Genomic DNA, 55974 nt, shown 5'->3' on the forward strand with positions numbered 1-55974 from the left:
GTACATCAGGCAACACTATTTTGAATGTGATGACCCTTTCGCGAGCAGGCTCGCTCCCACAAAAGCAGGGCTGTATCCATCCGCTGAATGTCGATCATCACGGTAATAAACTTCAAAAAACGTCGATGGCTGACTAAGGTGAGACCAGTCTTTGGATCGCCAACAAGAGAACAACATGAGCCAGACAACCTTCGATATTCAGCAAGCCGCGGTGATCGGCGCGGGCACCATGGGCCGGGGCATTGTCATGTGTCTGGCCAATGCCGGCGTGACGGTGCAATGGGTGGATAACAATCCACAGATGCTTGAACAGGCACTCGCCACTGTGGCCGAGACTTATGCACACAACGTGCGCCAGGGACGGATTGATCAGGCCGAAGCGGATGCGCGTTTGGCGCGGGTCAGTGCGGCAGCGGATTATGCGGCGATTCGCAATGTCGATCTGGTGATCGAGGCGGTGTACGAAAATCTTGAGCTGAAGCAGAAGATCTTTCGTGAGCTGGATGGTTTGCTCAAGCCTGAGGCACTGTTGGCAAGCAATACGTCGGCGCTGGACATCGATGCGATAGCCGCAGCGACAAAGCGTCCGAATCAGGTGCTGGGCCTGCATTTCTTCAGCCCGGCGCACATCATGAAACTGCTGGAAATCGTTCGCGGCGCACAGACCTCTGCGACGGTGCTGGAGGCGGCACTGGCACTGGGCAAACGCATGGGCAAGGTCAGTGTGGTGTCGGGTAACTGCCATGGTTTTATCGGCAATCGCATGCTGCATCCGTATGTCCTCGAGGCGCGCAAGATGTTGCTTGAGGGCGCTTATCCACAGCAGGTCGACGCAGCCTTGCAAGGTTTCGGTTTTGCCATGGGGCCGTTCCGCATGTACGACGTGGTCGGCATCGATCTGGAATGGCGTGCACGCGAGTTGGCCGGCAAGGGCCAGGATGCGCCAGAGGTGCAGGTGGATAACCGTTTGTGCGAGATGGGCCGGTTCGGGCAGAAGTCTGGCAACGGTTATTACCATTACGAACCGGGCAGTCGTCAGGCTGAGCACGATCCTGAGGTCGATGCGCTGGTATTGCAGGTCAGCGAAGAGTTGGGCTTCCAGCGCCGCGAGATCGGTCCTGAGGAGATCCTGGAGCGCAGTCTTCTGGCATTGGTCAACGAGGGTGCGAAGATTTTGCAGGAGGGCATTGCCGAGTCTGCACACGACATCGATCTGGTGTACCTGAACGGCTACGGCTTCCCGGCGGACAAGGGCGGGCCGATGGCCTGGGCGGATCAGCAAGGGCTGGCGAATATTCATTCGCGGCTGTTGGCGCTGGAGACGCGGCAGGGCGATCAGTGGAAACCGGCGCGGTTGATTGGTGAGTTGGTGGCGCAGGATAAGGGGTTTGCTCAAGTGTAATGTCGCGGCCAAAATCGTTCCCCCTCACCCCAGCCCTCTCCCCCAGGGGGGAGAGGGGGAAGGGAGCCGATCTGCGTGGGTTTCAGCATCTGAGTTCGACTCGAAGGATCAGGTCGGTGTATTTCGAGAGAACACCTCGGTCAGTCCCCTCTACCTCTGGGAGAGGGCTAGGGTGAGGGCAAGCAGCCTCACTGAAAAAACAAGAGAACCAGCACAACCATGTCCACCCCTCAGCGCACCGACTATCCCCACTTCCAGCCCATCACCACACGCTGGCACGACAACGACGCCTACGGTCACGTCAACAACGTCACCTACTACAGCTTCTTCGACACGGCGGTGAACACCTACCTGATACAGGTCGGTGGTCTGGATATTCATGGCGGTGAGGTGGTGGGATTTGTAGTCAGTTCGGCGTGCGATTACTTCGCCTCGATCGCCTTCCCGGACCTGATCGAGATCGGTCTGCGAGTCGGCAAGTTGGGCAACAGTTCAGTGCAATACGAATTGGCGGTGTTCAAGGTGGGTGAAAGCGAGGCGTGTGCGGCCGGGCGCTTCGTTCACGTATTCGTCGATCGGGCGAGTAATCAGCCGGTGCCGATCCCTGCTGAACTGCGGCAGGCACTGGAATACCTGGTGGTGTAAACGGCAAAAAAAAATCGCAGCCCTTAGGCTGCGATTTTGCTTTACCGGCCAGCGAGGTGTTTGAGGCCTCAGTCGCGATAGTACTTGTGATGCTTGCGGTGGCCGTAGGCATGGCCGCGACCACGGTGGTCGTCACGATAGTAGCGACGATCATCATGGCGGCGATCGTAACGACGATCGTCGTCATCGCTCTTGTTGCCCATGTAGTTGCCCAGCGCGCCACCGGCGCCGCCACCTGCTGCGGAGCCGATCAGGCTGCCGGTGGTGCCGCCCATGCTGCGGCCGACCACGTTACCGCCGGCTGCGCCCAGCGCACCACCGATGGCGGCTTCGCCACGGCTGCGTTTGTCGGCGCCAACCGCGCTACCACCCGCGCCGCCCAAGGCTGCGCCGATGGTGGAACCTGTATTGCCGCCTAAGGACTGACCGACGACCGAGCCAAGAACCCCGCCCAATGCGCCGCCCACACCTGCTTCGGTGGTGCCGCCTGCGGAAGCAAAACCACTGACCAGGCCAAGGGACAACAAGAGAATCGAGGAGAACTTCATAGATGAGCCTCAAAGGGATGACGGCGCCGATCCTGAGGCTGTGTAACGAGCGTGACAATCGAAATCCGACGAATAACACGACTTGTATACAATTTTGCAAGTTGCTGTTTTATCAGCGGAACTTAACCGATTTTCGCCGGTCTTTAGCTACTTCGGACAGGCCGCTTTTGTGAAAAAGCGGCCTTTTTTGTGGGCGTTGGAAAAGTGCTAGGGCTTGGAAGCGTATTGCTTGAACCTACGCCTTCGCGAGCAAGCTCGCTCCCACATTTGAAATGCATTCCAATGTGGGAGCGAGCTTGCTCGCGAAGAGGCCGGTTCTGACATCGCGTTACGCGGACTTGGCCATGATCAACCCAGTCTCACTCGCCGCTTCCAGTCGAATCGCAATGAACTTCGACGTCGGTGTATGGCTGCCATCCCCGGTGCTTTCCAGCGGCACCAGCGGATTCACTTCCGGGTAATAAGCTGCGGCTTGCCCCGCCGGAATATCAAATGCCAGCAGTGTGAAGCCCTTTACCCGACGCTCGCGACCATCGTCCCATATCGAAACAATGTCAGCCTTCTGCCCCGGACGGAAGCCGAGGCGAATGATGTCCGCCTCATTGGCGAACAGCACATCACGCTGGCCTTTCACTCCGCGATAACGGTCGTCGAGACCATAAATCGTGGTGTTGTACTGATCGTGGGAGCGCATCGATTGCAAGATCAGATCCGGCAGTTGTCCGGTCGCGCGGGTGCGTTCGTGCACGAGATCTTTCGGCAGCATATTGGCGCGGAAATTGGCCCGGCCCGACGGCGTGTTCCACTTGCGTGCGCCAGCGCTGTTACCGAGGTAGAAACCGCCCGGGTTCTTGATCTTCTCGTTGAACGCTTTGAAGTTGGGAATGGTGTCGGCGATCAGTTCGCGGATGCGCCCGTAATCAGCCACCAGCCAGTTCCAGTCCACCGGTTTACTGCCCAATGTGGCGGCAGCGATACCGGCAATGATCGACGGCTCTGAACGCATCTGGTTCGACAGCGGCTGCAACTGACCGTTGGAAGCGTGAACCATGCTGAACGAGTCTTCCACGGTGACCGCTTGCGGGCCTTCGGTCTGGATATCGATGTCGGTACGACCGAGGCACGGCAGGATCAGCGCGTCTTTACCGTGAGCCAGGTGGCTGCGGTTGAGCTTGGTGCTGATCTGCACGGTCAGGTCGCAATTGCTCAGTGCGGCGAAGGTACGCGGGCTATCCGGCGTGGCTTGGGCGAAGTTACCGCCCAGACCGATGAAGACCTTGGCGCGACCCTCAGCCATTGCGTGGATCGCTTCAACCACGTTGTGGCCGTTGTGGCGCGGCACCTTGAACTGGAAGCGTCGCTCCAGCGAATCGAGGAACGCCACCGGCGGACGCTCGTTGATGCCCATTGTGCGGTCGCCTTGCACGTTACTGTGGCCGCGCACCGGGCACAGGCCGGCGCCCGGTTTGCCGATGTTGCCGCGCAGTAGCATCAGGTTGGCGATTTCCTGAATCGTCGGCACCGAGTGGCGATGCTGAGTGATGCCCATCGCCCAGCACATGATTACGTTCTTGCCCTTGGCGTACATACGCGCGGCTTGCTCGATTTCTACGAGGGTCAGGCCGGATTGCTCGACGATCTGTTCCCACGGCGTATCGTCAACGACACCGAGGTACTCCAGCACATTGGCGCTGTGGGCATTGAGGAAGTCATGATCGAACACGGCAGGTTCGCCAGCCTTCTGCGCATCGCGCTCCCACTGCAGGAGGAACTTGGCCATGCCGCGCAGCAGCGCCATGTCACCGCCGAGTGCCGGGCGGAAATAAGCGGTGTTGGTTGGCTTGTCGCCGTTGGTGAGCATTTCGATCGGGTGTTGCGGATGCTGGAAGCGTTCCAGACCACGCTCTTTCAATGGGTTGATGCACACCACTTGCGCGCCGCGTTTCACTGCCTCACGCAAGGGTTCGAGCATGCGCGGGTGGTTGGTGCCCGGGTTCTGGCCCCAAACGAAAATCGCATCGGCGTGTTCGAAGTCATCGAAGGTCACGGTGCCTTTGCCGACGCCGACGCTCTGCGCCAGGGCAACACCGCTGGCCTCGTGGCACATGTTCGAGCAGTCCGGGAAGTTGTTGGTACCGTAGGCGCGCACAAACAGTTGATACAGATACGCCGCTTCGTTGCTGGCGCGACCCGAGGTGTAGAACTCGGCCAGATCGGGGCTCGGCAGACTTTGCAGGTGCTTGGCGATCAGCGTGTAGGCGTCGTCCCAACTGATCGGCTTGTAGCGATCGGTTTCGGCGTCGTAAACCATCGGTTCGGTGAGACGACCCTGATATTCCAGCCAGTAGTCGCTCTGCTCCAGCAGTGAAGTCACGCTGTGCTTGGCGAAGAACTTGGCGTCTACACGACGCTTGGTCGCTTCCCAGTTCACCGCTTTCGCGCCGTTCTCGCAAAACTTGACCATGCCGCTTTCCGGCGAATCGCCCCACGCGCAACCCGGGCAGTCGAAACCGCCGTTCTGGTTGGTCTTGAGCATCATGCGCAGGTTTTTCAGGGCGTTGTCGCTGGTCAACCAGGCCTGAGCCACACTGATCAGGGCACCCCAGCCGCCGGCGGCACCTTTGTAAGGCTTGTAGCGCGGGACAGGTTTCTGGTCGGCTTGATGATGTTGGCTCACGCTTGATTCTCCATCGCGGGGCTATACACCCGCGGCGCACTTTTCTGCGGCAGGTGGATGAGATTGAGGTTATGTCGACGCGCCCATTGCACGGCAAGACCGGTGGGTGCGGAAAGGCTGACCAGGGTCTGGATGCCGGCGCGCAAAACTTTCTGGATCAATTCGAGACTGCAACGGCTGGTGACAATCGCCAGTCCGCCATCTGTGGATATCTTCTGGCGGATCAGTCCGCCGATCAGCTTGTCGAGGGCGTTGTGCCGGCCGATGTCTTCGCGCCCGAGCAACAATTCGCCGCTGGCGTTCATGAACACCGCCGCATGCACCGCGCCGCAATGCTGACCGAGCGGTTGGAACGCACCGATGCGCTGGCGCAGACCGTCGAGCCATTCGCTCGGTGGCAGCGGCGCGCCGGGCAAGACCTTGAGATCAGGCAGTGCCTGCTCCACCGCTTCAACCCCGCACAATCCGCAACCGCTGGTGCCTGCCATTTGCCGGCGCTGTTGCTTGAGATTCCAGAACGCACGGTTGGCGATGGTCACTTGCGCATACTGCGCTGAGCCTGCGCCGGTCAGTTGCAGGTCATAGATGTCGGTGGCATCGATGATGATGCCGCTGCCGAGGCTGAAGCCGACGATGAAGTCTTCCAGGTCGGTCGGCGTCACCAGCATGACGGCCTGGCTGATACCGTTGTAGGCAATTGCCAACGCGACTTCCTCGGCGAGCGCAGTGCTGGCCGATTCCTCACGGGGTAAATCGCTGTAACTGTAGGTCTGGCTGGCGGCAGGCGCGGGCGTTTCAAGTGCAGGCGCCGCGCAGGCAGGGCGCTTGGCGTTCATGGCATCACCGACGGTTTGATCAACGTTAAGACTAGGCGCGGCAAGTTGTCGCGTCTAATCGCTAGTGTCGATCTATCGATAGAGGCCGTCGATCAAGGCGCCGTTGGCGATTTCTGATAGAGCGCGAAACAGGCCTCGGCGAGCGCCGAGCGTGGCGCCCCGCGACGCATGATCAAGCCCAGTGGCGCTAGGGTCTGGGCGTTTTCGATGGGCTGCAGACGCAGGTGGTCGGTGAGTTTTTCCAGCCCGCCGTCCAACGGCATGATCGCGCAGCAGAAACCGCCGTGTACGGCTTGTAACAATTGATGCACGGCGTCGGTTTGCAGCAACGGTTGCGGAGTCAGCCCACGGCTGTGGAAGTTGTGGTCGATGGACTGACGGAAATGCATGCCGCTGGTAAGCATGCCCAGCGGCAGTTCGATCAGCGATTCCCAGCTCAGCGGAGCTTCGCCGAAGGTAAAAGTGCGCTGGTCGTACAGCAGGCCCATGCGGGTTTCGTCGAATGCCAGTGATTCGAAACGTTCGTGATCCAGGCGGTCGAGATAAGAAACACCGATGTCGATTCGGTTGTTCGCCAGATGCTCGAGGATCTGCTCAGAACTCAGTGCCGACATTTCAAAGCGCAGATTCGGGTGGGCGCTGTGCAGGCGTTGCATCAACGGCAGTGGATCGAAACTCGACAGCGGCACCACGCCCAGCCGCAACGTGCCGATCAGGTTGCCGCGACACGCCGCTGCTTCCGCGTGCAAACCGTCATACGCCGCCATCACCGAGCGCGCCCACGCCAGTACGCGCTCGCCCGGCGCGGTGAAACCTTCGAAACGCTGGCCACGGTTGACCAGTGGCAGGTCGAGTTCTTCTTCAAGACTGCGCAGGCGCATCGACAGGGTTGGCTGGGTGATATGGCAACGCGCGGCGGCCTGGCCGAAATGGCGGGTTTCGTCGAGGGCGATGAGGAATTTCAGCTGCTTGATGTCCATCTTCGCTCCGGGCGCTGGCAGGGTTGGGCGATTCTACCGCTTGCGCGGTGGCAGGGTCATTGGTCGGCTTGGAACCGGGTTTGTCTGTCGTGGTCTAGGCTTGGACGACTGAACCTTTATTCCATGGAGAGAACACGATGAGCCTATTCAGCTTTATCAAAGAAGCCGGTGAGAAAATCCTCGATGCACTGACGCCTGACAAGGCCGAAGCAAACGGTGAGGCGCTGACCAAGCACGTGCAGGACGCGCTGTCGGGGATTGATACCTCGAAAATTCAGGTGAAAGTCGAAGGCGAAAAAGTTATCGTCACCGGTGAAGCCGCCAGTCAGGAAGAGAAAGAAAAGATTCTCTTGGCGCTGGGCAACGTTGCAGGCGTCAGCGGTGTAGATGATCAGATCACCGTGACCGGTGCTGCGGCCACGGCGGCGAAATTTGTCACGGTCGAGAAGGGCGATACCCTCAGCGCGATTTCCAAGCGCGTTTACGGCGATGCGAACAAATACAACAAGATCTTCGAGGCCAACAAACCGCTGCTGTCTCATCCAGACAAGATCTATCCAGGGCAGACACTGCGTATTCCTGAGTAACACGTCGGAACTCCGCTCGAAGCAGGCTCGCCCCCACATGGGATCGCATTCCAAATGTGGGAGCGAGCCTGCTCGCGAACGGGGCAACTCGGTATCAAAGCCCTGCAATCAAACTGCGATAATCCTCAACCGCCGCAAACTCAGCCGTGTCCTTCGGCCCCTTGCGACTGTCCGGCTCTTTCACCGCCAACAAATGCGCCACACCAAAATCCCGCGCACTGCGCAGAATCGGCAAGGTGTCGTCGATAAACAGACTGCGCTCCGGATAAAAGCCGATGTCCGCCTGCAAGGCATCCCAGAACTGCGGGTTCTCCTTGGGAAAACCGTAATCGTGGGAGCTGATCAGCCGCTCAAAATACGGCGCCAGTTCGATTCGCTCAAGCTTCAGCGACAGTGAGTCGCGGTGTGCATTGGTGATCATGATCACCCGTTTGCCCGCGCGTTTGATCGCTTCCAGAAAGGTATCGGCATCCGGGCGCAAGGCAATCAGGTGCGCAGTTTCCAGCTTCAGTTCACGCACCGATAACTTCAGCTCGGCACTCCAGAAATCCAGGCAGTACCACTGCAACTGGCCGGCATGGCGTTCGAACAACGGCTGCAACTCCATCTCGGCCATGGCCCGGCTGACCCCGTGCAGTTCGGCGTAACGCTGGGGCAGGTGTTCCAGCCAGAAGTGATTGTCGAAGTGCAGATCCAGCAGCGTGCCGTCCATGTCGAGCAGAACGGTATCGATGTCGGACCACGGTAATGAAGGCATGGCAACGTCTCGAACGGTAGAAAGATATCCGACATAAACAATCGGGAAAGCCGCGTTATAGTAGCGCGTTCACGCCAAGGAGCTTTGCATGCGCCAGAAACCCACCGTACTTGCCCGCGAGATCGTCGCCACCAGTCGCCTGTTTTGCGTCGAAGAACTCAAGCTGCGCTTTTCCAACGGCGTGGAACGCACTTACGAACGTCTGGTTGGTAAAGGTGCGGGCTACGGCGCGGTGATGATCGTGGCGATGCTGGATGCCGAACACGCGGTGTTGGTCGAAGAGTATTGCGGCGGCACTGATGAATATGAATTGTCCTTGCCCAAAGGTCTGATCGAACCGGGCGAGGATGTGTTGGCGGCAGCCGAACGTGAGCTCAAGGAAGAGGCTGGTTTTGGTGCGCGGCAACTGGAGCATCTGACCGAGCTGTCGCTGTCGCCCGGTTACATGAGCCAGAAGATTCAGGTGGTCCTGGCGACTGATTTGTACGAGGAACGTCTGGAAGGCGACGAGCCTGAGCCGATGCGTGTCGACAAAGTGAACCTGCGCGAACTGTCGTCGCTGGCGCTCAATCCTCAGTTTTCCGAAGGCCGTGCATTGGCTGCACTGTATCTGACCCGCGATCTGCTGACCGAGCGCGGGTTCTTTCCAGCATGAGTGAGATATCGATGAATTTCCCCCACCCGTTGATGGCGCCGGTCGTAGAGCTGGCCTTGCAGGCCGGCGAGGCGATTTTGCCGTTCTGGCGCGCCGGCGTTGAGGTCACGGCCAAGTCCGATGACTCGCCCGTGACGGCGGCCGATCTGGCCGCGCATCACCTGATCCTCGCCGGGCTGACGGCGCTGGACCCGAGCATTCCAGTGTTGTCGGAAGAAGACGCCAACATCCCTCAGAGCGTGCGCGCCGGCTGGCAGCGCTGGTGGTTGGTCGACCCGTTGGACGGCACCAAGGAATTTATCAGCGGCAGCGAAGAGTTCACCGTGAACATCGCGCTGATCGAAAACGGTCGCGTGGTGTTTGGTGTGGTGTCGATGCCGACCAATGGTCGTTTCTACGTCGGCGGTGCCGGGCTTGGCGCTTGGCGTTGTGACAAGGGCGGCACGCCGGTTGCGATTCAGGTGCGCGATGTACCGGGGCCGGGCGAGGCGTTCACCGTGGTCGCCAGCCGTCGCCATTCGAGTCCCGAGCAGGAACGTTTGCTCGCCGGGTTGAGTGCGAGTCTGGGCGAGTTGCAATTGGCCAATATTGGCAGCTCGCTGAAATTCTGCCTGCTGGCCGAAGGCGTGGCGGATTGCTATCCGCGACTGGCGCCGACTTCGCAGTGGGACACGGCGGCGGCTCAAGGTGTGCTGGAAGGTGCGGGCGGTGAGGTGCTGGATCTGCGCGGGGAGGCGTTCTGTTATCCGGCGCGGGAATCGCTACTCAATGAGTTCTTTTTGGCATTGCCGGCCAAGGCGGCCTGGCGCTCCAGATTGTTGGAGTTGGCTCGCGGTTAAGTGGGCTGATCCGAAATCCCCCTCACCCCAGCCCTCTCCCCCAGGAGAGGGAGCCGACCGCGGGATATTTGAGAGTAGCGCCGACCTGGTCGAGTTTTGCTGAATCCATAATCGCTTCGATCTTTCAGGTCGATCTATATCGCAAGACGCCTCACCCTAACCCTCTCCCTTTGGGAGAGGGTTAGGGTGAGGGGCTTTTGATTGTCAGCGATGCAAAACGTACTGCCCGGTAAATGTCACGGCGTCTTCTTCGCTACCCTGATTGACGATCCGCGTATTCAACGTCAACCGCGCCCGCCCATAACGCCGATACATCGCCAGAAACCTCTTCCACTCCTTCGCATCAGGCGCCGGGCAAATCGCCGTAGCGTCCCCGGTCACCGGAAGCGGATAACTGATCTGCCCTTCCTGAATAACAATGTGCCCGTCGGTGATTCCTTCCTCTTTCAGGCGCAAATGCAACCAGCCCCACCCGGCCAGCACCGCGCCGCAGTAGAGGCTGCCACCGAACATCGTGCTCTTGTGGTTGACGTTCGGCTCGAGTGGCAGATGCAGGCTCAGTTGCTGTTCATGCCAGTCGAGCACCTTAAGGCCCATGTCTCGGGTCAGCGGGATGTCGTGATGCAAAACCGACTGAAGATAGGCGCTGTGGCTGATCATTCGTTCTCGTCCCCATGGCTGCTGTCGCCAAAGTTGAGGCCATGCTTGCGCAACTTGTCATGCAGGGTCTTGCGCGGAATGCCCAAGGCTTCGGCGAGGCTGCGCACCGAACTGTGGGAGCGCGCCAGTTCAGCAGCGATCAGCGATTTCTCGAAATTTTCCACCTGCTCGCTGAGGCCCCCATTGATGACTTCGACCGTGGTACTGCCCCCGCCCTCGGCATCAGCGTTATCCAGCGCCAATTCCAGGCCGAGGGCGAAACGTTCGGCGGCATTCTGCAGTTCGCGTACGTTGCCCGGCCAGGTGTGGCGCAGCAGCAAGGCGCGTTGCGCCGGTTGCAGTTCATGGGGCGGCAAACCGTGGCGGGCGCTGGCTTCATCGGCGTAATGCTGGAACAGCACCAGCGCATCTTCACCGCGCTCACGCAGTGGCGGAATGCGCAGTGGCGCGACGTTGAGGCGGTAATACAAGTCGGCGCGGAAGCGGCCCTGGTCAGCGGCCTGACGCAAGTCTTCCTTGGTCGCGGCGATGACGCGGATGTCCAGCGGGATCAGTTGATTGCCACCCAGACGCTCGACCACGCGCTCTTGCAGCATGCGCAGCAACTTCACCTGCACATCCATGCTCATGCTCTCGATTTCATCGAGAAACAATGTGCCGCCATTGGCGAATTCGAATTTGCCGATCCGCCGTTTTTGCGCGCCGGTGAACGCGCCGGGTTCGTGGCCGAACAGTTCGCTTTCCACTACCGACTCGGCCAGTGCGCCAGCGTTGATCGCCACGAACGGGCCGTTTCGGCGGCTGGATAAATCGTGCAAGGCGCGGGCAACCACTTCTTTACCGGCGCCGGTTTCGCCGAGGATCAGCACGTCAGCCTTGGTCGCGGCCAGCGCGCCGATCTGCTCGCGCAGGCGCAGCATTGGGGGCGAATGGCCGACCAGCCGCGCGCTCAGCTCATTGCGATCGCTGAGGGCCAGGCGCAGGCTACGGTTGTCCAGCACCAGGCGGCGCAAGGCCAGGGCGCGGCGCACGCTGTCGAGCAGCGCATCGCTGGCGAAAGGTTTTTCGAGAAAGTCATAAGCGCCGGCACGCATGGCTTGCACCGCCAGCGGCACATCGCCGTGGCCGGTGATCAGCAATACCGGTAGTTCGGGATCCTGCGCGTGCAGTTCGCTGAGCAATTCGAGACCGTCCATGCCCGGCATGCGGATATCGCTGACCACCACACCCGGCCAGTCACGCTCAAGCTGTGCGGCCAGGCCTTTGGCTTCGGACAGCGGCAGAATTTTCAGGCCGGCCAGGTCCAGGGTCTGGCCGAGGGCCTGACGCAGGTGCGGATCGTCGTCGATCAACACCACCTGAATGCGATTGTCGATGGTCATGCACTTCGATCCTCGGACGGTTGCAGGCTGACCCCGGGCGCACCGGCGCGCAGCCGCAGGGTAATCAAGGCGCCACCTTGCTTGTGGTTGGCGAACGACAGTTCACCGCCGAAGGCGCGCATCAGCGTTTCACAAATGGCCAGCCCCAGGCCAAGGCCTTGAGTGCGGGTCTTGGTGGTGTAAAAGGGCTCGCTGGCGCGGCCGAGGGCTTCCATGCAAAAACCCGGGCCGTTGTCGCGAATGTACAGATTGACGCCTTCGGCGGTGGATTCGGCACTCAGCCAGAGTTTGCGCGGCGGGCCTTTCTCGGTGAGGGCGTCGAGGGCGTTGGCCAGCAGATTGCCGAGCACTTGGCGCAATCGGGTTTCCCCGGCCTCGACCCACAGAGTCGCGGCTGGCAGATCGCGGATCAGTTCGACTTCCATGCTGCGACGCCGTTTGGCCAGCAGCGCCAAGGCATCGTCGAGCGCCGGTTGCAGGGCAACGCTTTCCGGCGCGTGGCGATCGCGGCGGGCAAAGGCGCGCAGGTGGGCGATGATCGAGGCCATGCGCCCGGTCAGTTCGCTGATCAGTTTGAGGTTGCCGCGCGCATCGTCGGTGCGCTGATGATCGAGCAGCACTTCGGCGTTTTCCGCGTAGCTGCGGATCGCTGCCAACGGCTGATTGAGTTCGTGGCTGATGCTCGCGGACATCGTCCCCAGCGCCGACAGCTTGCCGGCCTGGACCAGATCGTCCTGGGCACGCACCAGTTCCTGTTGGGCTTGTTCACGCTCCAGCACTTCCTCCTTCAAGCGCCGGTTGAGGCCTTCGAGGTCGCTGGTACGCTCGGCGACGCGGCCCTCCAGCTCGCGACGTGCTTTGGCCTCGAAGGCGATGCGCTCCAGATAATGGCGGCGGCGCTGCATCATCAGACCGAGCAACAACATCAGCACCAGCAGCGTGGCGCCGCCGATGGCGACCACGGTGCGCACCGGACGGTCGATCAGCGTGCGTGGGGCAAGGATGCTGACGCTCCAGCCGGTTTCGGCGATGTCGTGAGTCTGGATCAGCCACGCAGTCGGGCTGAGGTTCAGGGGGCGCGGCTCGCGGGTCGGGTAAGGCTGGATGGCGGTGATCGCCGAGCGTTCGCTGTCGCTCAAGTTACGGGTCGAACGGAAGCGCCATTCCGGGCGCGAGGTGAGGATGACCACGCCGTTGTGGTCGGTCACCAGCAGTTGTTCCGGGGTTTTGCCCCAGAGGCTTTCGGTGTGGTCGAGGTCAACCTTGATCACCAGCACGCCGATGATTTTTTCGCCGTTGCGCACGGCGGCAGCGAAGAAGTAGCCGCGTTTGGCCGAGGTCGTGCCGAGACCGAAAAAGCGTCCGAGGCGTCCGGCCATGGCTTCACTGAAGTACGGACGGAACGAGAAATTGCGGCCGACGAAACTGTCGTGTTTGTCCCAGTTCGACGCCGCCAGCGTCTGCCCGCTGGTGTCCATCAGGTACATGACTTCGGCACCGGTCTGTGCAGCGATGTTCTTCAGCAGGCGATTGGCGTTGCCTTGGCTGACGCCGTCGTCCGGTGCGCCGAGGACCGCACGCAGGGCGGGCAGGTCGCCGAGAATTTGCGGCAACACTTCATAGCGGTGCAGGGTGCCCAGCAGGTTGGCGACGTACAGGTCTAGGGTCTGCCGGTTCTGCCCGGCCAGTTCGCTGCGGTAATAGCGCTCGGCGAGATGTTCCAGCGGCCACAGCAGCGGCGCCAGACACAGGGCCAGCAGCGCGAGGCTGCGCCAGCGGGGTCTGCGGGGGAGGGTTGGTTTCATGAGCCGGATGCGCCTGAGATGTCAGGCGCATTATGCCTAGGCTCAGGCGAAGACGTCAGCGTCCTTGAGCAGGGCTGCAGCCTGATCCTTGGCGGACAGCTTCGGCGCTTCGTCCAGCTGCCAGTCGATGCCCAGCGCGGGATCATCCCAGCGAATGCTGCGCTCGGACGATGGATCGTAATAGTTGGTGGTCTTGTAGAGGAATTCAGCGAACTCGCTCAGCACCACGAAACCATGGGCAAAACCTTCCGGCACCCACAGTTGACGATGATTTTCGGCCGACAAGCGCACAGCCACCGATTTGCCGAAGTGCGGCGAGCTGCGCCGAATATCCACGGCCACATCCAGCACTTCACCGACGGTCACACGGACCAGTTTGCCCTGGGTGTTTTGCAACTGGTAATGCAGGCCACGCAACACGCCTTTTTGCGAGCGCGAGTGGTTGTCCTGAACGAATTGCGTGTCCAGACCGGTAGCGTCCTGGAACGCCTTGGCATTGAAACTCTCGTAGAAAAAGCCGCGCTCGTCACCGAACACCTTCGGTTCGATGATCAGGACACCGGGCAGGTCGGTGGTGATTACATTCATGGGGAGTTCCATAGGCAGGTGTGAATGGTCGACATTCTTGCGCAAAGTGCCATTTAACGCGAGTGCGGACCGTAAGGGGCGATTCAGTCAACCTCGCCAAAATACCAGCGTTGTTCCTCATAGGTCTGGCCATCGCCATCTTCAACGGTATAGCTCAGGCCTCTCTCTCCAATGCCCGGCGGTAAAACGAGTCCCCATTCCTGGGCCAGGCTCTTATCGGTTTCGACGTATTCACTATCAGCAGGCGGGATATGACCTCGGTGATATTCCATGTCGGTATAGATACATATCTCGCTGGAAAACATTCCTGGCAATAAGATGGCGGCGACCACTCTGCAATCGATAGCATTTTCCGGTCGGGACATACGCAGGTGCTGCGCCGCGTTGATCAAGTGCTGCGCGCACTGCCGACGCAGATCCGCGGTTGCTTGTTTTCCTTGGACCATCGACATGTGAATCGGGATTTTCCAGTTGCTGTATTTTTCCTCTTCGGTGAGGTCGGCCGGAAAGTAACCTTCGAAGTCAGCAGCCCAAGCGGCTAACGCGCGTAGACGGCGAGGGATATTGCGGACTTTTTTGTTGGAGAGGGCGAGGCGGCGCTGGGACATTTTGCGGATTGCTTCCGTGCGGATAACGTTCGAGGGGGCAGGTTGAACAGTGAAGTGTTCAAACGCAATCTGAAATTGCTGTAGGAAAAGTTATTGGTGGGGGGCCGTCACAGTGATGTGCCCTTGATCCGGTCGGGAGTTGGTATAAGGGGTTGCGTCTCGCCAAAAGCAATGGCGATATAGGCGCCTAATAAAATTACAGGGGTCTTTTCATGCCGCTCGCCACGTTGATTCATCGCGCCAGTTTGCCCAGCCCGCAGGTTTCTGCCGAGCAGGCCCGGCAATGGCTGGCGGAGCATTACGGGCTCAGCGGCACGTTGCAGGCTCTTGGCAGTCAGCAGGATCTCAATTACCGCGTCGACAGCCCGCGTGGGCGGTTCGTGCTGAAAATCTGCCGTGGCGATTACGCCCTGGTGGAGCTGCAAGCCCAGCATGCCGGGCTCAAGTATCTGGCCGAGCACTCGGCGGTGACGGTGCCGCGGGTGATCGCGGCCAATAACGGCGAGGATCTGCTGTCGCTCGAGGTCGGCGGCGAAGCCGTCCATGTGCGGCTGCTGGATTACATCGAGGGCCAGCCGCTCACGCATCTCGAACACTTGGGGCGCGACGTGGTGGCGGGGTTTGGCCGGCTCTGCGGTGAGATGGATCTGGCGCTGGCCGGGTTCGATCACCCGGGCCTGGAGCGCACGTTGCAGTGGGATGCCCGTCACGCCAGTGCCCTGATCAGCCATCTGCTGCCGGTGATCAAGGATGAGCAGCAACGCATATTGATTGCCGATGCGGCCGAACAAGCCGAGCGCCGCTTGCAGCCGTTGCAGGGCAAGCTGCCGGTGCAGGCGATCCACATGGACATCACTGATGACAACGCCGTCTGGGCGCGCGATGCCTTGCGTCACTGGCAGTTGCAGGGCGTGATCGACTTTGGCGATCTGGTGCGCACCTGGCGCATCACCGATCTGTCGGTGACCTGTGCGGCGTTGCTGCATCACGCCGGTGGCGATCCGTTTGTCATCCTGCCGGCGGTGCAGGCCTACCACGCGGTCAACCCGCTGCAACATGAAGAGCTGCAGGCGCTGTGGCCATTGATCGTCGCGCGTGCGGCGGTGCTGGTGCTCAGTGGCGAGCAACAGGTCAGCATCGACCCCGCGAATACCTACAGCCGTGACAACCTCAGCCATGAGTGGGAAATCTTCCGCGTAGCGACATCGATGCCACAGGCACTGATGGAAGCGGCGATCCTCACTGCCGTCGGTCACGCATTGCCGGTGATCGATAGCGAAGGTTTTGCGCCCTTGCTGCCCGGTCTGGTCGGACGTGAATTTGCCCTGATCGATCTCGGTGTCCTCAGCCCGCATTTCGAGGCCGGCAACTGGGAGCAGGCCGGCATCGATCAGCACCTGTTGAACGAAGCGGCGGCGGCCCATGGTTTGGCGGCAAGCCGTTATGGTCAGTACCGTTTGTCGCGCACCCGTCCCGACAGCGCCGTTGAACCGGATACCTTCCCGCTGCACGTGGAATTGCGCGTGCCCGATGGTACCGCCGTGGAAGCGCCGTTCGCTGGCGTCGTGCATCAGCCAGCAGACGGTGTGCTGCAACTGGATGGCCCGCAACTCAGCGTGCGCTTGTGGGGCGTGACACCTTCGCTGCACAGCGGCGCGGCGCTGGTCAAAGGTCAGGTGCTGGGCGCAGTCAGCGGCCCATTACGGGTGCAGTTGTGCCGGGGCGCGCAGATCAATGCGCCGTTGTTTTGCACCCCGGCGCATGCAGCAGCGTGGCAGGCCCTGTGCCCGTCGCCAGCGGCGTTGTTAGGACTGGCCTGCGATGCCGAGCCGGAACTGGACGCAAAAACCCTGCTCGAACGCCGCGATGCCAGTTTCGCCCGCACGCAGAAACACTACTACGTTGATCCGCCGCGCATTGAACGCGGCTGGCGTAATCACCTGATCGACATGCAGGGCCGCTCCTACCTCGACATGCTCAACAACGTTGCCGTGCTCGGTCACGGCCACCCGCGCATGGCGGCAGTCGCGGCGCGGCAGTGGTCGCTGCTCAACACCAACTCGCGATTCAACTATGCGGCGGTGGCGGAGTTTTCCGAGCGCTTGCTGAAACTGGCGCCGGAAGGGATGGATCGGGTGTTTCTGGTCAACAGCGGCAGCGAGGCCAATGACCTGGCGATTCGTCTGGCCTGGGCCTACAGCGGCGGGCGCGACATGATCAGCGTGCTTGAGGCCTATCACGGCTGGACGGTCGGCGCCGATGCGGTATCGACGTCAATCGCCGACAACCCGAAAGCCCTGGAAAGCCGCCCGGACTGGGTGCATCCGGTGCCTGCGCCAAACACTTATCGCGGTGAATTCCGTGGTCTCGATTCAGCGCCGGATTACGTGCGCAGCGTTGAGCATCACCTGGCAAAACTCGCCGAACAGAAGCGCCAGTTGGCCGGATTTATCTGCGAGCCGGTGTATGGCAATGCCGGCGGTATCTCGCTGCCGCCGGGATATCTCCAGCAGGTATACGCGCTGGTGCGCGCGCAGGGCGGCGTGTGCATCGCCGACGAAGTGCAGGTCGGTTACGGGCGCATGGGCCACTTCTTCTGGGGCTTTGAAGAGCAGGGTGTGGTGCCGGACATCATCTGCATGGCCAAGGGCATGGGCAACGGTCAACCGCTGGGCGCGGTGATCACGCGACGGGAAATTGCCGAGGCGCTGGAGACCGAGGGCTATTTCTTCTCGTCGGCGGGCGGCAGTCCGGTCAGTTGTCAGATCGGCATGGCGGTGCTCGATGTCATGGCAGAAGAAAAGCTCTGGGAGAACGCGCAGGTGGTCGGTGGCCACTTCAAGGCGCGTCTCGAAGCGTTGATCGATAAACATCCGTTGGTGGGCGCGGTGCACGGTTCCGGGTTCTATCTCGGGCTTGAGCTGATCCGCAATCGCGAGACGCTGGAAGCGGCGACCGAGGAGACGGCGTTACTGTGCGATCGCTTGCGTGAACTGGGGATTTTCATGCAGCCGACCGGGGATGATCTGAACATTCTGAAGATCAAACCGCCGATGGTGACGTCGCGTCAGAGTGTGGATTTCTTTGTCGATATGCTTGATCAAGTCCTTACCGAGGGCCTGTAAGCCCTCACGCTGACCTCCTGTGGGAGCGAGCCTGCTCGCGAAAGCGGTTTCTCATTCAACAACTGTGTTGATTGAACAAACGCCTTCGCGAGCAGGCTCGCTCCCACATTTTTTTTTGGTTTCTAATTCGATTTGTATCGGCTTTTATCGGGATTATTTAGACGAAAGGCATTTTGCAAGCTTCTAAAGCCGATATTTATCGGCTATAAAGTCGCCATTGCTCCGGCGTGGCTATCTCATGTCCGGTGCGCGCGTTTTCTTTTCGGCCGAATTTCCGGCCGTCAAAGCAACTGCCCGGAGATGATTCATGAGCCGTATCGTTACCGTTGCCGCCACTCAGATGGCCTGTTCCTGGGATCTGGAAGCCAACCTCGAAATCGCTGAAAGGCTGGTACGCGAAGCCGCCGCCAAAGGCGCGCAGATCATCTTGATCCAGGAGCTGTTCGAGGCGCCGTACTTCTGCCAGAAGCCGAACCCGGACTATCTGCAACTGGCGACGACGGTGGAAGAAAACGTCGCGATCAAACATTTCCAGAAAATCGCCAAAGAGCTGCAAGTGGTGCTGCCGATCAGCTTCTATGAGCTGGCCGGCCGTGCGCGCTTCAACAGCATCGCGATCATCGATGCCGACGGCAGCAACCTCGGGATTTATCGAAAAAGCCACATCCCGGATGGCCCGGGCTACCACGAGAAGTATTACTTCAACCCGGGCGACACCGGTTTCAAGGTGTGGAACACCCGTTACGCGAAAATCGGCGTGGGCATTTGCTGGGACCAGTGGTTCCCGGAAGCTGCGCGCAGCATGGCGTTGCAAGGCGCTGAAATCCTCTTCTATCCAACCGCAATCGGCAGCGAGCCGCACGACAAGACCATTTCGTCGCGCGATCACTGGCAGCGCGTGCAACAGGGTCATGCCGGCGCCAACCTGATGCCGCTGATCGCCAGCAACCGCATCGGCAACGAAGAACAGGACGGCTACGACATCACGTTCTACGGCTCTTCGTTCATCGCCAACCAGTTCGGCGAAAAAGTGCAGGAGCTGAATAAAACCGAAGAAGGTATTCTTGTGCACACTTTCAACCTCGACGAGCTCGAACACATTCGCAGCGCGTGGGGTTCATTCCGTGACCGCCGTCCGAACCTGTACGGCGCGTTGAAAACCCTCGACGGTTCCCTGGAGTCCTGATCCCGATGACMACTTTGAAAAGYACCCCKCGCGCCGACGGCTTTCACATGCCGGCCGAGTGGGCGCCGCAAACGCAGACCTGGATGATCTGGCCCGAGCGCCCGGACAACTGGCGTCTGGGCGGCAAACCGGCGCAAGCCGCACATGCTGCGGTGGCCAAGGCCATCGCGCGTTTTGAACCGGTCACCGTGGCCGTGTCCGCCGACCAGTATGAAAACGCCCGCGCGCGCCTCGACGTGCCGAATATCCGCGTGGTCGAGATGTCCAGCGATGACGCTTGGGTACGCGACAGCGGCCCGACTTTCGTCATCAACAACAGCGGCGAAGTGCGCGGTGTGAACTGGGACTTCAACGCCTGGGGAGGTTTCGACGGCGGTTTGTATTCGCCGTGGAATCGCGATTCGCAGGTCGGCGGCAAGATCCTCGAGATCGAGCGCAGCCCGCGTTACCGCACTGAAGGTTTCGTGCTTGAAGGCGGTTCGATTCATGTCGACGGCGAAGGCACGCTGATCACCACCGAAGAATGCCTGCTCAACCGCAATCGCAACCCGCACCTGAGCCGCGAAGAGATTGAAGCGGTACTCAGCGCCAATCTGTCTGTGGATAAAATCATCTGGCTGCCGGACGGTCTGTTCAACGACGAAACCGACGGCCATGTGGATAACTTCTGCTGCTACGTGCGTCCGGGCGAAGTGTTGCTGGCGTGGACCGACGATCCGCAGGATCCGAACTACCCGCGCTGCCAGGCTGCGATGAAAGTCCTGCAAAGCAGCACTGACGCCAAGGGTCGCCCGTTCACGGTGCACAAAATGCCGATTCCGGGACCGCTTTACGCGACAGAAGAAGAGTGCGCCGGTGTCGATCCGGTGGACGGCACGCAGGAACGCAATCCGTCTGTGCGCTTGGCGGGTTCCTACGTGAACTTCCTGATCGTCAACGGCGGCATCATCGCGCCGAGCTTCGACGATCCAATGGACGCGCCGGCCAAGGAAATCCTGCAGAAGCTGTTCCCGCAGCACGAAGTGGTGATGGTGCCGGGTCGCGAACTGTTACTGGGTGGCGGCAATATCCATTGCCTTACCCAACAGCAACCCGCGCCGTACAAAGAGTGAGTTGAGTCGTAACACCTTGAGTTGATTAACAAATCAGCCGGGTAATGATTAGCTCGCTATGCATCAACTGAGGCCCGCAGCCCGACAGGACCGCGGGCTTCTTTGTATCCGCTTGTCGACAACTAAGAAACATTGGCATAGCTCTTGTATTCATCACCCGTGCACTAGGGAGGGGGAGAACTTCAACAGTTCTGTCATAAACCTTGGATAACGTAGCCGCTCACGAACGGGGAGAGAGCGCTGAAATGAACGCCGAAGTGAACGTAGTCAGCGAGCGGACGTTGCATCCCATGGCCGTAAACGGCGAATCGCTCCAGATTGTCGCGCACTGGTTAAAGTCCAATGGAACGCGTCAGATCAGGGAACCTGATCCGCGCCGGATGATGATCGAGCGTTACCCCGCTGGTCTGTTCAGCGAGGCCGAACTGGAAGCATTGTGGGCTGTGATGGAAGGATAAGAAGCACAACAGGGATTGGTGAAAGCGCTGCCGGGATGGCGGCGCTTTTTTATGCACGGCTATTTTGTACACACCCAATCAATGTGGGAGCGAGCCTGCTCGCGAAAGCGGTGGATCAGTTAACGAAGATGTCTACTCATCACAACGCTACGTGGTGCACCCGGTTGGATTTGATACTGGCTGGTCGCGGACGCGTAGTACTCACGATCGGTGATGTTGTTCAGCGCCGCGCGTAAATCCCAATCCTTGAAGCGGTAACCGACCAGGGCATCCCAGCGGCCGTAACCCGGCAACACGGTGGTGTTGGCGTTATCGGCATAGCGTTGGCCAACCAGGGTCAGGCCGGTTTCGCCGTACCAGCCCATCTCCGGTTTCCAGGTCAGGAACAGGCTGCCGTTATGCTTGGCAACGTTGTTGATGCGTTTGCCTTCCAGGCCGTTGTTGTCCTTCTCGATCTTCGCATCCTGCAGACCGACGCCACCGCGCATGTACCAGTTGCCGACGAGATTGCCAGTGGCCGTCAATTCGATCCCGCGCGAGCGTTGCAAACCTGACATCACCGTCAGGGTCGGATCGTTTGGATCAGTGGTGCGGCGGTTGTAGAGTTCCAGATCGTAGATCGCCAGCGTGGTGCTCAAGCGGTCATCGAGCCAGTCGCTTTTCACGCCGATTTCTTTCTGCTTGGTCAGCTCGGGACTGAGGTCGTTGGTGTTGCCGGCCGCACCCGGAGTGATGCCGATCAAGCCACCGCCCACCGGCGAAAACGTCTTCGACCACGAGGCGTAGAACGAATGATTTTGTAGCGGCGTCCAGACCAGGCCGACGCGCGGGCTGGTGCTATGGCTGTCGCGGTCTTCGGAGATGTTGCGCAGCTTGTTGGTCGACTCGATATCGAAAGTGTCGTAACGCAGACCGGCGAGCACTTGCCATTGGTCGTTCAGGCGCAGTTGATCTTGCACATATACCGCACGGCTTTCGACTTCGGTGTGGCTGCTGCTGGAGACCTGCATGCTGCCGGTGTGGCGCAGATCACGGTTCGGGTTGTACAGGTCGAGCGACGGTACGGGGCGTGCGCCCGGGGTTCTGCCAGTGGCCGCGTTGTACAGCGTCGGGTCGCGGCGCTGGCTGCCGATCTCGATGCCAGTGAGCAGGCGATGCTCAAGGCCCAAGGTATCGAATCCGCCCTCAAGTTCAACGTTGTTATAGACGTTGCGAGTGGTCAGATCCTGCTGCCAATGCTGGCGCGTGACCTTGTTGGTCGCCGGCGTGTAACCGGTGAGGTAGGTGTTGTCGAAATCACTGTCGAGCTTGAACACGCCGAGGGTCTGGCGCAGTTGCCAGTTGTCATTGATTTCATAAGTGAGTTTCGAGCGCAGCGATTGCGACTTGTCGTCGATGAAATCGTGATCGTTGCCGTAGGTCGTATCGCGCCCGACATCGGCCGGGCGCCCGTTGATGCCGGGGATGCCGCGATCCGGGGTGCGGTTGTAGCGGCTGTATTCGTACTGCACCAGCCAGTTCAGGTCCGGCGTCAGTTGCCAGCTCATCGACGGCGCGAACAATTGGCGATTGCCACTGACACCGTCGCGGAAGCTGTTTTCATCCATGTTGCCCATGTTCAGGCGCAGGCTGATGTTTTCGCTCGGGTCGCTGCTGAGGTCGGCGTAAAGACTGCGCAAATCTTCGCTGCCAGCCTGGGCTTCGATAGTCGAGCGCCGGCCGAACTCGGGTATTTTGCTCACGCGGTTGACGATCCCGCCCTGACTGCCACGGCCATATAGTACGGCGGCCGGGCCTTTGAGCACTTCGACGCGTTCAATATTGTGCAAGTCGCGCTTGTATTGGCTGTCGTCGCGGATGCCATCCAGATAGAAATCGTTGCTCGCGTCGAAGCCGCGGATGCGCAGGCTGTCGAAACGGGTGTCGGCGCTGCTGCTGACGTTAGGCATGCCGCTCAACGCGTCGCCGATGTCATTGGTGCCGTAGCTGGCGACGTTCGAGGTCTTGATCGAATCGATCGCCTGCGGCACATAACGTACGGGCGTCGAGGTCCGAGTCGCGGTGCTGCTGAGCTTCACCCGAGGGTCATCGGCTTGCGCTTCGGCGCTGATTGCGGTGGCGGGTAACTCGGTCGCGGAGTAGGCAAAACCGCTGGACAGAAAAGCAGAAAGCCCAAGGGTGGCGGGCGTAAGACGGAACGGGGCAGGCATTGAACAGCGCATCCGAAAGGGTGGAAGAATTCGATCGTGCGAATGGTAATGCTTTGCATTTACTTTCGTTAATTATTCCTTATAAGTTCCCTTGGCTGATTGTTTCAATTTGTGTCCTAACCGACACAATCTGACTGGACGAATCATTCGACCGATTCATGAAACAGACTGAAAGCCATTCCGGCGTTTTTCCGCAAGAGTGCGAGGACTAATCTGCCGCCATCGATTTTCCTGACTTTCTGCCGGAGTTTTTCCCATGATTCTTCACTACATCTACGATCCGCTGTGTGGCTGGTGTTACGGCGCCAAGCCGCTGGTGGAAGCGGCACAGTCAGTGTTGCCGGTGAATGCCCATGCCGGCGGAATGATGAGTGGCGCCAATCGCCAGCGTGTTTCCCCGCAACTGCGCAATTACGTCATGCCCCATGACCGACGCATTGCCGAGTACACCGGCCAGCCGTTTGGCGAGGCCTATTTCGAAGGTTTGCTGCGTGATCACTCAGCGGTGTTCGATTCGACGCCAGCGATTGCTGCGGTCATGGCGGCTGAAGCCATCGACGGCGGCGGTTTGCGCCTGCTGGGGCGGTTGCAGACGGCGCACTATGTGGAAGGGCGACGCATTGCCGATTCAGCCGTGCTGTTGGAATTGGCGATGCAGATGGGCTATGCGCAGGAAGATTTCCACCTTGCGTTTGAGTCCGTTGATAGCGAGGGGCATATAAAAGCCAGTCGCCAGTTTTTGGCTCAATTGGGTGGTCAGGGTTTTCCAACGATTGCTCTGGAGCAGAACGGCACGTTCCAGTTGATCGACATCAGCCCCTGGCTGGGCAAGCCGCAGGCATTTGCCGATTGGTTGCAACAGGCAATCGTCGTCGATGAAACCGGTAAAACTTCTGCATTTTGTTCTATCGATGGTTGCGCCTGATACGCGCTGGATTCACTGGCTGTTTGCATTTCCCAGCAAGGAGTCAGCGCAAAATTTAYGTTTCTTAGACGATTTTTACCTATTTAAAGACGATTCTTGAAATTGACACATTGTTCAGGGCGCGGCTACGATTCGGCCCAACGCCTGTGGCCAACCGCCATGACTCAAAATAAGGAGCAGGCCCGCCATGACATCGTCGTGGGCGGGTCTTTTTGTTTCGGGGTGAATAAAAGAGTGCAAAAGCGCCGTTTCCGCCGTTCGACACAGCGCGTTTCAACCCGTAATAAGGAAAACAAAATGTTGAACAAGCGAATCAGTCTGATCGCACTGGGGATGTTGAGCGCCACTCAGGCCATGGCTAACGACCAGGCCGAGTCCAAGGGTTTTGTTGAAGACAGCAGCCTCAAAGTGCTGCTGCGCAATGCCTACATCAATCGTGATTACAAAGACGGCAACAAAGACAAAGCCGAGTGGGGCCAAGCGGCCATCGGTACGTTCTCGTCCGGTTTCACCCAAGGCACCGTGGGTGTCGGTGTCGACGCTTTCGGTCTGTACGCACTGCGTCTGGACGGCGGCAAGGGCCGCAGCGGCGCCGGTGGTATCGATTTCTTCAAGCAGGAAAATGACGGTCGCGCGAACCATGACATAGCGAAGGGCGGTGCAGCGGTGAAGTTCCGCTTCTCCAACACCGTGTTGACCTACGGCGACCAGATGCCGGCCCTGCCGGTGCTGAGCTACGACAATGTGCGTCTGCTGCCGGAAAGCTACACCGGTACCCTGATCACTTCCAAAGAGATCAAAGGCCTGGAACTGAACGCCGGTCGTTTCACCGCCGAATCGCGCAAGAGCGATGAAGGCCGTGACAGCGGTGGTCTGAAGTCGATCAACGTGTTGGGCGGTAGCTACCAGTTCACCGAGAACTTCAAAGGTGCGTTGTACGCTTCCGACGTCGAAGACGTATTGAAGAAACAATACGTGAACGCCAACTACGTGTTGCCGTTCAACAAGGATCAGTCGCTGACCCTGGACTTCAACGGCTATCGCACCAAGCTGGACAGCTCGTACGTTCGCGAAAACACCGTTCCGGGCGAAAGCATCGTGACCGGTCGCGACAACAAGATCTGGAGCCTGGCCGCGACATTCGCCACTGGCCCGCACTCGTTCACCGTGGCGCACCAGCGCTCCACCGGCGACAGCAACCTGGGCTACGCCTATGGCGGTTACCAGAAAGATCAACACCGCGTCGGTGACGGTGGTAACTCCATCTACCTGGCCAACTCCTACTGGTCCGACTTCAACGCTGAAGACGAGCGCAGCTGGCAGTTGGGCTACGGCCTCGACTTCGGCGCATTCGGCGTACCGGGCCTGAGCTACAACTTCGCTTATGTGCGTGGCGACAACATCACCACGTCCACCAGCGAAGGCGGTACCGAGCGTGAGATCTTCAACCAGTTCAAATACGTCGTGCAGTCTGGCCCGGCCAAAGACCTGAGCGTGAAACTGCGCAGCTCGATCCTGCGTGTTTCGCAGAAATCCAGCGAGTACAACGTCAGCGGTAACGAACTGCGCGTTTTCGTGGATTACCCGATCAACATCTTCTGATGCCTGATCCAGTGTAAGAAACATGAGAAAAACCCCGACTGGTTCGGGGTTTTTTTTCGACGGTTATTCGATGAAAACCGGAAAAAACCCGTGTTTTTGTCATGTAAAAGTTGTTTTTAAGCGCCTGCAAACGCCGTTTCAAACAGTGCTTTAAATGCCTGAAATTCTTTCTCATGGACGCAAATTCTCCACCTAATAGATTAGGCCGCTCAACGCAGCGGAGAATTTGGTAATGATCGTTTTGAACAGAGAAGTGGGCGAATCGCTACGGCGCGACAAATATGTCAACGTCCAGGGTGGTGACTTCAATCTCTACGGTCATTTTGCCGACTTCGTCAGACTGACCAAAAGTTGGGAAAACATGGAGCCTGACAGCTACTACGGTCAGGCCGAAGCCGGCATGCGTTACCGTCGTTACAGCGACTTTGAGTACAACCCGAAAACCCGCGAGCTCAAGCAACTCGAGCATCGCGCCTACGTGCAGTCGAAAGAGAACAACGCCTATGTTGGCGGCCTGGTACGACACTTTCAGGACTTCTCCGATGAAGTAATTACTTCACCGGTGATGCGCAGCCTGATCGACACCGATTTCGAAGTGTACAAAAGCGTACTGCCGGAAGAGCTGCACGATGAAATTTGGCAGTGCCAGATCCATCAGATCCGCATCGAAATCAAACCCGGCAAACAACTGGAAATCACCCCTGAAGGCATTCACTGCGACGGCTATCCGTTCAGCGGTGTGCACTTCTGGGGTCGCAATAATGTCGAGGGCGCGGAGAGTCGTTTGTACGACATCCACGAGCATCAACTGGCGTCGACCACCTACCAGGAAATTCTCGATACCACCTACTTCCTCGATCGTGACATGCGCCACTACGTGACCCCGGCCCGCAACACGCACACCCATGCGATGGCGTACCGGCAGATTCTGGCGATCTCCTTCTCGCGGCCCGGGACCGCTTTCGACATTGTTCGCTAATCAGATCACCCCAATCGACGGCGTCGAGTGCTCGACGCCGGTGGTGCTGCGACGCGCCACGGCCAAGGATGCGCAGCGCATGGAGCGCTTCTTCCGCCAGTTCGACGAAGTGTCCTTCTGCGAGTGGCAGGACGCCAAGTGCCTGCGTGGCGTGCTGATCCAGAAAACCACCACGGCCTATCTCGCCTTTGACGTGGCGGGCGAGATCGTCGGCGCGGTACTCGGTGGCATGCTCGGCAGTCGCGGCACGATTAATCATCTGGCGGTCAGCCCGCGCTATCGCAGCCAGGGCGTCGGTCAACGACTGGTTGAAGCGGCGTCGTCCGATATGAAACGGGTCGGCGTGTTACGGATGTTTCTGTTCGTCGACGATGCTAACCTCGCGGGCAAGCGATTCTGGACTGCCCAGGGTTTTTGCGAACCCCACGGCGAGCGGACATTTGAGAGGGATCTATGAATGAAACGTCCGGCAGTGCGCCGCTGATGGCTACCCATCAGCCGTCGCGCACGTTTGCCGAAGCCAGCCCGGTAGTCGCTGGCTACTTCACGGTGTCATTCGTGTTCGGGTTGATGGCCGTCAACGCCGGGTTGCCGATGTGGCTGCCAGTGGCGATGTGTTTGTTCGTATATGCCGGCGCTTCGCAATTCGCCGCACTGGCGCTGATCTCCAGCGGCGCCTCGCTGACGACTATCGTACTGACCACTTTCCTGATCAACGCGCGGCACATGTTGATGTCGGTTTACATGGCCAAGGCTCTGCGCGCACTCGGCTTGAGCCGCATGGAGCGCTGGGCTTATGCCGGTGGCCTGACGGACGAATCCTTCGCTTTCCACAGCGTTAAACTCGGCACCGGTGCGCCGGTCAATGTGCGTTATCTGATTGGCTTCAACCTGTTCTGCCACACCTCGTGGGTGCTCGGCGGTTTGCTTGGCGCCGTTTGTGCGCAGTACGCGGCGCACCTGATCAAATATCAGCTCGACTACGCCCTGACCGCGATGATGCTCTACGTGCTGGTGTCGCTGTGCAACACGCGCAACAAACTCATCGCTGCTGCGGCTGCCGTGGCCTGCATGGGCGCGCTGAGCCTGGTCGGCAGTTCGCCGTTCAATGTGTTTATCGCCACGTTTGTGGGCTGCGGAGTGGGTGTATGCCTGACCAAACGTTCCTGATTCTGGTGGTCGCGCTGATGATGGCCGTGACTTTCCTGCCACGCGCGCTGCCACTGCAAGTCAACACCGAGCACTGGCCGCCGTTTATTGCGCGGGCGCTGGAATACTTGCCGGTGGCGATCGTCGCTGCGATCAGCCTGACACCCTTGTTGATCAAGGATCAGCACATACAGCTCGATCGCCCGGAATTCTATGCCGCAATTCCGACGTTGTTATGTGCGTATTTCAGCAAAAACCTCTTTCTCAGTGTGGCGGTTGGGACGGCTGCGTACATTGCGCTCGGCTCGTTCATGTAGCGGCAAGTCGACGACATCGTTGAGTGCCTGGTTCGACAACTCCGGATTGTTCACCGCCAGACGCACTTCGAGAAAATCCTCGAACCCGGGGAAAATCGTCAGGCCGTTCTTCTGCGCAGCTTCACGCGAGACCATGCCCACCGCGTCCATCTGCGTGATCAACGACAGCGTTAACGTTTCACTGCATGAATAGACCATGCGCTGGCCGTTCTCGTGATTGCCCAGCCCCGCGTCGAGAAAACGCAAAAAGCTGTGGGAATACGGACAATCTTCCGCAGGACGTACCTGAAACTTGTTGCCCAGCAAGGTCAGGGGATCATTCTCCTGACCACAATGGGCGCCAACGACCTGCACCTGTACATCCGGCAGGACGATACTCGGCAAGCCCGGCCGCTGCGGGCCGATCAGTACCGCAAGGTCGAAGTCTTCGTTCTTCAGCTTGCTGAGATTTTCCATCGACTCGGCGTAGCTGAATTCCATCTGATAATCGGGAAACACCTCGATCAGGCGTCCGATCATTCGGCGGTTGAAGTCAGCCGCCAAAGTGTTGTTCAACGCCACCTTCAACGTGCGCTGGCCGGGCACCTTCAGCGCCTCGACCTTCTCTTCCATCTGTCGCGTGGCAATCAGCACTTTGTCCATATAAGGCGTCAGCTCAGTGCCTTGCGGCGTCAGCGTCAGGCCTTTGTTGGAACGTCGAAACAAGCGGAAACCGAACTGCTCTTCGACCTTGTTCAACTGCGCGGCCAAGGCCTGCACAGTCAGGCACGAATGCTCGGCTGCGGCCGACAACGAGCCGGTCTGCACGATGCGCATGAGGTTGCGTAAGGTTCTGCTATCCATGGGTAATGCCCTCTAAAGTGGGCTGGGTATTGTTGTTTACGAGACTGCCGGTCAGGCGCCATATGCTGGCTATATTCCTGTACCTGAGCATAGTTGTCGCGGGTTTAGTAGCGAATTGATGTCCTCGCCGATGGCTGGAGGCTGACACAGGATCGGGGTTTTTGGTGACGTGGGGGTGATGAGGGTCAAAAAAAATGCGTGGTTTTGGTGCGTGGGGGTGATTTTTCACGGGGAAATGGCTGACAACGTTAGTGGTTTTGGCCTGCGAAATACGTGGATGCATCCTAGGCGAACTTGCGACCGAGCTGATAGCGGCGACTTGTTAAAGCAGATGAAGTGGCAGCGTCGAGACATCGAGTCTCTGTGGCTACAGTTCTGAGTGAGGTAAGCGAAGTGATTGCATCACAAGAAGCGGCCGATATGGAGTGCCAAGTTGGCAACAGGCTTCACGACGTTATTGAAATCCAAGAGCAGCCGTCCATTGCACGAATTCCTACGGACAAGACTGCCCAAGCCATGTTGGAAGCACGAACTATTCGGCAGCGGTTCGATTCGGTCGACGAAATGCTCAAATCCGGTCATATCCGAATCCCAATCAATGGGGAATGTGGTAACCAGTAATACGCTTACGGAGCTTTTTTATCGATTTATTCGTATATGTACTAGTATCAAAGCAAGACAAATCTGGAGAGGCTCAATGACTACCTCATCCCCAGCCCTCACCCCACGCGAACAACTAGACGCCCCCGAAGCCGGCCGCGTCGCGCTGAAGTTCTTCTTTAACCTCATGGAGCGTTGGGGCTGCAGCGCTGAGCAGCAACGCACATTGCTGGGCGGTGTCGGTAACACCACGTTCTATAAATACAAACACCTGCCGAACATACGTCTGCCTAACGATACCCTTGAGCGCATCTCTTATCTGATGGGCATTCACAAGGCGTTGAGCATCATCTTCAGCAACAGCCGTGAGCGCGCGTACACATGGGTCAGTAGTCCGAACACGGCGGCGCCGTTCAATGGGCTAACGGCGCTGGATTACATGCTCGCCGGACGCGTGGTCGATATCGCCGATGTGCGTCGTTACCTCGATGGGGTGCGCGGTTGAAGGCGCCAGAGATGGTTGATGTGGCGTGGCCGAGAGCCTATCGGATCGTCAACAGCAGCTTCCCGCCGATTGCGCTGTTCGAAGACGTGCTCGATCCCGAAGACCTGGAAGTTGCCTACGCGATTGAAGCGCTAACCAACGATCGCCTGATCGAACAGGCCGGCGTACTCGCCCGCGTGCGACTCGAAGATCGACTCTCCGGCCCCGGCTCGACTCCGGTGATGGCTGCGTTTACCCACATCGGCAAACGCAGTCGTTTCTGCGACGGCACCTTCGGCGTTTACTACGCTGCGAGCAGTCAGGCTGCTGCCATCGCCGAGACCTGTTATCACCAGGAACGATTTCTTGCGGCGACCCAAGAAGCGGACCTTGAATTGACCATGCGGACTTACGTTAATCGGGTGGTTAAACCGCTGCACGATATCCGCCACAATCACCCCGAACTGCACAATCCGGATCCGGAGGCTTACGGGCCGTCTCAGCAATTCGCCCGGCAACTGCGCGAAACCGAGTCGTGGGGGCTGCTCTACAACAGCGTTCGCCTGCCGGGCCATGAATGCATCGCGGCGTTTCGACCACCGGCAGTGTCGATCCCGAAGCAGGGTAAGCATTTGCGCTATGTGTGGAGTGCGAGTCAGCAGAAGATTTCGTTTGTGTTTGAGATCAGTCAGGTCTGAAACGCAAAAGCCCTCGCATCAACGAGGGCCTTAAACCGGCGTTTACATCAACGGCTTGTCCGGCGGCGCATCCATCACTTTCACGACATCATCGATCAACGCTTTGCTTAACTCCTGCAGATACTGCGAGGCATAAGCGTGAAGGTCAGGGTCGCGAGAGACTGAGGTGTCCGCAGTGAGCAGTCGTGAAATGTGAAGCAAGTGCGAGGCGTGGGAAAGGGCGGCGATTACCGGTACACCACGGTTGGTGCGGAACATCGCTTGATTGGAGTGGAAGGAAAAGTGGGTGAGGCCGAGGGTTTTCAGATCTTGAGAGTTGGTCATTTCGGTTCACCTGCCGTTCGAGATGGACGGACTTGAAGTGACCGGTGTGCTGACGGATCAATGCCTTTCATTTGTTAACTCCCTGTATCAAATGAGAGCTGCCATTTCGTTCTCAGGCGAAAAGGTGGCAGCTATGCGCAGGCTGAGAAACCGGAGATACAGGAACCCGGCAGACCCGAAGGTCTCCCACGCACAGCCGCCATTGCACAGTAATGCAGACACAAAAAATGCGCCGGCAAACGTGAGTTGGGGCGCTGGTGCGCCTGCATCTTACCCGGGTTCTCAGGCCCGGTCGCTGAATTGGCAGCGACGAACTGAACGTTAGCTTGAGGAAGAGCCGATGCACAATCGTGGCCCGTAGTGGCTTTGCTTGGCTTCTCGTTACAAAAATTTCGCAGGATGTCGCGCAATGCGTTTTGTCGGTCACGACTTGTCCTTCGCCTTTTCTAAGCAACAAAACGAGGAGATCAGCGATGGTCGATGAACTGGAGCATTCCAGCAGGATTTACTGGAGTCTGTGCGTCAGATGAAGGCCGGTGAGGCCGCGCGCGTAACGCAGATGCTGCTCTCTGCGGCGGAGGAACAAAGCGTCGAGGCATCAAGCACTCTTGTACTGGGAAACCGGGTTGCCATTCACCCCGCCGGTTCAGTGAGCTGAGAAGCGCTGCTCATGCAATTACACTTTTTATGGGCACGCCATAATTATTGCCAGTTCATAATTTGGCATAAAAGCGGAAATTTGAGCGTTTTGGTCAGAAGCTGTGCTTTTTGGGAGAAGGGCGTCTGGCAATTAGATCGACGTGTGCGGAGGAGAGACTCTATTTCTACTGAAGGTGAAACGCGGTTAAAGATATAGACGCCCAGAAACAACAAAGCCCCTGCATTTCTGCAGAGGCTTTGTTTTGTATGGTGCGGTACCGGACGAACGGATCCACGGTTGGCAATCTGTGGTTTAGGCACCACATTTTGCTTTAGGCMTGCGTTCGCTCCTGACATTTCTCCAGACGCAATGGCAAAAAAACAAGACGTATGTTTTCCCTACCCCAAACACCATTGCGGTTGCCGTTTCCAGTCATCTGGAAATCCCATAAGTCTCAAATAACCCGGCTCTCTTTCGTCCATCATTTCGGCCAAGTGAAATTTCCAATGGCTGTCTGGACTGATCAAATCGGTTAGATACGCTAGCATCGTTAGTACTATGAATAGCCGCTGCTTGGGCTGAGGCCGATCGCCAGGTGCATTTTGGATGACCCATTCTTTAGGTAAGGATGGTCGAATCGAGAGCTCTCTGTTCCATAGTCGTGAGTGGTGGGCGCAGCAGTTTCGAATGAAGGTCAAAGTGTGGAGCCAGGAGGCCAGTACTTCGAAGGGGAGATTGAATCTGCTCGCGATCGCTTTCTTGTCGACGCTTTTGCCTATGGCATTGAACAGGGTGGATACCGTCCCAAGGCTAAGCTCTTCCAGAACAGCCCAAGCGGGCGGCAACTCGGGATTGGAATATGTTGATCCGTAGAATCGAAAATAGTTATCGCGCGTGCGATTTTCAATTCGCTGCTGCTGGATCTGATCTGCTCGGCTGCTCTTTTTTATACGATCAATCTCACGTCCAAGTTTGTTGCGTTCCTTGCTCAGTTGATCTCGCAGGGGCCGCAATAAATCCGAATGAGAGTATGACGAGGAGAAGATTGACGCATCAGCTATCCAGTCAGGCCCGTACTTCGGGCACATGTGATTGCTGATAGTCGCTCGTATGGCGACTTCGACACGTTCGATAGCATCCATGGTAATGCGTCGCAACGAACCATCGAAACGGTAGATGTCGACGACTGCTTTCAGACTGCTACCAGGTTTGAAGGTGTGTTCAGGGTTTGTTTCCTGAAAAGGGCGCATATAGGGGCTCAAGCGAAACAGCGTGACCACTTCTAGGAAACGCATGGCGCGCTCGTCGTTTGCGACTTGCAGGCCTCGTTGCTTTAGCAGTTCCAATTGCTGTTCTACGCTGAGGGCCGGCTTGTCGAAGGGCCTCATGTAGCTTTCTCCAGGCAAAAAAAACCCGCACGATTTGAGCTTGCTGACAGGGTCAACCTAGGCTTGGCGGGTGTGTTGGGGTGCATTATAGGTAGGTGTAAGAGCCCGTCAATGTTGGGCTGATGTGAAATTGTAACGGGTCGAGGCGCGCGGGCTGAGTTGGTCTGTTGATTGAGTGGCGTCGCTGATCGCATCTCAGCGATGCTGAAGCTCCTTGGAGTTCCAAACGCCAGAAACAACAAAGCCCCTGCATTTCTGCAGGGGCTTCGTTTTGTATGGTGCCGGCACCAGGAGTCGAACCCGGGACCTACTGATTACAAGTCAGTTGCTCTACCAACTGAGCTATACCGGCGTTGTGGGCGACGATTATAGCGATTGGGAAGATCCTGTAAACCCCTGAATTCAGACTATTTTTGCATCGCGGCAAATTAAGCCCTGCGCAATGCGCAACGTAGGATTTGCGCCTTACGTACGATAGGGCTGTTTTGCAGGGCGCACAGTTGAATTTCGGCTTTCTCGAGCTTCCCAATTATTCGTTCGGCGGGATAATTATTCGGCGGTTATGTCGTTTTGATTGGCAGCTTATGCACAACTGAGAGGCACGAAGTCATACTCAGGCGAGGTTTTGTGAACCTATTCTCATTTTGTTCGCAAATCCCTGTTTTACAGGTTTTTTATTTATGTGAACAAAAAATGACCAGTGTTGTTAAGGCGACGAAACAGGCGCAGATATTGGATCCACGGCAAATCCATCAACAGAGTTATCCACAGGCTGTAAGGTTTTAAGCGCGTTCGGCGAGCAGCAGTAAATTACGCGGTGTGAGCGAGGTGTCGCAAAAAGTGCCGAGGCGTACGACGTATCCCTGTTCGACGAGGAAAAGTGCCCGATCCAGATTCAGCCAAAGCTCCAGTGGTCGTCGGAACAATCCGCGAAGCAATTCGAGGTTGCGAACTTCGGCCAAACGCTGCCAACTGGCGGCTTCGAGTGTCGACCAATCTGGCGAGCCGATTGTGGATAACTCTTTCAGCGCTGCCAGATCGCGGCAGTAATCGGCGAAGGTTTTGTCCAACCAGGCGCTGGGCAGGGACGGGGTGGGCAGGTATTCGTCTATTCCACGTACTTGCCGTTGCAGCAAATCGAAAGCCAAGCGCCGGGCCATGGAGGTGTCACGCTGACGTCGGACCCGTGCACCGGCGGTGACAGTTTCGCTCATGGGTAGAGCCAGATCTTCGAGCGAGAGCTGTAGGACGGATCGCAAACCGACAGAGGACAACGCCTGATACTTGTTGCGACTGATGCGGTTGTAACAGCAGGGCGCGATCGCCATTTGCTGGCAGCCGGCAGCACTGGCCAGTTGCATCAAGGGCACATGCAGATCGCCGCAGGCGTGGAGGGCGACGGGTGTGTGGGCTGCGCTCAATACACTTGAAGCATTCGCTGCCAACACATCCTGCTCGACATGCAGCGCGTGTAAATGATGGCGCTGACTCAACGCCTGACCGCTGGCGACCAATGCCGGATCGTATTCAACGCAGGTCAACTGTTGGCCATCACTCAACAACCGCCGGCCCAAATGCCCCTTGCCGGAACACCAATCGAGCCAGTGCGTCGGTTGCGAGGAAAAAGACAAACGACTGGCAAACGCTTCAATCTGCTGCCACTTGCGCCCCGGTACATCGACATTCAAGCGATGCGCCGCAGCTTCCAGCGCATGCCCCGGCAACTGACCGACAGCGCTCAGCTCAGCCGATATCGCTGCCAATGAAGCAAATGGCTCCGGCGCTTCGGCAAGATCAGCAGGTTGGTTGTGTGCGTTTTCTGCATCGTCCAGCGACCGTCCTCGTAGCCACAAGGCCAACTTCGGGTAGGACGCTTCCCAGGGAAGCTGCAGATGAGTGAACGGACGAGGTTTCCACAGCGCCTGATGCTCAATCAAAAAAGCATCCAGCGCGGTGAAGCGGGCGAGTAACTCCTCGCCCGTCAGCACGCAGGAGGAGTCAACGCCCTTGGCAGGCATCGACGCGCAACCATCGCTCCAGCTGTTTGAATGCCTGAACGAGAACAAACGACATCAGCAGGTAAATGACGCCTGCGGTGAAGAACATATCCACGGTGAGGTAGTTGCGGGCAATGATCGTGCGGGTAATGCCGGTGAGTTCGAGCAAGGTCACCGTGCTCGCCAGAGAACTGGCCTTCAACATCAGGATGACTTCGTTGCTGTAGGCCGGCAGGCCGATGCGAGCGGCGCGCGGCAGGACGATATAGAACAATGCCTTGGCCTTTGACATGCCCAGTGCACGCGCGGCTTCGATCTCGCCCGGCGGGATCGCTTGAATGGCGCCACGCAGGATTTCGGCGATATAGGCGGCAGTATGCAGGGTCATCGTGGCGACAGCGCACCAGAAGGGTTCTCGCAAATACGGCCACATGAAACTGTCGCGTACGGCGTCGAACTGAGCCAGGCCGTAGTAGACCAGAAACAGTTGTACGAGCAACGGAGTGCCACGAAAGAAAAAGATGTAAGCGTAAGGAAATGCGCGAACAAACCAGAGCTTGGAGGAGCGCGCGATGCCCAGAGGGATCGCCAGCAACAACCCGAGAATAACGGCGATGCCCACCAGTTCGAGTGTCAGGACGGCGCCCTGAAAGAACTTCGGCAGCCACTTATAGATGACTTCCCATTCCATTACGTCGTCCTCACGAAGCCACGGGCGGCGCGTTTTTCCATGAAGTGCATGGTGGCCATCGCCAATATGGTCAGGCCCAGATACATGACGGCTGCGACCAGATAGAAGGTGAATGGATGCTTGGCGAAGGTTACGGCGTTCTGCGCATTGCGCATGATTTCTTCCAGGCCGATGACCGACACCAGAGCGGTGTCTTTCATCAGGATCATGAACAGATTGCCCAGGCCGGGCAGGGCGATGCGCCACATCTGCGGCATGATCAACCGGGTGAAGATCCGCCATTTCGACAGGCCCAGGGCCTGACCGGCCTCACGGTGTCCTTTCGGAATGGCCAGGATGGCGCCACGAAATACCTCCGTGGCATAGGCGCCGAAGCACAGTCCAAGTGCGGTTACGCCCGCCACAAAGGGGCTTAGCGCCAGGTCTGGATTGCCAAAGTATTCGCCAATGGCATTCATCGTCTTGACGGTGCCGAGGTAGATCAGCAGAACCCAAAGCAGTTCCGGCACACCACGTACGATGGTCGAGTAGGTTTCGCCAAGCCATTGCAGCGGCTTGTACGGGGAAGTCTTGGCCAAGGCGCCGAGCAGACCGAGCACCAGCCCCAGGCACAGGGCGGTGAGAGCCAGTTGGACGGTCATCAGCGCGCCGGCAGCGAGGGCCGGGCCGAATCCGTAGAGGTCGATAATCATGGGTTTCTGTTCAAATTGCGGCAGGCAAAGTCGGGAGCCGGCGCCGTTCAATCACGGCGCCAGTCCCACAGGTCAGGATCAATAGATGCTGAACGGGAAGTACTTGTCGTTGATCTTCTTGTAGGTACCGTCGGCGACGATTTCCTTCAGGGCAGCGTTCAGCTTGTTGCGCAGTTCGTTGTCACCCTTGCGCACAGCGATGCCGATCTTGTCGCTTTCTAGAACCGGGTCGCCCTTGAACTCGTAGTTCTTGCCCGCGTCGCTTTTCAGCCAGTCGTAGTTGGCGTACTTGTCGGCGAGGATCGCGTCGACACGACCGGACGTCAGGTCGAGGTAGGCGTTTTCCTGGGTGTCATAGAGTTTGACGTTGAGATCGCTGCCGTAGTTGTCTTCCAGCCAGGTGCCGGCCAGCGTGGCACGCTGGGTACCGATGGACTTGCCCTTCAGCGAGTCCTTGTCGGTTTTGAAGTCGACGTTTTTCGGTGCAATGAACTGCAGTTTGTTCGAGTAGTACGGGTCGGTGAAGTCGACCGCGCCCTTGCGCTCGTCGGTGATCGACAGCGACGAGATCAGGAAGTCGAACTTCTTCGCGTTCAGGGCCGGGATGATGCCGTCCCAGTCGGAAGTGACCACGGTGCACTCGACTTTCATCTTCGCGCAGAGGGCGTCGCCGATGTCTTTGTCGAAGCCGACCACGTTGCCGCTGGCGTCTTTGTTGTTGAACGGCGGGTAAGCCGCTTCGATGCCCATCTTCAGTGTTTCGGCCATGGCACCGGCGCTGAACGCCAGGGTGACGGCGGCGGCCAGGAAGACCTTTTTAAAATTCTGCATGCATGTTGCTCCGTTAGCGGTTGCTGGACATGAATTGTTTGCAGCGCGCCGAAAGCGGGTTTTCGAACACCTGCTGAGGCGATCCTTGCTCTTCTATAAGGCCCTGATGAAGGAACACCACTTCGCTGGAGACCTGACGGGCGAAACCCATTTCGTGGGTCACGAGCAGCATGGTACGGCCTTCTTCGGCCAATGCGCGGATGACACTAAGTACTTCCTGAACCATTTCCGGGTCAAGCGCCGAGGTGGGTTCATCGAACAGGATCACCTTCGGTTGCATCGCCAGCGTGCGGGCAATCGCCGCGCGTTGTTGCTGGCCACCGGACAGTTGCGCCGGGTAGGCATGGCGCTTGTCGGCGATGCCGACCTTGGCCAGCAGCGCTTCGGCGACTTCGATGGCTTCGGCCTTGCTCTGGCCGAGCACGCGACGCGGTGCCTCGATGATGTTGTCGAGGATGCTCATGTGCGGCCACAGATTAAAGTTTTGAAACACAAAACCAATCTCGGAACGCAGGCGGTTGATCTGTTTGCCGTCGGCGGCAATCAGTTCGCCATTTTTGGCGGATTTGAGCTTGAGTTCTTCGCCGGCCACCAGAATCTGGCCCTGATGTGGATTTTCCAGCAGGTTGATGCAACGGAGGAACGTGGACTTGCCGGAACCGGAGGAACCGAGGATCGAGATCACATCGCCGTCGCGGGCGGTCAGCGAGATACCTTTGAGTACCTCAAGCTGTCCGTAGCGTTTGTGCAAGTTGCGGATTTCAAGCGCGGGCGTGGCCTCAGCCATGTGCGTTCCTCATATATGTTGCGCTCCAGCTGTTGGATGGCCTTCCTGGCGAGGCGGCCAAGCTAGCATAGCGTTTCAATGGCAGCCAACAGCGCTACGAGCGGTTAACGGGTGGCATGTGGCAGGTTGTCGCATCGGCACAGCAGACTGTCGCCCCATCAACAACCGAACGGGTGTTTGATCGAGCAAACCCGTGGGTGTCGCGTAAAAAAAGGCGCGATGTTGCCAGCTTTGGCGGGGTGTTGGAAGCGCTATCCGGCCGAACGTTCCTGAATCGCCCTTTTATTGTGCATCCCACACTTTTTCGGTGTGTTTCTGGTGCGCTGTTTCGTTTGAAAAGTGAGTCGCAGGGTAACGCTCTGGCGGATTGCCATTAAATCCAAGGACTTGCGATGACTGTCCGGTCTCGCGCAAAACCGCAGCCCTGAAGAGTTTGAAACATTTTGGCGCATTTATTGCGTGCAGAATACGGAACGCCCCGTTGGTTTCTTTTTACGAGAAAGAAAATGCCAGACGGGCCGGACGCAATCGCTTTCCTCGCAAAGGTAGTTTCGATGAGCAGTACCCCAAGCTCCAATGGCCTCGAACAGGGGCTCAAACCGCGTCATGTGACCATGTTGTCGATCGCCGGTGTAATCGGCGCCGGTCTGTTCGTTGGCTCCGGCCACGCCATCGCTGCCGCCGGCCCTGCCGTGCTGCTGGCCTACGCCGCCGCCGGTACCCTGGTGGTTTTAGTGATGCGCATGCTCGGTGAAATGGCCGTTGCCTCGCCGGACACGGGCTCCTTCTCGACGTACGCCGACCGTGCCATCGGGCACTGGGCCGGTTTCACCATCGGCTGGCTGTACTGGTGGTTCTGGGTCTTGGTGATTCCACTGGAAGCCAACGCCGCCGCAACCATTCTCCATGCGTGGTTCCCTGATGTCGGCATCTGGGCATTCGCGCTGGTCATCACCTTGTTGTTGACCGTCACCAACCTGTTCAGCGTAAAGAATTACGGCGAGTTCGAATTCTGGTTCGCGCTGATCAAAGTGCTGGCAATCATCGGCTTCATCATCCTCGGCCTTGCGGCGATCTTCGGCTTTCTGCCGAACAGCCAGGTCAGCGGCGTTTCGCACCTGTTCGACAGCGGCGGCTTCCTGCCCAACGGCATGGGCGCGGTACTGGGTGCGATCCTGACCACCATGTTCTCCTTCATGGGTACCGAAATCGTCACCATTGCGGCTGCGGAATCGAAGAACCCGGGCAAGCAAATCTCCAAGGCCACCAACTCGGTGATCTGGCGGATCGGCCTGTTCTATCTCGTGTCGATCTTCATCGTTGTGGCCTTGGTGCCGTGGAACGATCCTACGCTGGCCAATCTCGGTTCCTACCAGACTGTGCTTGAGCGCATGGGCATCCCGAACGCCAAGATGATCGTCGACATCGTGGTACTGGTCGCGGTGACCAGCTGCCTGAACTCGGCGCTGTACACCTCGTCGCGCATGCTCTTCTCCCTCGGCAAGCGTGGCGATGCGCCGGCCATGGCGACACGCACCAACAAAAGCGGCACACCTTACTGGGCGGTCATGCTGTCCACCGGCGCTGCGTTCCTGTGCACCTTCGCCAACTACGTGGCTCCGGCGGCGGTGTTCGAATTCCTGCTGGCCAGCTCCGGTGCGATCGCACTGCTGGTGTACCTGGTGATCGCTTTCTCGCAACTGCGTATGCGTAAACAACGCATGGCGCGCGGCGAGAAAATCGTCTTCAGCATGTGGCTGTTCCCGGGCCTGACCTACGCGGTGATCATCTTCATCGTCGCAGCCCTGACCATCATGCTGTTCCAGGAAGCGCATCGCGTGGAGATCCTCGCGACTGGTTTGCTGAGTCTGATGGTGGTGGCTGCCGGTCTGTTGGTGGCACGCCGTCGCAAGCTGGAAAAACGTGGCGCGGTGGTGTTGAACTGATCCGTTACGCGTAACGCAAAACGGCCGCTGTCAGTGATGACTAGCGGCCGTTTTTGTTTCTGCTAACGGTTTCGAAATATTCTGCGCTTCAGATCCGAATCAGCTTTGCTCTCGCGAGAGCATGAAGTCTGAGCTGCATTTCTCTCCGTCGAACCATTCATCCCAAGTTGGTTGTTTGAGAGATTTAACAGGGTCGCTCTCGAGGTTCGCTGCTGAGTCTTCTGCTTTCGGGATTTGCCCGTCCTCGCGTGAGTCTGCTGTCTTCATCTGACTTCCTTTTCCTGATCGTGCGTGGACGTGAAGCGGAAAAAATTACTCGGACTTGGGTTCGGTGTCTTCAACCGACTTGCCATAAGCATCCAGCGCAACCCCGAAATCGGTGATGAACTGCGGTTCGCTCAGCCAGGCCTGGGCCTCTTCGATCGTTGCGCCTTCGGCCCACATGCGGTAGTCGATCAACATGTCGGCGGCCAGGTGAGTGGCGGCCATGCCTTCATTGTCGGCGTTTTCCATGTCCAGCAACTCTGGATGGTCAACGATGACGAACGCCAGTTCGCGCAGCAGGGTCAGCAGCATTTCGTTGCGGCTGACGGCTTCGGCGTCGCGCATTTTGCTGAACATCGCCAGGGTGTATTCCGGGATCGGCTCGGCGAGGTGGTCGAGGTCTTCGTCCTGTTCCAGCGGCTTGCGGCCGACCATACGGATTTGCTTGGCTTTGGCCTTGGCGCGTTTGGCGCGTTTCTGTTGCTTGTTCAGGGATGCCATGGGAACTCAGTTCTTCTGTTGGGTTTGCGCGGCGATCGCGTCGGAGGCCGCCACATAGTCGGCCTGGAAGGCCGGGGATTCGATCCACGCCAGCGCGCCGGCCTCGTCGGTTTCCTGCGACCACTGGCGATACTCGATCAGCGCGGCGAGGATGAAATCCATCGCGCCTTCTTCGCCTTCCTGCTCGTAGACCAATTCCAGCAGCGGGTCTTCGAGGAACGCGGTGCACAGCGCTTGCTGGCTGATCTTCTCGGCGTCGATCATTTTCTTGAACAGCTCGGTCAGGTCCACCGATTCGAAGTCGATGCGATCATCGTTCGGGTCCAGCTCGACCGGCGCTTCGGCGCGTTTGGTACGGTTCTGTTTGGCCTTGGCTTTGGCCCGGGTGGCGCGTTTTTGCTGCTTGTTGGCGGAGGCCATGATGTGTTCCGTCGTGCGTTGAGAGGGGCTCAGCTGCGTGGCACTTGCCGCCCGGGAGTATCGGGGGCCAGTTCTCCGGTTTGCAGCCAGGTCAGAGCGATGGGCCATAGTGTGGCTTGGTATGCGCTGCGAAAAAAGGCGAAATGTCCGACTTGTTGTTCGTTGATGTCCTGCGGTTCGATGCGCAAGTGGGTTTTCGTAGCGTTACTGAGGTAGTCGAGCAGGCGTTCGATGGCAGGAAGGGTGCCGTAGGGATCGTCGTTGATGCTGATCGCCAGTGTCTGTGCGCGGACGTTGGCGAAGGGCAGGGCGCCGCTCTTTTTCATCAACGCGCGACCACTGGGGCGCTGTTCGTAACGCGCTGCAGGCGTGCTCCAGTCGCGCACTACACCGGCCGGCGTATCTTCCAGCCAGCCAAGACGTTTGCCCGGGAAGTAACCGCAGACCAGCGTCAGCAGTGGCATCAACACATGCCATTTGCCGAACATTCGCCAGCGCTGTTCGGGGGCGTAATCGCGCCAGTAGGCGAACTGGGCACCGACGGTGACCAGCCGTCGGATAACCTTTCCCGACTCACCGAGGCCAGCGGCGCAGCCACCAAAACTGTGGCCGACCACATCGATCGGCTGACCGGGAAATTGCCGTTGTGCGCGTTTGAGCATCGCCTCGAAATCCAGCGCGCCCCAGTCTGTCCACGAGGCCTCAAGGCCTTTCATTTAGTCGGGTCGAGATTCGCCGATGCCACGGTAGTCGAAGATGATCACGTCGAAACCATTGGCGAACAGATAGGCCGCGAAACGCGAGTAATGGCGACAGCGCACGGACGTGGCGGCGTTGATGATCACCACCGGGCGCTGAAGGTCGGGCAGGGCATGGCGCCAGGTGAAACCGCCAAGGACAAAACCGTCGGCGGCTGTTTCCTTGAAGGCTTCATTTTGCAGCTCGGCGGCCAATAGCGGCTTGCGCTGCACAGCTGGCAATGGAGGCGTGTCCTGAAAACTCATGGCGCTCGACCTTCGCGGGTAGCTGGCAACAATAGTCTCAGTGCATCCAGCGGACAATCCGCAGCGCTTATTCAGTGGACTCGGTGAGCAAGCGTTCCTCGATCAATGCTTGCTCTCTTTGCAGCTCCGCTCGCAGTTCTTCCACACTTGGCAGCACCGTTTTATAGCTGCTGGCAAACAGTTGCTCACTGCCTTTGAGTATTGAGTAGCGCGCGACGGCCTCGTTGTCCTGTGAACACAGAATGATCCCGACAGTGGGTTTGTCGCCTTCACTGCGCTTGAGTTCGTCGTACATGCGCACGTACATGTCCATCTGTCCGACATCACGCGCACTGAGCTGGCCGCGTTTGAGATCGATGATCACGAAGCATTTGAGCAAGTAGTTGTAAAACACCAGATCGATGTACAGATCCGAGCCACCGGCGCTGATGCGTTGTTGTCGAGCGACAAAGGAAAACCCTTTGCCCAGTTCAAGCAGAAAGCTCTGCAGGTGATCGATGAGTGCTTGTTCAAGTCCGGTTTCGTTGACCTTGCCCGGAGACGGCAAGCCTAGAAACTCGAGAATCAAGGGGTCGCGGATGAACTCTCGGGGATTGCAGTTCATCGCTGCGATGTTGGTGGTAGCTTCCTCGATCACGCCGGCCTTGTCCTGGCTCATCAGCAGGCGTTCGTAGTAGAGCGTATTGATCTGGCGATCCAGAGCGCGGCTGGACCAGTTGAGGGTGGCGCACTCATCCATGTACCACTGGCGAGCCTTGTCACTTTCAACCCGCAGGAGCCTGCGATAGTGCGTCCAGCTCAATTCGGGACGCAGTGCGTCTCGAATTGGGAAGGTCTGATAGAAAAGGCGCATCTTGCGCAGGTTGGTCTCATCAAATCCCTTCCCGAATTGAACCGTCAGATCCTTCGCCAGTATGGCCAGCAACTGCTTGCCATACCCCGCTCGCCGGGCGCCGTCCTGTTCAAACTCAACAATATGCCGGCCAATCTGCCAGCAGGTCTGAACCTGAATCGTATCGACCACTCGCAGCACTTTTTGCCGTGCCTGACGGATCAGTTCGCCAAGATCGCCCAGCAATGAATCGATTTTCGGGTCTTGCAGGTCAGCAGGTTTCAGCTGGCTCATCGAATTTTCCGCATCATTGAAAACAGAAGCGTCAGCATGCCGAGAACCGCTTGCGAAGGATGTCGGCCGAGCCTGCGAAGCCAGCAGGAAGACGGGATGGGTGTCGCAGGAAGTTGCTGGCAGGGACGCTTTTGCTGGTTCTGGTCTGTAGTCCATTTCGTACACACCCCAAGTTCGAATCATTCTGAAACGTCACCCTCCCGCACTGAATCCAATACAGGGTAACGATTGGGTTCTGTCAGAGCCCGGGAGTCGCCATCATGAAACGTGTCCTTTCCTGCCTGCTACCTGTCGTCGCGGTTGCTGCATTGTTATTTGCCGCGACGGCGCAAGCCGCCAGTCTTGAGCCCGTCGACAGCGCAGGCGTGCAAGTTCAACAGCAGCAACAAAACGGTATCAGCTATCTGGCCGGCGGGGTCGGCGAGGATGAAGCAAAAGCCATCCAGCAAACCGTCGGCTACAACCTGCACATGACCTTTTCGGTGGGCATGCAGAACGAGTACACCTCCGACGTCGATGTGACGATTGCAAATGCTGCAGGACAAAATCTGCTGGTTCTCAATCAGACCGGCCCGTTGCTGTACGCAAAATTGCCGACCGGCAAATACACCGTGGTTGCCACACGCAAGGGAGAGGTGCGGCGCGATGTGACCGATGTTGCAATCGGTACTGCGCGCAATCTGGTGTTTCACTGGAGCGACAGCGATTAATCACGGGTGCCAGGCGCGGAGGGCGCGGTTGATTGTGCGTACAATCGCGGCCCTCACGCTTTATGGTCAGAAGGATGTTGGCATTGAAAGGGATTTTGCTTTTTGGCTCCGTGGCGAGCCTTGTTGCGTTGTTGGCCGGTTGTGGAACGATGACGGGGCGCTTGAGTGGCGCCTCGCCAGAGCCTTACTACAAGGGTGTCGACGGTAATTTACGCCTGCTCGGCGTGAGGGATGACGACGGCAAGCCAACAGCGGTGATCTGTTATGTCACGATCGTTTGCCCTTTGATTACTGTCGTATCGCTACCGGTAGATGCCGCCGTGGATACCGTTCTATTGCCCATCGACTACGTCAATACGCTCTGAAACCGCTCACCCGATTATCGTCGTATGCGGCTGCCTTTGGGCTTCTCCGCCGGCTCGTGCACCTTGCGATAAATCCATAGGCCGAACACCCCGGCAGCCAGCAGAAACACGGTTCCTAGGCTTTGCGAGACAAACTCGATCCAGAACCGTCGTGGTTGCACAGCCAGGTGATAAGTGTGCTTCGGGCCGCGGTTGGTGGTGGTGATGGCGCCGCTGATCCAGCTGTCGATCAATATGTAGATCGATGCACAGAGGGCGAAGGCAATCAGTACGCCGACGAGCACGGTCAGCCAGAAGCTTGTCCGGCTCTGGCGATACGGCGGCGGATGGGGCAGGGGAGTGCGGGTTCTTTTCTGATTCATGAAGTGTTACTGCAAACGTCCTTTTGCGCTCAGGAAACGGCTGGTTCTTGATGTTGCTCAGTCAGGTTTTGCCGTCCGTCAGAGGGTCGCCCGGCGAGGTGTGCGCTTTCGGCAATCACCTTGAGGATCTCGATCACTCCCGGAGTCAACGCAGTGCCAAGGCAGATGCGCACACCCGTGGTTGCATGCCCGTCGGCGAAGAAGATGCCGTTGCCGGCCACGTGGCAGCCGCGTTCGCTGGCTAAATCCTGCAATGCCGACATGTCGGTGTGTAGCGGCAGTTCAATCCAGTGGATGAACCCTCCACGCGGTGGCACGTACACGGTGCCGGCAGGGAAATCCGTGCGCACCAGCGCTTCGACAAAACTGGCCAGCGAAGACAGTTGCGAGCGGAGTCTGGCGCAATGCTCTTCCATGTAGCCGCGCCCGATAAATTCGTTGAGGACATTTTGCGCAAGGCTGGAAACCGCCAGATTGCGCGAAAACATTTGCGCCAGAATGGCATTGCGGTACTTGCCAGCCAGACACCAGCCGACGCGATAACCCGGCGCGATGGTCTTGGAGAACGACGAGCAGTAAATCGTCTGCCCGCTGGTGTCGTAGCTCTTGATGGCGCGGGGGCGATCGCCTTCCGGCACCAGGTCGAAGAAGATGTCGTCCTCGATAATCGGCACGTCCGCTTCGCGCGCGATCTGTGACAGCCGTGCGCGAGTCTCGTCGGGCATGATGAAACCCCGCGGGTTCTGCAGGGTTGGGTTGAGAAAGATCACCGCGACCTTTTTCAGCTTCAACGCTTCTTCGAGGTGATCGACATCGAGACCGAGTTTGCCGTGCGTGCGGATGGGCAAGGCGCGCATGCCCAAGCGTTCGATGGTCTGCAGGATGCCGTAATAAGTCGGCGTTTCGATGGCGACCGTAGCGCCTTTCGATGCGACTGCTTCCAGGGCCAGTTCCAGGGCAATGGTGTCGCCCGACGTCACCAGAATATCGTCCGGCCCGCAGACCACGCCGCGGGTCAGCATAAGCCCGGCGATGCGTCGTCGCAGTGCCGGCAGACCGGGCGGTGCGACCAGTCCGGTCAGCGAGTTGTCAGCTTTGCCAGCCAATACCGACAGGCACTTGTTGAGCAGCACGTTGGGTGTCAGGTCGCTGTGCAACACCGCTGAATTCAACGACGCGGTGGTGCGCGAGGCCGCTTGGGAGAGCATCGCGACCACCGCATGATTGACGTTGACGGTGACACTGGAGAAGTCAAAACCCCTGGCGGGTTTTGCTTGTCCGGAGGCTGAGACGAAGTAGCCGATGCGTGGTTTGGTCGAAACGTAAGCATCGGCTTCCAGATCCGCCAACGCGCGCTGAACGGTGGTGATGCTGGTTTCAAACATTCGCGCCAGCGTACGGATCGAGGGCAGTTTCGCTTCGGCTGCCCATTCACCGCTGTCGATCTGACGAATAATCCAGTCCTTGACTATCCGCCAGCGCTTATCCGGTAGATCAAACCTGTCCATAAGTTCTCTGTGATGTTTCGAAACAATTCAGAGAAAGTAGAGCAAAACGATCCCCGTTGCAGCAACTATGACGATGTTGAGCGCAACCAGGCCGAAGGCGAATCGGATCAGGTTGTTTTCTTCATGCCGATTGGCGCCCGCCAGCCCGGTGATCAGCGACAGGATCGACAGCGACCCCAGCGCGCCATGCCCGGCGGCACTGTTGACCATCGCGGCCAGCCAGGCACCGTGTTCGCTGCTCAGCGCAGCAATGGACGGCATGACGAGAGTGTTGCCGCCGACGTTGGAACCGGTGACGTAACCGGCAAGCCCCGCCAGCACTGCGATGGTTGGCGCCAGGGAAATCCCCGACAACGATTGCAGTGTGCGCTGTGCTTCGACGAGGAAACCGGCGTTGACCATCACCTGCGAAAGCAGCAGGAACAGGAAAATTGTCGTGACCGGAAACTTCGCCCGGTTGAACAGCGCTCGCCACGGGAAACCTGCGGCGGCGCTTTGCTTGATTGCCATCAACAGCGTAACGATCAATAGCGCGAGCCCCGGGGAGGCCAATGGCTTCCACGAAACATGCTCGCCTTTGATGATCCATAGCCCATCCCAGCCCGACAGGACGAACAGCCCGCGTGACGCAACGATTACCCCCAGCAAGGCCAGATAGGGCCAGGCTGCGTTCGGCCAGCGCACCAGTTTCTTCCGTTGTGCATAAGAGATCCCCAGGCCGACGCAAGCCACCGCCAGACCGGCCAGCACACCGGAGACTTCCGGGCCGATCCACAGGTTGATGGAAAACAGCACCGCGACGAACAGCGCCGTCACCACGATCAGTCCAAGCCACGGCGAAACCGTGCGGATGCCACCCTGCCACAGAGCAATCGCCGCCAGGCAGAGGAACACTGGCGCACTGATCAGCGCCGAATGACTGCCAAGGGTTTGTGCCGGCAAGTGCGCCAACAGCGCGCCGATCACGGTGGCCAGACCCAGTGTGCCCCAAGGCATGATGACCATCCCGGCGAGGGCGATTTTCATCCCCGACTGGCGGGTGAACAGCCCCATCAGCAATGGCACGGTTGCGATCAGCGAAACGCCGAAACCGGTCATCGCTTCAAGCAGCGGTGCGAGGCCCAGCACGATGAAGATGACCTGCGCCGGCGGTGTCCAGCCGAGTTCTTTGACCCAGGCGCCGATGGCCTGCGGCGCACCACCGCGCTCGACCAGGATGACGAAGGCCAGCCCCGGGATGATCACGCACGCCGTGCTGAGAAACAGGATGGTGGTGTCCTGAAAGATCGCCGTGCTGATCGCCGCCGACACAGGCCCGGCTGCGCCCAAGGCCCACAGCACGAGCACCAGCACTACGCCGGCCAGTGCCGCTTGCACTGGCGGTCGGCGGACGATCAGGATCAACGAGATCACCAGCGCGATCGGTGACATTTGCAACAAGAGAGAACTCATACCCGGTTTTCCTTAACTTAATCGTGAGTCTGCCCGCTGTACTCGGTCGCCCGCATGGACGCCCGCTCACAAAAAGTCTGATACCACTCGGTCAGGCGTGCTTGAGCGGAAAAGTCCGAGAGTTGGCGAAAGGCGATCCAGTCGAGCGCGGTCGCCAGGGCAATGTGGCCGAGGGTGATCGGGCCATTGAGGTCGACGTGTTCCTCGATGAAGCGGTAAGCCTCCTTGAGTTTGAACGCCTGACCGTCGGCGTAGGCCGGATAGCGCAAGGCCTCGGGGCGGCGCTCGACTTCCCAGCGCAGCTTGATGCCGACATCGCACATGCCCTGCGCCAATGCTTGCAGGCGCAGCGCCTTGTAGCGCTCAGGGCCGTTTGCCGGGATGAGTTTCGGCCCGTCGCTCAGGTCGTCGAGGTATTCACAGATCACGATGGAATCGAACAGCGCCGTGTCGTCAGGCAGGATCAGCACCGGCACTTTGCCCAGCGGATTGGCCTTGTAGATGATCTCGTTTGGCGACGTCGGGCTGGTCTCGTGATGGATCACTTCCAGGCTCGACGCGATGCCCAGTTCGTGAGCCAGCACCAGCACCTTGCGGGCGTAGGGTGAATGCGTCTGGTAGAAAAGCTTCATGCTGAAGTCCCTGTCTCAAGGATGGCAGTGGCTGCTCGATGGGCGTCCATGAACAGACGCGAAGGCGCGCCCGCCGAGGTGACGTAGTGGTTGTAGTAGCAAGAACCTTCGGCGAGCGGGCCGAGTACCCAAATGTTGCGCACCGGTTCGCCAGCGCTCGATTTCGGGTGGCACGCGGCGTCGACATCGATGCCGTCGATGCCCGGTTCGTCGGTTCTCGGGCGGATCAGGCCCAGCCGCGCCAGATCACGCACCGGCGCGCAGTCGCTGTTGCTCACGCCGCTGCTCTGGACATAACCGGCGACGCGTTTGAAGTCGTTGATCGCAGGACGTGAGCCGGGCTTGAGGAATGTCAGCAGACCGGCGTCACACAGGGCGAGCAGGTCGGCGTGGCGCTCTTTTTGCGGGCCCGCAACGAGGCGGTTGATCGCCTTGTGCCAACGGCCATAGAACTGCCGATGCGACGCGTCGGTCAGCCCGTCGAAATCGACGGCCTCACGCAGGCGGTCACGCAGATCGCGCCAGACTTCGATGGCGGCTTTGATCGCCGATCCTCCGCGCCCCAGTCGCGACTCGTGCAAATCGGCTTCGAGGGTGTCGTAGATCCAGGCGTGATAGTTGTAGGTCTGCACGTCGTCCGGCAGTGCATGCCAGATCAGCGCTTGCGGATCGATCGAGCCGCTGGTCGCTTCGTACTCACGCAGTAACGTCTCACAGGCGACAACCCCGGGTTCGCCAGCAACGCTAACGGCCCTGAGTCGCTCCAGCACCTGCTCTGGCGCTGATGGGCTGTGTACGACGGCGACGGCCGCCGCCCGCATCTCCAGCAGCATCAGCGGCAGGATGTCCTGTTCGAAATCCAGTTGTCGGTTGTTGGCTTTCGCCCGCAGGGATTCGATGCGCGTACTCGTCAGCAGTACGGCGCGATGGCGCGGACATTCAATCAGACCGTTGGGCCGGGTGCGAAACGGCAGCCCGTCCCGCGACTGGATAAAAATCACCGGCTCCTGGCCCGAGGGCTGATAGGCGTGACTGCCGTCGGCCATGCGCCTGTAGCGACCGCCCCTGCCGGAGGTCAGCGCCGCCAGGGTGTCCATCGCACCCAGCCCGAGCCCTTCGACCAGCACGGTTTCGCCCGGCTCGATGGTGGCGAGGCTGCCGGGCAGCGGATAGACATCATCAACGCGGTTGCGATCCGCCGAGCGCAGGCGACCGGTATGGCCGACCGTCAGAATCAGCCGATCCACGGTGACCGCAGCCCCCGAAGCGGTCTGCAGCAGGTATTGCTGACCGGCGTTGCTCTCGACTGCGGTGACGGCCTGCTGATGCAGGTTCACGCTCACCCAGTGCGGTGCCGTCGCGAGGATTTGCGCGAAGGCATCCGCCAGATAGGCGCCGAGCAAATGGCGTGGCAGGAAGTCCTGCGGCTCAACGTCACGGCCGTCCGCGGCGAGCAGTCCGCTGTCCGCGTCGACCTTGATGCGCTGCTCGTGGCACCACGTCAGGAAATCCGCGCCCGGCCGTTCCCGCGCATCCGCCAGGTTTCCGAATGCCGCTGCGTCGGGAAAAACTCCGAGCTGGCCTGCGACGGTGTTGAGCAACAGATAGTCCGGTTGATCCGGCCAATGCGCGCCGCTTCCGAGCACGTTCGGATCGAAAATATCGATGACGACTGGCTGCTCCGCAAGCGTTTCAGCAAGGCTCAACAGGCGTTCGAAAATCGACAGCCCGCGTGAGCCGCAACCCACCAGGCCGATGTGCAGAGGCGCCTTCACCATCTGCGCTCCTCCCCGAAGAAGGATGGGATGGCGACCGCCGAACCGTCCTTGACCGCGATGTCGTGGATCATCCGGCCAATTGCCAGATCGAGGATGCCCATGCCGAACGGCGAATAAATCAGCGGCTTGTCCGTGGCAACCTGCAGGTCGCCGCGAATCAATTGCCCGACGGTGCCGGTAACGAAATCACGATGACCGTATTTTTGCTCGGCCAGATGCGGCGAGGTATTGGCTTTCAGGCAATGGGTCACGTCGTCGAAGTAGTTGTAACTTTCTTCGATGATCTCGGCGCCGATATCCCGCAGCGAGATGTTCAGCACGATCTGTCCCGGGCGGAAGGTGGCGCTGCCGTTGACGTAGGGTTCGCCGGCACTGGTGGCGAACACCACGATGTCGGCGCTCAGTGCCTCGTCCAGCGACAACAGCTGTACATCCGGCACCCCGAGCTGTTTGCCGAAGGACGACAGCGCTTGCGCTGACTCTGCGTTGAGGTCGTGAATACCCACGCTGTCGAACGACCAGTCATCGGCGATGAACGTCTCAAGGATGTTCCGCGAAATCACCCCGCCGCCAATGATCGAGAGTTTCTGTGCGCTCTTGCTCTGGCCATTCAGCCACCAGGCTCCGAGCACCGCCGACGCTGCGGTGCGCACGGCACTGATCAGCGCGCCTTCAAGCAGTGCGTAGGGATAGCCGGTGTCCGGATCGTTGAGGATCAGCACCGCCGAAGCACGCGGGATGCCCGACTTGATGTTGTCGGGATAGCTGGCAATCCACTTGATCCCGGAGACGGACTGATCGCCCTCGCTGTCGACGATCGCCGCCGGCAAGGCAATGATCCGGTTCGCCGGTTGCGCCGGAAAACGCAGGAAGTAGCTATCCGGGTTAACGGTTTCGCCGCGCTCGTGGGTCAGGTAGGTCTGGGCGACCATGTCGATGGTTTCGTGACGCAGCCCGTCGAGGATGTCCTTGACGACGGCGCCTGGGATGACATGGAACGGTTGAATCGAGTTGTGTGTGGTCATGGGGATTACGCCGAGAGTGCCAGAGCGATTTCTGGAAAGAGTGATTGCAAAGCGCTTGCGCCGATTCGCTGGGTGACCCAGTCATCGGAGTAGATGGTTTCGAGGTAGCGCTCACCCATGTCGGGGGAGATCGCCACGACGACATCGTCAGGACGGATGTGCGGCGCCCATTGCTGGATGCCCGCCAGGACAGTGCCGGTGGAGCCACCAAAAAGCAGGCCGTAGCGTTGCGCCAGCCAGCGGCAGACCTTGATCGTCTGTTCCTCGGCGATCGATACGAAGTCGTGAATCCCTGACGGCTCGAAGATCTCTGGCAGACGGCTGGTACCCAGCCCCGGGATATGCCGCGTACCGCCCGGCAGACCGAAGGTCACCGAGCCGACCGTATCGACGGCAATCACTTTGGTGTGCGGATGGTGTTCGGCGAAGTAGTTCTTGCAGCCCATCAAAGTACCGGTGGTACCGGCGCCGACGAACAAGTAGTCCACGTGTGGAAACTTATGGGCGATGGACTTCGCGGTCGCTTGATAGTGAGCGAGGGGGTTGGTCGGGTTTTTGTATTGATTGAGCCAGATGTAGTCGGCGTTCTCTGCGACCAGTTGCTCGATCAAACGGATACGCGAATTCAGGTAGCCGCCGTTTTCGTCACGCTGATCGACCATGATCATTTCGGCGCCCAGTGCCTGCATGAGTTTTCTGTTCGGCGCAGAAATGTTCGGGTCGATCACACAGACAAACTTGTAGCCCTTGGCGGCGCAGACCATGGCCAGCGCGACCCCCAGATTCCCCGAGGAAGACTCGACCAGGCGAGTCTTATGGTGAATCCGGCCCTGGTTTTCCAGATCCGTGATCAGGGCATGTGCGGTTTTGAGCTTGATCGATCCGGCAGGATTCAGTCCTTCGATTTTCAGCTGAATCGTTGCGCTGCACAGATCGCCAATCTGCACATAACTGTCTTCATTGATAAGTTGCTTGATCATACGTCGTCCGTTTCGCTCTTTTGCCGGGCGCACAGGGGCGCCAGCATTCATCCTGGAATGTTTGAAAAGCAGTAAATGCAGTTCGCCTGTTGGGTTTGTTTTTAGATTTTTTAGCTGGACAGGAAGTGACCTTGCGGTGGACGCCGATCTATTCAAAAAATCAGGTTTTGCGCTCTGAGGGCTTCAGAGGCCCAGAGTGTTGCGGGGCGCAAAGTAGAGCCAGTCGTTGGCTCGCCAAGGCTTGGAGGAATACTGGCGAATTTTCCTACATGGGGAGAGATACAGATTTTGGGTATTTTTCAGTACAGGCGGGTTTGAGGTGTATCGAGAGGAGGGCGTTGCGGGGCGCAGAGAGAGGCGTGATCAAATCGCAGGCATAAAAAAACCCTGAATCTTGCGATTCAGGGTTTTCGGTATTTGGTGCCCAGAGACGGAATCGAACCGCCGACACGGGGATTTTCAATCCCCTGCTCTACCGACTGAGCTATCTGGGCAACGGGGCGCATTAAAAGGGTTTTTCGGATTTACGTCAACGACTTTTTTAAAATTTCTTAAATTAATTCCGTCGCTTACGATCCGGCCCCCGATTTTGCAGGGTTTACTCAGCAGGCGGAACGTAGCCTTCGGCCTTGGCGTATTCCTCGCCGGAGAAGTACTTGTCCATTTCGCCCTGAAGATATTTGCGGTCTTCGGCGTTCATCATGTTCAGACGCTTTTCGTTGATCAGCAGGGTTTGGTGTTTCTGCCAGTCAGCCCAGGCCTTGGCCGAGACGTGGTCAAAAATATCCTGACCTTTGGCGCCCGGGAAAGGGGCGCGGTCCAGCGCGGGCAATTCTTCTTTGTACTTGCGGCACATTACGGTGCGGGTCATGGCGACTCTCCTGCATTCAAGACGGCGGCCGCGCGTTCGAGCAAGGTTTTGACCGGGGCGGCGAGGCCCAGGCGCGGCGGGGTGGCGAGGTTATACCAGAGCCAGTCGGCCTCGGCCACGTGATGGGCGGCCTCCTGCACCTGAACCAGCCAGGGTTCGATGGACAGCTGGAAATGGCTGAACGTGTGAACGAGGTTCGGCAGCGCCTGCTGCTCGCCCATGGTTAGCGAGTGCTGATCGGCGAGATGTTGCAGGTCATCGAGGTCGTCGAGTTCCGGCAGGCTCCACAGACCGCCCCACAAACCGCTCGAGGGGCGACGGTAGAGCAGAATCGCGCCGTCGCCGTTGGCCAGCATCGGCATCAGCGTGCGCTTCTGCGGAATGGCTTTGCGCGGCTTGGGAATCGGGTAGCGGGTTTCCAGGCCGAGCATGTGCGCCTCGCAGCCACGCTCCAGCGGGCACAGCAGGCAGCTCGGTTTGCTACGCGTGCACAGTGTGGCGCCGAGATCCATCATCGCCTGGGTGTAGGCGTTGACCCGATCGTGCGGCGTAAAGCGTTCAGCGGTGGCCCACAGTTGTTTGGCGACCTTCGGCTCGCCGGGGTAGCCCTCTTGCGCAGTAAAACGCGCCAGCACGCGTTTGACGTTGCCGTCGAGGATCGGCGCGCGCAGGCCCATGCTGATGCTCGCGATGGCGCCGGCAGTGGACAGACCAATGCCTGGTAGATCGGTAAGCTTTTCAACGTCACGCGGAAACTCGCCAGCGTATTGGCTGACGACGATCTTCGCAGTCTTCTGCAAATTGCGCGCGCGGGTGTAGTAACCCAGCCCGGTCCACAGGTGCAGCACTTCGTCTTCGGGGGCTTCTGCCAGCGCTTCGACCGTCGGCAGCGCGGCCATGAAACGGTCGAAGTAATTGAGCACGGTGCTGACCTGGGTCTGCTGCAACATGATCTCCGACACCCACACCCGATACGGGTTGATGTTCTGCTGCCAAGGCAGATCGTGGCGGCCGTGGCGGTCGAACCAATCCAGCACCGCCGTGGAAAATTGCTCCGCTCTCATCGCTTGAACAGCCCCTTCAATGCGTTTTTCAGTTCCGGGCTGACCTTGTCACCGAGTTTTTCGTCGATTTTTTCGCTGAGCTTGTCGCCGGCCAGTTTAGTTGCGACCTGACCGAGGCGATCGTTGTCGACACGGCAGGCCTTGGCGCCCAATTCCAGCGGGCCACGGCAGCGCAGTGGCCATTCGATGCCGACGAATTTTTCGCCGACCTGACACGCCGGATCCGGCATGGCGCTGGTGTCGCCTTCGACGATGATGCCGACGCGATAGTCCATGCCGAGCACGCGCAAGTCGATGTCGCCGTCACCGTTGACGGTCATGCCGGGGATGCGCACTTTCAGGTCCGGGTTGCTGGCAATGCCATTGCGGAAAGTCAGGTTGCCCTTGAGTTCCTGGAATGGCGTGTCTTTACCGCGTGGTTCGCCGCTGAGGGTTTTGCGGTTAAGCGTGGCGATGCCTTTGCACAGTTGCTGTTCAAGATTGGCGTTGAGCAGCACGCCGTTGTTGATCACGAAACTGGCGTTGCCGTTAAGCGTATCGATCAGCGCCTGCTGGCTGTTGCCGCTGCCAGTGACATTGCTGGTGAGGGTTACCAGGCCTTTGACGGGCGGGTTCTTGCCTTGGCTTTCGAGGATTTTTTCTACAGGCACGCGATTGAGCTTGGTCTGCAGGTTCAGCACAGGCGCGCTCGGGCGTACATCGAGGGTGCCATTGGCGGCGAAACCGCCGTTGTACAGTTCGCCGCTCAGGTTGGTCAGGGTCAGCAAGCCGCCTTGGCCGGTGGCTTTCAGTGCGGCGTTCTGGATCGGCAGTTTGTCGAGGGTCAGTTGGCCGAAGGTCAGATCGGCATCGACGTCGAGTTTGGCCAGGCGCTCAACCGGTAACAGGCGCTCGGTGCTCCAGGCGGTTTTGCTTGGTTTGTCCGGCAGTGGAGTAGAGCCGGCACCGGCCATGGCATCGGCTTCGGTGCTGGCGACTTCGGCCTGACGCACTTGCGTGGCGCTGTTGGCTTGTGCCGATTTCGGCGGCAGGTAGCGGTCAGCGTTGAACGTATCGGCCTTGAGAATTGCCCGCAGCGATTGTTTGGCGAAGTCTTCGACGGCGATGCGGCCGCTGAAGCTGCTGTCGTCGAGTTTCAGGTTGATGTTGTCGAAGGCGATGCTGGTTGGCGTGGCGGCAACGCGGCTGACCAATTCGACTTTGCTCAGACTGCCCTCGGCCATGGCCGGCAGTTTCTGACCGATGCTGTCGACGAATTTCGCCAGATCGAACTGGGCGATGGAGAGCCCGCCAGTGATTTGCGGGGTCTTGTCGAGGTCATTGGCTTTCAGCTCACCCAAGGCGCGCAACTGGTTGGCAGAGATTTTGATACCGGTCCATTCGGCGACGTTCGCCGCTTTATCCAGCGATAACTGGCCCTGAGCTGCGAAGGTCATGGTCTTGCCTTGCAACGGATCGCCGGCCAGTTCGCCGGACAGCTTCATGTCTTCGAATTTGTAGCGCTGCAGTGCGCGCTCGATGCGCAGTTCGCCAGTGAGCTCGGTACGCACGCGCAGGACCGGCTGGTTGGTGCCGAGGAATGCCGTGGCTTTCACCGGAATATTCGTCGAATCGTGTACCGGGCCGGTGCTCAACTGGATGCTCTCGGCGCTGAATTGCTTGCCGGTCAGCTCGTCGTTGTATTCAACGCGGGCGTTGTTGACGGTCAGGCTGTCGATGTCGAGGCGGATCGGCTGTGGCGGTTTTTCCGGTTGGGCAGGGGCTTGTGCAGTGGCTGCGCTAGCAGGTGCCGGGCTGCCGGCAGGTGCGGCGGCTGTCGGTACCTTGCCAATGTCTTCCCAGTTGCCGTGGCCGTTTTTGTCGCGTTTCAGGCGCAGGTTCAGCCCTTCAACGCGGACATCGCTCATTTGCACTTCGCGGCGCAACAGCGGCAGTACCCGCACGGACAGGCCGAGCATC

At 58.8% G+C, this 55974-nt stretch carries 52 protein-coding genes, 2 tRNA genes and 2 pseudogenes (1 of these 56 only partly in view); 21 read left to right on the forward strand and 35 right to left on the reverse strand.

Annotated elements, in window-relative coordinates; translation table 11 throughout:
* Positions 1 to 175: 175 nt before the first annotated feature.
* Together AC1DVF_RS01380 and AC1DVF_RS01385 are read left to right on the forward strand one after the other, a co-directional pair.
* Positions 176 to 1402 (forward strand): 3-hydroxyacyl-CoA dehydrogenase, encoded by a 1227-nt coding sequence (locus AC1DVF_RS01380; RefSeq protein ID WP_477781906.1) that lies wholly within the window; start codon positions 176 to 178, stop codon positions 1400 to 1402.
* A 219-nt stretch (positions 1403 to 1621) separates the two neighbouring features.
* A complete protein-coding gene (locus tag AC1DVF_RS01385; protein WP_099757724.1) occupies positions 1622 to 2047 on the forward strand; it encodes an acyl-CoA thioesterase in 426 nt (141 codons plus the stop codon).
* 68 nt (positions 2048 to 2115) lie between these two features.
* Here AC1DVF_RS01385 and AC1DVF_RS01390 read toward each other — a convergent pair whose 3' ends face one another.
* From AC1DVF_RS01390 to AC1DVF_RS01405, 4 genes are all read right to left on the reverse strand, one after another.
* The gene (locus AC1DVF_RS01390) at positions 2116 to 2595 is read right to left on the reverse strand and encodes a glycine zipper domain-containing protein (RefSeq protein WP_093429994.1); all 480 of its coding nucleotides are present in this window, start codon (positions 2593 to 2595) and stop codon (positions 2116 to 2118) included.
* A gap of 328 nt (positions 2596 to 2923) precedes the next feature.
* Positions 2924 to 5272, reverse strand: coding sequence for an FdhF/YdeP family oxidoreductase (locus tag AC1DVF_RS01395; protein WP_186620742.1), 2349 nt, complete (start codon positions 5270 to 5272; stop codon positions 2924 to 2926).
* The gene (fdhD, locus tag AC1DVF_RS01400) at positions 5269 to 6108 is read right to left on the reverse strand and encodes a formate dehydrogenase accessory sulfurtransferase FdhD (protein WP_093429996.1); all 840 of its coding nucleotides are present in this window, start codon (positions 6106 to 6108) and stop codon (positions 5269 to 5271) included. The genes AC1DVF_RS01395 and fdhD overlap by 4 nt, the downstream gene beginning before the upstream one ends.
* Before the next feature lie 92 nt (positions 6109 to 6200).
* Entirely contained in the window at positions 6201 to 7088 is an 888-nt protein-coding gene (locus AC1DVF_RS01405; protein WP_093429997.1) for a LysR family transcriptional regulator, read from the reverse strand.
* A 137-nt stretch (positions 7089 to 7225) separates the two neighbouring features.
* Between AC1DVF_RS01405 and lysM the strand changes: the two genes are divergently transcribed.
* The gene (lysM, locus tag AC1DVF_RS01410) at positions 7226 to 7675 is read left to right on the forward strand and encodes a peptidoglycan-binding protein LysM (RefSeq protein ID WP_477781907.1); all 450 of its coding nucleotides are present in this window, start codon (positions 7226 to 7228) and stop codon (positions 7673 to 7675) included.
* A gap of 94 nt (positions 7676 to 7769) precedes the next feature.
* Here lysM and yrfG read toward each other — a convergent pair whose 3' ends face one another.
* Positions 7770 to 8432 carry a GMP/IMP nucleotidase gene (yrfG, locus tag AC1DVF_RS01415; RefSeq protein ID WP_477781908.1) on the reverse strand — a complete coding sequence of 221 codons (663 nt, stop codon included), beginning with the start codon at positions 8430 to 8432 and terminating at the stop codon, positions 7770 to 7772.
* An 88-nt stretch (positions 8433 to 8520) separates the two neighbouring features.
* Between yrfG and nudE the strand changes: the two genes are divergently transcribed.
* Together nudE and cysQ are read left to right on the forward strand one after the other, a co-directional pair.
* Positions 8521 to 9087, forward strand: a complete 567-nt coding sequence (nudE, locus tag AC1DVF_RS01420) for an ADP compounds hydrolase NudE (protein ID WP_034151897.1) — start codon at positions 8521 to 8523, stop codon at positions 9085 to 9087.
* 11 nt (positions 9088 to 9098) lie between these two features.
* Complete coding sequence (cysQ, locus tag AC1DVF_RS01425; RefSeq protein ID WP_093429999.1) at positions 9099 to 9926, forward strand: 3'(2'),5'-bisphosphate nucleotidase CysQ; 828 nt, start codon at positions 9099 to 9101, stop codon at positions 9924 to 9926.
* Between the two features lie 204 nt (positions 9927 to 10130).
* Here cysQ and AC1DVF_RS01430 read toward each other — a convergent pair whose 3' ends face one another.
* From AC1DVF_RS01430 to AC1DVF_RS01450, 5 genes are all read right to left on the reverse strand, one after another.
* The gene (locus tag AC1DVF_RS01430) at positions 10131 to 10586 is read right to left on the reverse strand and encodes a YiiD C-terminal domain-containing protein (protein ID WP_093430000.1); all 456 of its coding nucleotides are present in this window, start codon (positions 10584 to 10586) and stop codon (positions 10131 to 10133) included.
* Positions 10583 to 11968 (reverse strand): sigma-54-dependent transcriptional regulator, encoded by a 1386-nt coding sequence (locus AC1DVF_RS01435; RefSeq protein ID WP_093430001.1) that lies wholly within the window; start codon positions 11966 to 11968, stop codon positions 10583 to 10585. Before AC1DVF_RS01435 ends, AC1DVF_RS01430 begins: the two co-directional genes overlap by 4 nt.
* Positions 11965 to 13773: a sensor histidine kinase gene (locus tag AC1DVF_RS01440; RefSeq protein ID WP_095047127.1), complete on the reverse strand. Its 1809-nt coding sequence runs from the start codon at positions 13771 to 13773 to the stop codon at positions 11965 to 11967. Before AC1DVF_RS01440 ends, AC1DVF_RS01435 begins: the two co-directional genes overlap by 4 nt.
* A 42-nt stretch (positions 13774 to 13815) precedes the next feature.
* The gene (rfbC, locus tag AC1DVF_RS01445) at positions 13816 to 14361 is read right to left on the reverse strand and encodes a dTDP-4-dehydrorhamnose 3,5-epimerase (protein ID WP_034151902.1); all 546 of its coding nucleotides are present in this window, start codon (positions 14359 to 14361) and stop codon (positions 13816 to 13818) included.
* Between the two features lie 83 nt (positions 14362 to 14444).
* A complete protein-coding gene (locus tag AC1DVF_RS01450) occupies positions 14445 to 14969 on the reverse strand; it encodes a DUF3916 domain-containing protein (RefSeq protein ID WP_477781909.1) in 525 nt (174 codons plus the stop codon).
* Positions 14970 to 15181: 212 nt separating this feature from the next.
* On the opposite strand from AC1DVF_RS01450, the gene AC1DVF_RS01455 reads away from it, so the two are divergent.
* The 4 genes from AC1DVF_RS01455 (at position 15182) to AC1DVF_RS01470 (ending at position 20850) form a co-directional block, all read left to right on the forward strand.
* Positions 15182 to 18094 carry an aminotransferase gene (locus AC1DVF_RS01455; RefSeq protein WP_477781910.1) on the forward strand — a complete coding sequence of 971 codons (2913 nt, stop codon included), beginning with the start codon at positions 15182 to 15184 and terminating at the stop codon, positions 18092 to 18094.
* 307 nt (positions 18095 to 18401) lie between these two features.
* Positions 18402 to 19280 carry an N-carbamoylputrescine amidase gene (aguB, locus tag AC1DVF_RS01460; RefSeq protein WP_034151905.1) on the forward strand — a complete coding sequence of 293 codons (879 nt, stop codon included), beginning with the start codon at positions 18402 to 18404 and terminating at the stop codon, positions 19278 to 19280.
* 5 nt (positions 19281 to 19285) lie between these two features.
* On the forward strand, positions 19286 to 20392 hold the full coding sequence (aguA, locus tag AC1DVF_RS01465) for an agmatine deiminase (protein ID WP_477781911.1): 1107 nt from the start codon (positions 19286 to 19288) through the stop codon (positions 20390 to 20392).
* Positions 20393 to 20637: 245 nt separating this feature from the next.
* Positions 20638 to 20850 (forward strand): hypothetical protein, encoded by a 213-nt coding sequence (locus AC1DVF_RS01470; RefSeq protein ID WP_008080512.1) that lies wholly within the window; start codon positions 20638 to 20640, stop codon positions 20848 to 20850.
* Positions 20851 to 20969: 119 nt separating this feature from the next.
* On the opposite strand, the gene AC1DVF_RS01475 is transcribed toward AC1DVF_RS01470, so the two are convergent.
* A complete protein-coding gene (locus AC1DVF_RS01475) occupies positions 20970 to 23060 on the reverse strand; it encodes a TonB-dependent receptor (RefSeq protein ID WP_477781912.1) in 2091 nt (696 codons plus the stop codon).
* A 256-nt stretch (positions 23061 to 23316) separates the two neighbouring features.
* On the opposite strand from AC1DVF_RS01475, the gene AC1DVF_RS01480 reads away from it, so the two are divergent.
* The 6 genes from AC1DVF_RS01480 (at position 23317) to AC1DVF_RS01505 (ending at position 28032) form a co-directional block, all read left to right on the forward strand.
* Positions 23317 to 23985, forward strand: a complete 669-nt coding sequence (locus tag AC1DVF_RS01480) for a DsbA family protein (RefSeq protein ID WP_460089521.1) — start codon at positions 23317 to 23319, stop codon at positions 23983 to 23985.
* Positions 23986 to 24282: 297 nt separating this feature from the next.
* Positions 24283 to 25587 carry an OprD family porin gene (locus AC1DVF_RS01485; RefSeq protein WP_093430007.1) on the forward strand — a complete coding sequence of 435 codons (1305 nt, stop codon included), beginning with the start codon at positions 24283 to 24285 and terminating at the stop codon, positions 25585 to 25587.
* 232 nt (positions 25588 to 25819) lie between these two features.
* Positions 25820 to 26566 (forward strand): 2OG-Fe dioxygenase family protein, encoded by a 747-nt coding sequence (locus AC1DVF_RS01490; protein ID WP_034151909.1) that lies wholly within the window; start codon positions 25820 to 25822, stop codon positions 26564 to 26566.
* A 79-nt stretch (positions 26567 to 26645) separates the two neighbouring features.
* Positions 26646 to 27023 (forward strand): GNAT family N-acetyltransferase, encoded by a 378-nt coding sequence (locus AC1DVF_RS01495; protein WP_008080517.1) that lies wholly within the window; start codon positions 26646 to 26648, stop codon positions 27021 to 27023.
* Positions 27020 to 27736, forward strand: a complete 717-nt coding sequence (locus AC1DVF_RS01500; protein ID WP_099757732.1) for an AzlC family ABC transporter permease — start codon at positions 27020 to 27022, stop codon at positions 27734 to 27736. Before AC1DVF_RS01495 ends, AC1DVF_RS01500 begins: the two co-directional genes overlap by 4 nt.
* Complete coding sequence (locus AC1DVF_RS01505) at positions 27715 to 28032, forward strand: AzlD domain-containing protein (protein WP_007909127.1); 318 nt, start codon at positions 27715 to 27717, stop codon at positions 28030 to 28032. Before AC1DVF_RS01500 ends, AC1DVF_RS01505 begins: the two co-directional genes overlap by 22 nt.
* Here the strand turns inward: AC1DVF_RS01505 and AC1DVF_RS01510 are convergent.
* Entirely contained in the window at positions 27949 to 28875 is a 927-nt protein-coding gene (locus AC1DVF_RS01510) for a LysR family transcriptional regulator (protein WP_093430009.1), read from the reverse strand. The genes AC1DVF_RS01505 and AC1DVF_RS01510 overlap by 84 nt on opposite strands.
* A 697-nt stretch (positions 28876 to 29572) precedes the next feature.
* On the opposite strand from AC1DVF_RS01510, the gene AC1DVF_RS01515 reads away from it, so the two are divergent.
* Together AC1DVF_RS01515 and AC1DVF_RS01520 are read left to right on the forward strand one after the other, a co-directional pair.
* Positions 29573 to 29980, forward strand: a complete 408-nt coding sequence (locus AC1DVF_RS01515) for an MbcA/ParS/Xre antitoxin family protein (protein WP_093430011.1) — start codon at positions 29573 to 29575, stop codon at positions 29978 to 29980.
* Between the two features lie 11 nt (positions 29981 to 29991).
* Entirely contained in the window at positions 29992 to 30657 is a 666-nt protein-coding gene (locus AC1DVF_RS01520; RefSeq protein WP_257356805.1) for an RES family NAD+ phosphorylase, read from the forward strand.
* Between the two features lie 42 nt (positions 30658 to 30699).
* Here the strand turns inward: AC1DVF_RS01520 and AC1DVF_RS01525 are convergent, their stop codons facing one another.
* On the reverse strand, positions 30700 to 30981 hold the full coding sequence (locus tag AC1DVF_RS01525; RefSeq protein WP_122844308.1) for a DUF3077 domain-containing protein: 282 nt from the start codon (positions 30979 to 30981) through the stop codon (positions 30700 to 30702).
* 473 nt (positions 30982 to 31454) lie between these two features.
* Between AC1DVF_RS01525 and AC1DVF_RS01530 the strand changes: the two are divergent.
* Positions 31455 to 31564 (forward strand): annotated as a pseudogene (locus AC1DVF_RS01530) (helix-turn-helix domain-containing protein); the annotation flags it as partial.
* A 455-nt stretch (positions 31565 to 32019) separates the two neighbouring features.
* Here the strand turns inward: AC1DVF_RS01530 and AC1DVF_RS01535 are convergent.
* The 7 genes from AC1DVF_RS01535 to AC1DVF_RS01565 form a co-directional block, all read right to left on the reverse strand.
* Positions 32020 to 33009: an Abi family protein gene (locus AC1DVF_RS01535; RefSeq protein WP_116256360.1), complete on the reverse strand. Its 990-nt coding sequence runs from the start codon at positions 33007 to 33009 to the stop codon at positions 32020 to 32022.
* A gap of 276 nt (positions 33010 to 33285) precedes the next feature.
* Positions 33286 to 33361 (reverse strand) — tRNA-Thr (locus AC1DVF_RS01540).
* A gap of 430 nt (positions 33362 to 33791) precedes the next feature.
* Positions 33792 to 35027 carry a methyltransferase gene (locus AC1DVF_RS01545; protein ID WP_477781913.1) on the reverse strand — a complete coding sequence of 412 codons (1236 nt, stop codon included), beginning with the start codon at positions 35025 to 35027 and terminating at the stop codon, positions 33792 to 33794.
* Positions 35008 to 35697, reverse strand: a complete 690-nt coding sequence (locus AC1DVF_RS01550) for an ABC transporter permease (RefSeq protein WP_099757735.1) — start codon at positions 35695 to 35697, stop codon at positions 35008 to 35010. Before AC1DVF_RS01550 ends, AC1DVF_RS01545 begins: the two co-directional genes overlap by 20 nt.
* Positions 35697 to 36389 carry an ABC transporter permease gene (locus AC1DVF_RS01555; RefSeq protein ID WP_095047149.1) on the reverse strand — a complete coding sequence of 231 codons (693 nt, stop codon included), beginning with the start codon at positions 36387 to 36389 and terminating at the stop codon, positions 35697 to 35699. The genes AC1DVF_RS01550 and AC1DVF_RS01555 overlap by 1 nt, the downstream gene beginning before the upstream one ends.
* Positions 36390 to 36467: 78 nt before the next feature.
* Positions 36468 to 37220: an ABC transporter substrate-binding protein gene (locus tag AC1DVF_RS01560; RefSeq protein ID WP_257356816.1), complete on the reverse strand. Its 753-nt coding sequence runs from the start codon at positions 37218 to 37220 to the stop codon at positions 36468 to 36470.
* 13 nt (positions 37221 to 37233) lie between these two features.
* Positions 37234 to 38007, reverse strand: coding sequence for an ABC transporter ATP-binding protein (locus tag AC1DVF_RS01565; RefSeq protein ID WP_093430016.1), 774 nt, complete (start codon positions 38005 to 38007; stop codon positions 37234 to 37236).
* A 554-nt stretch (positions 38008 to 38561) separates the two neighbouring features.
* On the opposite strand from AC1DVF_RS01565, the gene gabP reads away from it, so the two are divergent.
* Entirely contained in the window at positions 38562 to 39953 is a 1392-nt protein-coding gene (gabP, locus tag AC1DVF_RS01570; RefSeq protein ID WP_093430017.1) for a GABA permease, read from the forward strand.
* A 312-nt stretch (positions 39954 to 40265) separates the two neighbouring features.
* On the opposite strand, the gene AC1DVF_RS01575 is transcribed toward gabP, so the two are convergent.
* The 4 genes and pseudogenes from AC1DVF_RS01575 to AC1DVF_RS01590 all read right to left on the reverse strand — a co-directional run bounded on the left by AC1DVF_RS01575 (position 40266) and on the right by AC1DVF_RS01590 (position 43268).
* Complete coding sequence (locus AC1DVF_RS01575) at positions 40266 to 40718, reverse strand: hypothetical protein (RefSeq protein WP_257356818.1); 453 nt, start codon at positions 40716 to 40718, stop codon at positions 40266 to 40268.
* Between the two features lie 6 nt (positions 40719 to 40724).
* Positions 40725 to 41138 (reverse strand): hypothetical protein, encoded by a 414-nt coding sequence (locus tag AC1DVF_RS01580; RefSeq protein ID WP_008080543.1) that lies wholly within the window; start codon positions 41136 to 41138, stop codon positions 40725 to 40727.
* 29 nt (positions 41139 to 41167) lie between these two features.
* Positions 41168 to 42142: pseudogene (locus tag AC1DVF_RS01585) on the reverse strand (alpha/beta hydrolase family protein).
* A 67-nt stretch (positions 42143 to 42209) separates the two neighbouring features.
* Entirely contained in the window at positions 42210 to 43268 is a 1059-nt protein-coding gene (locus AC1DVF_RS01590; protein WP_477781978.1) for a PDDEXK nuclease domain-containing protein, read from the reverse strand.
* 260 nt (positions 43269 to 43528) lie between these two features.
* Here AC1DVF_RS01590 and AC1DVF_RS01595 point away from each other — a divergent pair, with 260 nt between their 5' ends.
* Both AC1DVF_RS01595 and AC1DVF_RS01600 read left to right on the forward strand, forming a co-directional pair.
* Positions 43529 to 43978, forward strand: coding sequence for a carboxypeptidase regulatory-like domain-containing protein (locus AC1DVF_RS01595; RefSeq protein WP_460089532.1), 450 nt, complete (start codon positions 43529 to 43531; stop codon positions 43976 to 43978).
* Between the two features lie 74 nt (positions 43979 to 44052).
* Positions 44053 to 44343, forward strand: coding sequence for a YceK/YidQ family lipoprotein (locus AC1DVF_RS01600; RefSeq protein WP_257356823.1), 291 nt, complete (start codon positions 44053 to 44055; stop codon positions 44341 to 44343).
* 14 nt (positions 44344 to 44357) lie between these two features.
* Here the strand turns inward: AC1DVF_RS01600 and AC1DVF_RS01605 are convergent, their stop codons facing one another.
* The 11 genes from AC1DVF_RS01605 to AC1DVF_RS01655 form a co-directional block, all read right to left on the reverse strand.
* A complete protein-coding gene (locus AC1DVF_RS01605; protein WP_477781914.1) occupies positions 44358 to 44705 on the reverse strand; it encodes a hypothetical protein in 348 nt (115 codons plus the stop codon).
* 29 nt (positions 44706 to 44734) lie between these two features.
* Positions 44735 to 46213 carry an aminotransferase-like domain-containing protein gene (locus AC1DVF_RS01610; protein ID WP_095047155.1) on the reverse strand — a complete coding sequence of 493 codons (1479 nt, stop codon included), beginning with the start codon at positions 46211 to 46213 and terminating at the stop codon, positions 44735 to 44737.
* A 27-nt stretch (positions 46214 to 46240) separates the two neighbouring features.
* Positions 46241 to 47665, reverse strand: a complete 1425-nt coding sequence (locus AC1DVF_RS01615; RefSeq protein ID WP_460089535.1) for an L-lactate permease — start codon at positions 47663 to 47665, stop codon at positions 46241 to 46243.
* A gap of 17 nt (positions 47666 to 47682) precedes the next feature.
* Entirely contained in the window at positions 47683 to 48297 is a 615-nt protein-coding gene (locus tag AC1DVF_RS01620) for a glutathione S-transferase family protein (protein WP_093430026.1), read from the reverse strand.
* Positions 48294 to 50075, reverse strand: a complete 1782-nt coding sequence (locus tag AC1DVF_RS01625) for an FAD/NAD(P)-binding protein (RefSeq protein WP_477781915.1) — start codon at positions 50073 to 50075, stop codon at positions 48294 to 48296. Before AC1DVF_RS01625 ends, AC1DVF_RS01620 begins: the two co-directional genes overlap by 4 nt.
* On the reverse strand, positions 50069 to 51100 hold the full coding sequence (gene sbnB, locus AC1DVF_RS01630) for a 2,3-diaminopropionate biosynthesis protein SbnB (protein WP_477781916.1): 1032 nt from the start codon (positions 51098 to 51100) through the stop codon (positions 50069 to 50071). The genes AC1DVF_RS01625 and sbnB overlap by 7 nt, the downstream gene beginning before the upstream one ends.
* A gap of 5 nt (positions 51101 to 51105) precedes the next feature.
* The gene (gene sbnA / locus AC1DVF_RS01635) at positions 51106 to 52080 is read right to left on the reverse strand and encodes a 2,3-diaminopropionate biosynthesis protein SbnA (protein ID WP_320413760.1); all 975 of its coding nucleotides are present in this window, start codon (positions 52078 to 52080) and stop codon (positions 51106 to 51108) included.
* 418 nt (positions 52081 to 52498) lie between these two features.
* A tRNA-Phe gene (locus AC1DVF_RS01640) sits at positions 52499 to 52574 on the reverse strand.
* Between the two features lie 104 nt (positions 52575 to 52678).
* Positions 52679 to 52951 carry an oxidative damage protection protein gene (locus tag AC1DVF_RS01645; protein WP_016986336.1) on the reverse strand — a complete coding sequence of 91 codons (273 nt, stop codon included), beginning with the start codon at positions 52949 to 52951 and terminating at the stop codon, positions 52679 to 52681.
* Complete coding sequence (gene mutY, locus AC1DVF_RS01650; protein WP_186620707.1) at positions 52948 to 54015, reverse strand: A/G-specific adenine glycosylase; 1068 nt, start codon at positions 54013 to 54015, stop codon at positions 52948 to 52950. Before mutY ends, AC1DVF_RS01645 begins: the two co-directional genes overlap by 4 nt.
* A protein-coding gene (locus tag AC1DVF_RS01655) for an AsmA family protein (RefSeq protein ID WP_099757745.1) crosses the window boundary here: on the reverse strand, positions 54012 to 55974 show its 3' portion. Its footprint extends 263 nt past the window's final position; 1963 of the gene's 2226 nt are visible here — the last part of the coding sequence; its start codon lies beyond the right edge, outside the window; it ends in the stop codon at positions 54012 to 54014. The genes mutY and AC1DVF_RS01655 overlap by 4 nt, the downstream gene beginning before the upstream one ends.

The sequence above is a fragment of the Pseudomonas sp. P4_D7 genome (assembly GCF_056401755.1).

Excerpts from the sequence above, each read along its gene's own strand:
- AC1DVF_RS01470 (WP_008080512.1), top strand. The coding sequence starts at position 20,638 with ATGAACGCCGAAGTGAACGTAGTCAGCGAGCGGACGTTGCATCCCATG.
- AC1DVF_RS01645 (WP_016986336.1), bottom strand. The coding sequence starts at position 52,951 with ATGACCCGCACCGTAATGTGCCGCAAGTACAAAGAAGAATTGCCCGCG.
- nudE (WP_034151897.1), top strand. The coding sequence starts at position 8,521 with ATGCGCCAGAAACCCACCGTACTTGCCCGCGAGATCGTCGCCACCAGT.
- AC1DVF_RS01525 (WP_122844308.1), bottom strand. The coding sequence starts at position 30,981 with ATGACCAACTCTCAAGATCTGAAAACCCTCGGCCTCACCCACTTTTCC.
- AC1DVF_RS01475 (WP_477781912.1), bottom strand. The coding sequence starts at position 23,060 with ATGCCTGCCCCGTTCCGTCTTACGCCCGCCACCCTTGGGCTTTCTGCT.
- AC1DVF_RS01440 (WP_095047127.1), bottom strand. The coding sequence starts at position 13,773 with ATGAAACCAACCCTCCCCCGCAGACCCCGCTGGCGCAGCCTCGCGCTG.
- AC1DVF_RS01625 (WP_477781915.1), bottom strand. The coding sequence starts at position 50,075 with ATGGTGAAGGCGCCTCTGCACATCGGCCTGGTGGGTTGCGGCTCACGC.
- AC1DVF_RS01405 (WP_093429997.1), bottom strand. The coding sequence starts at position 7,088 with ATGGACATCAAGCAGCTGAAATTCCTCATCGCCCTCGACGAAACCCGC.
- AC1DVF_RS01520 (WP_257356805.1), top strand. The coding sequence starts at position 29,992 with ATGGTTGATGTGGCGTGGCCGAGAGCCTATCGGATCGTCAACAGCAGC.
- aguB (WP_034151905.1), top strand. The coding sequence starts at position 18,402 with ATGAGCCGTATCGTTACCGTTGCCGCCACTCAGATGGCCTGTTCCTGG.
- AC1DVF_RS01560 (WP_257356816.1), bottom strand. The coding sequence starts at position 37,220 with ATGCAGAATTTTAAAAAGGTCTTCCTGGCCGCCGCCGTCACCCTGGCG.
- AC1DVF_RS01575 (WP_257356818.1), bottom strand. The coding sequence starts at position 40,718 with ATGGCATCCCTGAACAAGCAACAGAAACGCGCCAAACGCGCCAAGGCC.
- sbnA (WP_320413760.1), bottom strand. The coding sequence starts at position 52,080 with ATGATCAAGCAACTTATCAATGAAGACAGTTATGTGCAGATTGGCGAT.
- yrfG (WP_477781908.1), bottom strand. The coding sequence starts at position 8,432 with ATGCCTTCATTACCGTGGTCCGACATCGATACCGTTCTGCTCGACATG.
- AC1DVF_RS01490 (WP_034151909.1), top strand. The coding sequence starts at position 25,820 with ATGATCGTTTTGAACAGAGAAGTGGGCGAATCGCTACGGCGCGACAAA.
- AC1DVF_RS01510 (WP_093430009.1), bottom strand. The coding sequence starts at position 28,875 with ATGGATAGCAGAACCTTACGCAACCTCATGCGCATCGTGCAGACCGGC.
- mutY (WP_186620707.1), bottom strand. The coding sequence starts at position 54,015 with ATGAGAGCGGAGCAATTTTCCACGGCGGTGCTGGATTGGTTCGACCGC.
- AC1DVF_RS01385 (WP_099757724.1), top strand. The coding sequence starts at position 1,622 with ATGTCCACCCCTCAGCGCACCGACTATCCCCACTTCCAGCCCATCACC.
- AC1DVF_RS01480 (WP_460089521.1), top strand. The coding sequence starts at position 23,317 with ATGATTCTTCACTACATCTACGATCCGCTGTGTGGCTGGTGTTACGGC.
- AC1DVF_RS01600 (WP_257356823.1), top strand. The coding sequence starts at position 44,053 with ATGTTGGCATTGAAAGGGATTTTGCTTTTTGGCTCCGTGGCGAGCCTT.
- AC1DVF_RS01430 (WP_093430000.1), bottom strand. The coding sequence starts at position 10,586 with ATGATCAGCCACAGCGCCTATCTTCAGTCGGTTTTGCATCACGACATC.
- AC1DVF_RS01535 (WP_116256360.1), bottom strand. The coding sequence starts at position 33,009 with ATGAGGCCCTTCGACAAGCCGGCCCTCAGCGTAGAACAGCAATTGGAA.
- AC1DVF_RS01590 (WP_477781978.1), bottom strand. The coding sequence starts at position 43,268 with ATGAGCCAGCTGAAACCTGCTGACCTGCAAGACCCGAAAATCGATTCA.
- AC1DVF_RS01450 (WP_477781909.1), bottom strand. The coding sequence starts at position 14,969 with ATGTCCCAGCGCCGCCTCGCCCTCTCCAACAAAAAAGTCCGCAATATC.
- AC1DVF_RS01565 (WP_093430016.1), bottom strand. The coding sequence starts at position 38,007 with ATGGCTGAGGCCACGCCCGCGCTTGAAATCCGCAACTTGCACAAACGC.
- gabP (WP_093430017.1), top strand. The coding sequence starts at position 38,562 with ATGAGCAGTACCCCAAGCTCCAATGGCCTCGAACAGGGGCTCAAACCG.
- AC1DVF_RS01580 (WP_008080543.1), bottom strand. The coding sequence starts at position 41,138 with ATGGCCTCCGCCAACAAGCAGCAAAAACGCGCCACCCGGGCCAAAGCC.
- AC1DVF_RS01455 (WP_477781910.1), top strand. The coding sequence starts at position 15,182 with ATGCCGCTCGCCACGTTGATTCATCGCGCCAGTTTGCCCAGCCCGCAG.
- AC1DVF_RS01555 (WP_095047149.1), bottom strand. The coding sequence starts at position 36,389 with ATGATTATCGACCTCTACGGATTCGGCCCGGCCCTCGCTGCCGGCGCG.
- AC1DVF_RS01485 (WP_093430007.1), top strand. The coding sequence starts at position 24,283 with ATGTTGAACAAGCGAATCAGTCTGATCGCACTGGGGATGTTGAGCGCC.
- cysQ (WP_093429999.1), top strand. The coding sequence starts at position 9,099 with ATGAATTTCCCCCACCCGTTGATGGCGCCGGTCGTAGAGCTGGCCTTG.
- AC1DVF_RS01380 (WP_477781906.1), top strand. The coding sequence starts at position 176 with ATGAGCCAGACAACCTTCGATATTCAGCAAGCCGCGGTGATCGGCGCG.
- AC1DVF_RS01390 (WP_093429994.1), bottom strand. The coding sequence starts at position 2,595 with ATGAAGTTCTCCTCGATTCTCTTGTTGTCCCTTGGCCTGGTCAGTGGT.
- AC1DVF_RS01605 (WP_477781914.1), bottom strand. The coding sequence starts at position 44,705 with ATGAATCAGAAAAGAACCCGCACTCCCCTGCCCCATCCGCCGCCGTAT.
- AC1DVF_RS01595 (WP_460089532.1), top strand. The coding sequence starts at position 43,529 with ATGAAACGTGTCCTTTCCTGCCTGCTACCTGTCGTCGCGGTTGCTGCA.
- AC1DVF_RS01495 (WP_008080517.1), top strand. The coding sequence starts at position 26,646 with ATGGAGCGCTTCTTCCGCCAGTTCGACGAAGTGTCCTTCTGCGAGTGG.
- AC1DVF_RS01515 (WP_093430011.1), top strand. The coding sequence starts at position 29,573 with ATGACTACCTCATCCCCAGCCCTCACCCCACGCGAACAACTAGACGCC.
- AC1DVF_RS01620 (WP_093430026.1), bottom strand. The coding sequence starts at position 48,297 with ATGAAGCTTTTCTACCAGACGCATTCACCCTACGCCCGCAAGGTGCTG.
- fdhD (WP_093429996.1), bottom strand. The coding sequence starts at position 6,108 with ATGAACGCCAAGCGCCCTGCCTGCGCGGCGCCTGCACTTGAAACGCCC.
- lysM (WP_477781907.1), top strand. The coding sequence starts at position 7,226 with ATGAGCCTATTCAGCTTTATCAAAGAAGCCGGTGAGAAAATCCTCGAT.
- AC1DVF_RS01610 (WP_095047155.1), bottom strand. The coding sequence starts at position 46,213 with ATGGACAGGTTTGATCTACCGGATAAGCGCTGGCGGATAGTCAAGGAC.
- AC1DVF_RS01500 (WP_099757732.1), top strand. The coding sequence starts at position 27,020 with ATGAATGAAACGTCCGGCAGTGCGCCGCTGATGGCTACCCATCAGCCG.
- AC1DVF_RS01505 (WP_007909127.1), top strand. The coding sequence starts at position 27,715 with ATGCCTGACCAAACGTTCCTGATTCTGGTGGTCGCGCTGATGATGGCC.
- rfbC (WP_034151902.1), bottom strand. The coding sequence starts at position 14,361 with ATGAATGTAATCACCACCGACCTGCCCGGTGTCCTGATCATCGAACCG.
- sbnB (WP_477781916.1), bottom strand. The coding sequence starts at position 51,100 with ATGACCACACACAACTCGATTCAACCGTTCCATGTCATCCCAGGCGCC.
- AC1DVF_RS01545 (WP_477781913.1), bottom strand. The coding sequence starts at position 35,027 with ATGCCTGCCAAGGGCGTTGACTCCTCCTGCGTGCTGACGGGCGAGGAG.
- AC1DVF_RS01615 (WP_460089535.1), bottom strand. The coding sequence starts at position 47,665 with ATGAGTTCTCTCTTGTTGCAAATGTCACCGATCGCGCTGGTGATCTCG.
- AC1DVF_RS01435 (WP_093430001.1), bottom strand. The coding sequence starts at position 11,968 with ATGACCATCGACAATCGCATTCAGGTGGTGTTGATCGACGACGATCCG.
- AC1DVF_RS01550 (WP_099757735.1), bottom strand. The coding sequence starts at position 35,697 with ATGGAATGGGAAGTCATCTATAAGTGGCTGCCGAAGTTCTTTCAGGGC.